Origin of the sequence: Burkholderia sp. Bp9016 (assembly GCF_003857765.1) — a bacterium.
Taxonomy (GTDB): Bacteria; Pseudomonadota; Gammaproteobacteria; order Burkholderiales; family Burkholderiaceae; genus Burkholderia.
The window spans coordinates 1-57671 of the sequence record NZ_QTPY01000026.1; the positions used below are offsets into that span (position 1 = coordinate 1).

General features: G+C 67.7%; 47 protein-coding genes and 3 pseudogenes (1 of these 50 running past the window's edge). 35 read left to right on the forward strand and 15 right to left on the reverse strand.

The genetic code is table 11. The annotated features are described in order from the left end of the window. Window positions 1–99: 99 nt before the first annotated feature. Window positions 100–435: a c-type cytochrome gene (locus tag DIE13_RS26310; RefSeq protein WP_124830081.1), complete on the forward strand. Its 336-nt coding sequence runs from the start codon at window positions 100–102 to the stop codon at window positions 433–435. A gap of 132 nt (window positions 436–567) precedes the next feature. Here DIE13_RS26310 and DIE13_RS26315 read toward each other — a convergent pair whose 3' ends face one another. Further along, complete coding sequence (locus DIE13_RS26315) at window positions 568–1482, reverse strand: glutaminase (RefSeq protein WP_124830016.1); 915 nt, start codon at window positions 1480–1482, stop codon at window positions 568–570. Window positions 1483–1706: 224 nt separating this feature from the next. On the opposite strand from DIE13_RS26315, the gene DIE13_RS26320 reads away from it, so the two are divergent. The 3 genes from DIE13_RS26320 to DIE13_RS26330 all read left to right on the forward strand — a co-directional run bounded on the left by DIE13_RS26320 (window position 1707) and on the right by DIE13_RS26330 (window position 4531). Next, window positions 1707–2417, forward strand: coding sequence for a response regulator (locus DIE13_RS26320; RefSeq protein ID WP_124830017.1), 711 nt, complete (start codon window positions 1707–1709; stop codon window positions 2415–2417). A 70-nt stretch (window positions 2418–2487) separates the two neighbouring features. Then, complete coding sequence (locus DIE13_RS26325; RefSeq protein WP_124830018.1) at window positions 2488–3618, forward strand: ATP-binding protein; 1131 nt, start codon at window positions 2488–2490, stop codon at window positions 3616–3618. 289 nt (window positions 3619–3907) lie between these two features. Further along, window positions 3908–4531, forward strand: coding sequence for an FMN-dependent NADH-azoreductase (locus DIE13_RS26330; RefSeq protein WP_124830019.1), 624 nt, complete (start codon window positions 3908–3910; stop codon window positions 4529–4531). Between the two features lie 61 nt (window positions 4532–4592). Here DIE13_RS26330 and DIE13_RS26335 read toward each other — a convergent pair whose 3' ends face one another. Next, a complete protein-coding gene (locus DIE13_RS26335) occupies window positions 4593–6977 on the reverse strand; it encodes a patatin-like phospholipase family protein (protein ID WP_124830020.1) in 2385 nt (794 codons plus the stop codon). A 269-nt stretch (window positions 6978–7246) separates the two neighbouring features. Here DIE13_RS26335 and DIE13_RS26340 point away from each other — a divergent pair, with 269 nt between their 5' ends. From DIE13_RS26340 to DIE13_RS26355, 4 genes are all read left to right on the forward strand, one after another. Then, window positions 7247–8281, forward strand: a complete 1035-nt coding sequence (locus DIE13_RS26340) for a rod shape-determining protein (RefSeq protein WP_124830021.1) — start codon at window positions 7247–7249, stop codon at window positions 8279–8281. A gap of 204 nt (window positions 8282–8485) precedes the next feature. Next, window positions 8486–9148, forward strand: coding sequence for a YdcF family protein (locus DIE13_RS26345; RefSeq protein ID WP_124830022.1), 663 nt, complete (start codon window positions 8486–8488; stop codon window positions 9146–9148). A gap of 415 nt (window positions 9149–9563) precedes the next feature. Then, on the forward strand, window positions 9564–11789 hold the full coding sequence (locus tag DIE13_RS26350; RefSeq protein WP_124830023.1) for an amylo-alpha-1,6-glucosidase: 2226 nt from the start codon (window positions 9564–9566) through the stop codon (window positions 11787–11789). 100 nt (window positions 11790–11889) lie between these two features. Further along, window positions 11890–12141 (forward strand): hypothetical protein, encoded by a 252-nt coding sequence (locus tag DIE13_RS26355; protein WP_096502015.1) that lies wholly within the window; start codon window positions 11890–11892, stop codon window positions 12139–12141. Window positions 12142–12635: 494 nt separating this feature from the next. On the opposite strand, the gene penR is transcribed toward DIE13_RS26355, so the two are convergent. Continuing rightward, window positions 12636–13532 (reverse strand): beta-lactamase transcriptional regulator PenR, encoded by an 897-nt coding sequence (gene penR / locus DIE13_RS26360; RefSeq protein WP_124830024.1) that lies wholly within the window; start codon window positions 13530–13532, stop codon window positions 12636–12638. A gap of 115 nt (window positions 13533–13647) precedes the next feature. Between penR and blaPEN-bcc the strand changes: the two genes are divergently transcribed. Next, window positions 13648–14544, forward strand: a complete 897-nt coding sequence (blaPEN-bcc, locus tag DIE13_RS26365; RefSeq protein ID WP_124830025.1) for a PEN family class A beta-lactamase, Bcc-type — start codon at window positions 13648–13650, stop codon at window positions 14542–14544. 484 nt (window positions 14545–15028) lie between these two features. On the opposite strand, the gene DIE13_RS26370 is transcribed toward blaPEN-bcc, so the two are convergent. From DIE13_RS26370 to DIE13_RS26385, 4 genes are all read right to left on the reverse strand, one after another. Further along, window positions 15029–15229: a hypothetical protein gene (locus tag DIE13_RS26370; protein ID WP_124830026.1), complete on the reverse strand. Its 201-nt coding sequence runs from the start codon at window positions 15227–15229 to the stop codon at window positions 15029–15031. A 564-nt stretch (window positions 15230–15793) separates the two neighbouring features. Continuing rightward, on the reverse strand, window positions 15794–16162 hold the full coding sequence (locus DIE13_RS26375) for an antibiotic biosynthesis monooxygenase family protein (RefSeq protein WP_124830082.1): 369 nt from the start codon (window positions 16160–16162) through the stop codon (window positions 15794–15796). Between the two features lie 176 nt (window positions 16163–16338). Further along, the gene (locus tag DIE13_RS26380; protein ID WP_124830027.1) at window positions 16339–17709 is read right to left on the reverse strand and encodes an ATP-binding protein; all 1371 of its coding nucleotides are present in this window, start codon (window positions 17707–17709) and stop codon (window positions 16339–16341) included. After that, window positions 17706–18368: a response regulator gene (locus DIE13_RS26385; protein ID WP_124830028.1), complete on the reverse strand. Its 663-nt coding sequence runs from the start codon at window positions 18366–18368 to the stop codon at window positions 17706–17708. The genes DIE13_RS26380 and DIE13_RS26385 overlap by 4 nt, the downstream gene beginning before the upstream one ends. 226 nt (window positions 18369–18594) lie before the next feature. Here DIE13_RS26385 and DIE13_RS26390 point away from each other — a divergent pair, with 226 nt between their 5' ends. The 7 genes from DIE13_RS26390 (at window position 18595) to DIE13_RS26420 (ending at window position 25145) form a co-directional block, all read left to right on the forward strand. Further along, window positions 18595–18948 (forward strand): YgiW/YdeI family stress tolerance OB fold protein, encoded by a 354-nt coding sequence (locus DIE13_RS26390; protein ID WP_124830029.1) that lies wholly within the window; start codon window positions 18595–18597, stop codon window positions 18946–18948. 55 nt (window positions 18949–19003) lie between these two features. Continuing rightward, entirely contained in the window at window positions 19004–19864 is an 861-nt protein-coding gene (locus DIE13_RS26395) for a MurR/RpiR family transcriptional regulator (protein WP_124830030.1), read from the forward strand. 52 nt (window positions 19865–19916) lie between these two features. Then, complete coding sequence (locus DIE13_RS26400) at window positions 19917–20351, forward strand: N-acetyltransferase (RefSeq protein WP_124830031.1); 435 nt, start codon at window positions 19917–19919, stop codon at window positions 20349–20351. 195 nt (window positions 20352–20546) lie between these two features. Next, window positions 20547–22214 (forward strand): ankyrin repeat domain-containing protein, encoded by a 1668-nt coding sequence (locus DIE13_RS26405; protein WP_124830032.1) that lies wholly within the window; start codon window positions 20547–20549, stop codon window positions 22212–22214. A 141-nt stretch (window positions 22215–22355) separates the two neighbouring features. Beyond that, the gene (locus DIE13_RS26410) at window positions 22356–23216 is read left to right on the forward strand and encodes an oxaloacetate decarboxylase (RefSeq protein WP_124830033.1); all 861 of its coding nucleotides are present in this window, start codon (window positions 22356–22358) and stop codon (window positions 23214–23216) included. Between the two features lie 337 nt (window positions 23217–23553). Continuing rightward, window positions 23554–23820 (forward strand): YodC family protein, encoded by a 267-nt coding sequence (locus tag DIE13_RS26415; RefSeq protein ID WP_124830083.1) that lies wholly within the window; start codon window positions 23554–23556, stop codon window positions 23818–23820. A 143-nt stretch (window positions 23821–23963) separates the two neighbouring features. Further along, window positions 23964–25145 (forward strand): cytochrome P450, encoded by a 1182-nt coding sequence (locus tag DIE13_RS26420; protein ID WP_124830034.1) that lies wholly within the window; start codon window positions 23964–23966, stop codon window positions 25143–25145. 15 nt (window positions 25146–25160) lie between these two features. Here the strand turns inward: DIE13_RS26420 and DIE13_RS26425 are convergent, their stop codons facing one another. Both DIE13_RS26425 and DIE13_RS26430 read right to left on the reverse strand, forming a co-directional pair. Beyond that, window positions 25161–25487 (reverse strand): superinfection immunity protein, encoded by a 327-nt coding sequence (locus DIE13_RS26425; RefSeq protein ID WP_124830035.1) that lies wholly within the window; start codon window positions 25485–25487, stop codon window positions 25161–25163. A gap of 90 nt (window positions 25488–25577) precedes the next feature. Then, window positions 25578–25997 (reverse strand): rhodanese-like domain-containing protein, encoded by a 420-nt coding sequence (locus DIE13_RS26430; RefSeq protein ID WP_124830036.1) that lies wholly within the window; start codon window positions 25995–25997, stop codon window positions 25578–25580. Window positions 25998–26108: 111 nt separating this feature from the next. Between DIE13_RS26430 and ftrA the strand changes: the two genes are divergently transcribed. The 3 genes from ftrA to DIE13_RS26445 all read left to right on the forward strand — a co-directional run bounded on the left by ftrA (window position 26109) and on the right by DIE13_RS26445 (window position 30464). Then, a complete protein-coding gene (ftrA, locus tag DIE13_RS26435; RefSeq protein WP_124830037.1) occupies window positions 26109–27083 on the forward strand; it encodes a transcriptional regulator FtrA in 975 nt (324 codons plus the stop codon). Between the two features lie 84 nt (window positions 27084–27167). Further along, the gene (locus tag DIE13_RS26440; RefSeq protein ID WP_175787651.1) at window positions 27168–29624 is read left to right on the forward strand and encodes a DKNYY domain-containing protein; all 2457 of its coding nucleotides are present in this window, start codon (window positions 27168–27170) and stop codon (window positions 29622–29624) included. Window positions 29625–29726: 102 nt separating this feature from the next. After that, window positions 29727–30464: a hypothetical protein gene (locus DIE13_RS26445; protein WP_124830039.1), complete on the forward strand. Its 738-nt coding sequence runs from the start codon at window positions 29727–29729 to the stop codon at window positions 30462–30464. 66 nt (window positions 30465–30530) lie between these two features. Here DIE13_RS26445 and DIE13_RS26450 read toward each other — a convergent pair whose 3' ends face one another. Beyond that, window positions 30531–32870, reverse strand: a complete 2340-nt coding sequence (locus tag DIE13_RS26450; protein ID WP_124830040.1) for an Orn/Lys/Arg decarboxylase N-terminal domain-containing protein — start codon at window positions 32868–32870, stop codon at window positions 30531–30533. A gap of 3 nt (window positions 32871–32873) precedes the next feature. Continuing rightward, complete coding sequence (adiC, locus tag DIE13_RS26455) at window positions 32874–34403, reverse strand: arginine/agmatine antiporter (RefSeq protein ID WP_124830041.1); 1530 nt, start codon at window positions 34401–34403, stop codon at window positions 32874–32876. Window positions 34404–34990: 587 nt separating this feature from the next. Between adiC and DIE13_RS26460 the strand changes: the two genes are divergently transcribed. The 4 genes from DIE13_RS26460 to DIE13_RS26475 all read left to right on the forward strand — a co-directional run bounded on the left by DIE13_RS26460 (window position 34991) and on the right by DIE13_RS26475 (window position 39050). Beyond that, on the forward strand, window positions 34991–36445 hold the full coding sequence (locus DIE13_RS26460; RefSeq protein ID WP_124830042.1) for a M20 family metallopeptidase: 1455 nt from the start codon (window positions 34991–34993) through the stop codon (window positions 36443–36445). Between the two features lie 50 nt (window positions 36446–36495). Beyond that, window positions 36496–37605 carry a malate/lactate/ureidoglycolate dehydrogenase gene (locus tag DIE13_RS26465; protein WP_124830043.1) on the forward strand — a complete coding sequence of 370 codons (1110 nt, stop codon included), beginning with the start codon at window positions 36496–36498 and terminating at the stop codon, window positions 37603–37605. Window positions 37606–37629: 24 nt separating this feature from the next. Further along, window positions 37630–38178: a TfoX/Sxy family protein gene (locus tag DIE13_RS26470; RefSeq protein WP_124830044.1), complete on the forward strand. Its 549-nt coding sequence runs from the start codon at window positions 37630–37632 to the stop codon at window positions 38176–38178. Window positions 38179–38471: 293 nt separating this feature from the next. Continuing rightward, complete coding sequence (locus DIE13_RS26475) at window positions 38472–39050, forward strand: NnrU family protein (RefSeq protein ID WP_124830045.1); 579 nt, start codon at window positions 38472–38474, stop codon at window positions 39048–39050. 99 nt (window positions 39051–39149) lie between these two features. On the opposite strand, the gene DIE13_RS26480 is transcribed toward DIE13_RS26475, so the two are convergent. The 3 genes and pseudogenes from DIE13_RS26480 to DIE13_RS26490 all read right to left on the reverse strand — a co-directional run. Then, window positions 39150–40520, reverse strand: a complete 1371-nt coding sequence (locus DIE13_RS26480; protein ID WP_124830046.1) for an amino acid permease — start codon at window positions 40518–40520, stop codon at window positions 39150–39152. Window positions 40521–40829: 309 nt separating this feature from the next. Continuing rightward, window positions 40830–41567 (reverse strand): annotated as a pseudogene (locus tag DIE13_RS26485) (sulfite exporter TauE/SafE family protein). A gap of 215 nt (window positions 41568–41782) precedes the next feature. Continuing rightward, a pseudogene (locus DIE13_RS26490) lies at window positions 41783–42025 on the reverse strand (DUF488 family protein); the annotation flags it as partial. A 220-nt stretch (window positions 42026–42245) separates the two neighbouring features. Here DIE13_RS26490 and DIE13_RS26495 point away from each other — a divergent pair. The 11 genes and pseudogenes from DIE13_RS26495 to DIE13_RS26545 form a co-directional block, all read left to right on the forward strand. Continuing rightward, entirely contained in the window at window positions 42246–42968 is a 723-nt protein-coding gene (locus DIE13_RS26495) for a response regulator (RefSeq protein WP_124830047.1), read from the forward strand. Window positions 42969–42972: 4 nt separating this feature from the next. After that, window positions 42973–45573 (forward strand): ATP-binding protein, encoded by a 2601-nt coding sequence (locus DIE13_RS26500; RefSeq protein ID WP_124830048.1) that lies wholly within the window; start codon window positions 42973–42975, stop codon window positions 45571–45573. Window positions 45574–45727: 154 nt separating this feature from the next. After that, entirely contained in the window at window positions 45728–47005 is a 1278-nt protein-coding gene (locus DIE13_RS26505) for an ABC transporter substrate-binding protein (RefSeq protein WP_124830049.1), read from the forward strand. Between the two features lie 68 nt (window positions 47006–47073). Further along, window positions 47074–48030: a carbohydrate ABC transporter permease gene (locus DIE13_RS26510; RefSeq protein WP_124830050.1), complete on the forward strand. Its 957-nt coding sequence runs from the start codon at window positions 47074–47076 to the stop codon at window positions 48028–48030. 1 nt (window position 48031) lies between these two features. Continuing rightward, a complete protein-coding gene (locus DIE13_RS26515; protein ID WP_124830051.1) occupies window positions 48032–48862 on the forward strand; it encodes a carbohydrate ABC transporter permease in 831 nt (276 codons plus the stop codon). A gap of 34 nt (window positions 48863–48896) precedes the next feature. Continuing rightward, window positions 48897–50033 (forward strand): ABC transporter ATP-binding protein, encoded by a 1137-nt coding sequence (locus DIE13_RS26520; protein WP_124830052.1) that lies wholly within the window; start codon window positions 48897–48899, stop codon window positions 50031–50033. Between the two features lie 91 nt (window positions 50034–50124). Continuing rightward, window positions 50125–50934 carry a ThuA domain-containing protein gene (locus tag DIE13_RS26525; protein WP_124830053.1) on the forward strand — a complete coding sequence of 270 codons (810 nt, stop codon included), beginning with the start codon at window positions 50125–50127 and terminating at the stop codon, window positions 50932–50934. Next, window positions 50931–52079, forward strand: coding sequence for a Gfo/Idh/MocA family protein (locus DIE13_RS26530; RefSeq protein WP_124830054.1), 1149 nt, complete (start codon window positions 50931–50933; stop codon window positions 52077–52079). The genes DIE13_RS26525 and DIE13_RS26530 overlap by 4 nt, the downstream gene beginning before the upstream one ends. 126 nt (window positions 52080–52205) lie before the next feature. Further along, entirely contained in the window at window positions 52206–53624 is a 1419-nt protein-coding gene (locus DIE13_RS26535; protein ID WP_124830055.1) for a carbohydrate porin, read from the forward strand. After that, the gene (locus DIE13_RS26540) at window positions 53612–54553 is read left to right on the forward strand and encodes an aldo/keto reductase family oxidoreductase (RefSeq protein WP_124830056.1); all 942 of its coding nucleotides are present in this window, start codon (window positions 53612–53614) and stop codon (window positions 54551–54553) included. Before DIE13_RS26535 ends, DIE13_RS26540 begins: the two co-directional genes overlap by 13 nt. 39 nt (window positions 54554–54592) lie before the next feature. After that, window positions 54593–55600: pseudogene (locus tag DIE13_RS26545) on the forward strand (glucokinase); the annotation flags it as partial. A gap of 422 nt (window positions 55601–56022) precedes the next feature. Here DIE13_RS26545 and DIE13_RS26550 read toward each other — a convergent pair. Then, on the reverse strand, window positions 56023–56931 hold the full coding sequence (locus DIE13_RS26550; RefSeq protein ID WP_124830058.1) for a LysR family transcriptional regulator: 909 nt from the start codon (window positions 56929–56931) through the stop codon (window positions 56023–56025). A 143-nt stretch (window positions 56932–57074) separates the two neighbouring features. Here DIE13_RS26550 and DIE13_RS26555 point away from each other — a divergent pair, with 143 nt between their 5' ends. Then, a protein-coding gene (locus DIE13_RS26555) for an NAD(P)-dependent oxidoreductase (protein WP_124830059.1) crosses the window boundary here: on the forward strand, window positions 57075–57671 show its 5' portion. The gene runs 276 nt beyond the window's last position; the window shows 597 of its 873 coding nt (coding positions 1–597); it begins with the start codon at window positions 57075–57077; its stop codon lies beyond the right edge, outside the window.

Genomic DNA, 57671 nt, shown 5'->3' on the forward strand with positions numbered 1-57671 from the left:
TCCCGGCACGATTGGAAGAGCGCGATGACCCAGTTTGCGCTGCTTTACCCGGAACGATTCAACATTGGAGTCTGAATCTCAACCCGCCTCACACACTAAATTCCGGATACCTCCTCCTTCTCGCAAGACATCAACGGGAAAAATCTCTATATACAGAGATGCGCTATGTGCCATGGCGCAGACATCAAGGGCACCGGGCCATTGGCCAAGAAAAGCAATCCTGCCACGCCTGACCTCACAACTGCAGCGTTCAAAAAGCGACTCCGTGATTATCCAGGCGTCATTGTTTCATCGGTAATACTTCGTCCGAACGGGGACCTGATTCCGAGAACTTTGAGGGAGAACGGCGTAAAGCTGGCGCCGCACTCCTGGACCGTTCAGGATTTTCGCGATCTGAATAAATACATGAGCGACGTGATTTCCCAAAGCCCATGATTCCGTGTTGACCGTCTGGTCGCGATGGGTCGATTGCCGCCGATGGCCGAATTCCACCATCGAGCAAGCCGGCGCGCGCCGAAACGAATCTGCTGCCACAGCGCCAGGCGAGGCACGCTCGACTTCGACGCCTCAAAAAATCGACCGCCCCGTATACGTCGTCAGCCACTCCAGCGCCAACGTCCCCGCCAGCGAGTTCCCGTTCGCATCAAGCCCCGGCGCCCACACGCACACGGCCATTTCCCCCGGCAGCACCGCAACGATCCCGCCGCCGACGCCACTTTTCGCGGGCAAGCCAACGCGATAAACGAAATCGCCCGCCGCATCATAAGTGCCGCAAGTCAGCATCAACGCCGACAGCCGCTTCGCCGAACTCGCATCGACGATCCGCTCGCCGGTAACCGGCGCGACACCACCATTCGCGAGAAACAGCGCGGCTTGCGCGAGTTCGACGCAGTTCATCGTGATCGCGCATTGCCGGCAATACGCATCGACCACCGTCTCGGGCGGCATCTGCATGTTGCCGAAGCTCGCCATGAAATGCGCCATCGCGCGGTTGCGTTCCGCGTGCTGGAGCTCCGACAGCGCGACGCGCGAATCGTAGTCGATATCGACCGCGCCGATCAGGCGCCGCACGAATTCGACGAGCGCCGTCTCGGCCCGCACGAAACGCCGGCACAGCACGTCGGTGACGACCAGCGCACCGGCGTTGATGAACGGATTGCGCGGCTTGCCGCGCTCGCTTTCGAGCTGCACCAGCGAGTTGAATGCGTTGCCGGATGGCTCGCGGCCGACCCGTTCCCACAGCGCGTCGCCGAGCATCTGGAACGCAAGCGTGCATGCGAACAGCTTCGAGATGCTCTGGATCGAGAAACGCTCGTGCGCGTCGCCGACCGTGTAAACGTTTCCATCGAGCGTCACGACGGCCATCCCGAACTTGTCGGCGGGCACTTTCGCGAGCTCGGGAATGTAGTCGGCGACGCGTCCCTGGCCGATCCAGGGGGCGAGTTCGGTATGGATGCGTTCGAGGATCGGCTGGTAGTTCATCACGTGAGGCAGGGTGGGCGGGTGGCCCGGATTCCAGGGAGCCCGTATGGAACCGTTTCGGCGCCGATTCGTCAAGCGCGACAGTAATCGTGCCCCTATTTTCCAGATCTCCAAACAGGCGAACGGCGGGCGCAGTATCATGCGGTACGTTTCGGCCGATGGCCGGCAGCCGGTGCAAGCCGTTGCCGCCGCTGCGGTCTCTCCGTATGATCCGATCGCCGCCCATGTCTTTTCACATCCTGCTCGTCGAAGACGACACCCGCCTGTCCACGCTGATCGCCGGTTACCTGCGCAAGAACGACTATGAAGTCGACACTGTGCTGCATGGTGACGCCGCCGTGCCGGCGATCCTGTCCATGCGCCCGGATCTCGTCATTCTCGACGTGAACCTGCCGGGCAAGGACGGCTTCGAGATCTGCCGCGAGGCGCGCAAGCAGTACGACGGCGTGATCATCATGGTGACGGCCCGCGACGAGCCGTTCGACGAGCTGCTCGGTCTCGAATTCGGCGCGGACGACTACGTGCACAAGCCGGTCGAGCCGCGCATCCTGCTCGCGCGGATCAAGGCGCAGTTGCGCCGCGCACCGGCCCGCGCGGCGGAAGGGGCGGCGCCGCAACCGGAGCGCTACACGTTCGGCCAGTTCTCGATCGACCGCACCGACCGCTCGGTCGTGCTGCCCGGCGGCGACTCGCCGGACCTCACGTCGGCCGAGTTCGACCTGCTTTGGGTGCTGGTCTGTCATGCGGGCGAAGTCGTCAGCCGCGACGACCTGATGCTGCAGTTGCGCGGGGTCGAATTCGACGGCCTCGACCGTACGATCGACGGCCGCATCTCGAAGCTGCGCCGCAAGCTGCGCGACGATGCGAGCAACCCGCAGCGGATCAAGACGATCCGCAGCAAGGGTTACCAGTTCAGCAAGCACGCGTGGGAATGACACCGCCCGCGTACTGCACCGTCTGCCGCCGCGCGCCCGCGTTGCCCGATACCCCTGACCGGAAGCCGCGATGATCCGACGCACCCGTTCGCACCCTGACGCACCGCCGCTTTCGACACTGCGCTATGTTAAATGGCGCTGGCTGCATTTCCGTCGCGCGTGGACGGACACGCGCGCCGACCGCATTCCGAGCTGGTCGCGCCTGTACGTGCGCACCTACCTGCATCTGCTCGGCCTCGTGCTGCTGACCGCGCTCGTGCCGGCGCTCGCGCTGTGCGTCGTGCTGTCGCCGGAGGTCGTATGGCACGCGTTCGACGCGCTGCCGGGCGACATCTGGATTGTGCTCGCGTTCGTGTTCACCGCGCCCGCGCTGGCCGCGTACCGGTGGATGCGGCCAGTGTGGTCGGATCTCGTGATGGTGCGCGAGCGCGCGATCGACTTCACGGGCGGGCGCTTCAACACGCGCGCGCGGGAATCGCACAGCGTGATCATCGGTCCGCTCGCGCGCACGCTCAATGCGCTCGCGATGCGCATGGAACGGCTGATCGCCGCGCAGCGCGATCTGACCAACGGGATCTCGCACGAGTTGCGCACGCCGCTCGCACGCGTGCGTTTCGCGCTCGAAATGCTGCGCGAACCGGGCTCCGCGGCGGAATACCACGGTGCGCTGGAAAGCATCGCGCAGGACGTGACCGAGCTCGAAGAGCTGATCGACATGAGCCTCACGTATGCGCGTCTCGAGTACAGCTCGCTGCAGTCGAACCTCGAACTGACCGCACCCGTCGCCTGGTTCGAGCATCAAGTCAACGACGCGCAACTGCTGTATCCGGAGCGCGCGATCGAGTCGCGCATCGCGCTCGAATCCGACCTGCGCGTGAAGATGGACCGGCGGCTGATGTCGTACGCGATGCGCAACCTGCTGCGCAATGCGAGCAAGTACGCGGCGTCGCGGATCGTCGTCGGGATTTCGATCGACCACGGCAACATCGCAATCTTTGTCGAGGACGATGGCCCCGGCGTGCCGGAGAGCGAACGGGAGCGGATCTTCGACGCATTCGTGCGGCTGGACCGCCGCACCGGCGGCTACGGGCTCGGCCTCGCGATCACGCGGCAGGTGCTCCATGCACACAATGGCCGGATCGCGGTCGTCGATCCGGTCGAACTCTGCGGCGCGCGGTTCGAGATCAGCTGGCCGATCTAGCGATACGCCGCACGCGCGGGTCGACCCGCGGCGGCAACGATCATCGCGACGGTGATCCACATCGGTGTCGCGGCGCGTCGCCGACTTTCCCCGCAAGACCTTTCTCATCCCGTGATCGCATGAGGTTGCATTTGCAACTCATGTGCACCTTGCTATACGATTGCATTTGCAATTATTTCGCGGACAGCCCCCTGAAAGCATGAAGCAGGCGGCCTGCGCAGCAGCAGTGAGGCCGGGGCGGCCGCGCTTGCCGTCCTTCGTTCATGCATTCCTGTCGGGATCACGCATCATGCGGCTACTGAATATCGTTTCCTCTCCCCGCGGCGCAAGGTCGGCTTCGATCGCGGTCGCCAACGCATTCGTCGACGCGTGCCGCAACACGCACGAATCGGTCGACGTCGATACGCTGAACGTATGGGAAGAAAACTTGCCGGATTTTGACAGCGACGCGATCGGCGCCAAGTACAAAGGCGTCGCGAACGAGCCGATGGATGCGGCCGAGCAGGCGACATGGCTGCGGATCCAGGCGCTCGTGAGGCGGTTTCAGGCGGCCGACCGGATCGTCGTCGGCGTGCCGATGTGGAATTTCGGCTATCCGTACAAGCTCAAGCAACTGATCGATCTCGTCAGTCAGCGGAACATGCTCTTCACGTTCGACGGCAGCGCGTACGGCCCGCTGCTGAAGATTGCGCGCGCGCTGGTCATCCATGTTCGCGGACAGAGCCAGGAAACCGGCGCGGATGCCGGCAATCCCGGATTCCGGCATCAGGCGGACTACATCGAGTTCTGGCTGAAGTTCATCGGCGTGCGCGAGGTCAGCAGCGTGAGTGTCGAACACACGTGGAATGCCCGGGCGCAAGACAGCATCGAACGCGCGCAAGCGTGCGCGGCGGCGATGGCCGCGGACTTCTGATCGAGGCATGCGTGCGACGCGCCGCATGCGCGGGTGCCGCCGTGGCGGCATCCGCGATCGCTCAATACGTGCGGCCGAGCTGCAGGTAAATGTTGCGCCGCCCGCCCGGTGCGAGCGCGACGCCCATGTACACGGGGCCGAACGCGGTCGACAGGCTCGTGAAGAACGTATAGCTCTGCTTGAGCGTGCCGCCGCCGATCTGCTCGCCGCTCGACCACACGTTGCCGACTTCCGCGCTGGCGCCGATCGACAGCGCCTTGACCGGCGACGCGTTGAACGTCATCAACTGATTCATGTAGGTCACGTTGCCGTATGCGAGCGCGTTGCCGTTCAACTGGTCGGCCGCGTAGGCGGCCAGATGCTGGAAACCGCCGAGCGTGAAGTTGAACGCGTTGATCAGGTTGGTGCCGCCGATGCTCTTGCCGCCCTCGATCGTTGCGCTGATGCTGTGCCGGCCGAACTGCTGCGCGATCATCGCCTTGCCGTAGAGCTCGGTGTATGGTCGGTTGTCGCCGCCGAAGAGCATCGCCGACTCGCTGTTGTGCGACAGCAGCGAGCGCTCGACGCGGAACTCCGTGTAGTACCCGCGGCGCGGGAACATCGGATCGTCGAGCTGGTCGATGACGAGCCGCGCGCGGGCGGTCAGGGCCTGCGACGTGAAGCTCGGCCACAGCAGCGTCGAGCCGCCGTCTTCGTCGGCGGCCGACGGCAGGTTGTAGTTGGGCGAGCCGTGACCGGTCGCGTAGCCGAGGCCGATCCGGAAGTCGCCGAGGCGGGCGAGCGGCAGGCCGAAGTCGATCCCGGCGCGCGCCGTCTGCATCAGGTACTGGTTCAGTTTCACCTCGCCGCTGTCGTCGTACAGGTTCGCGTAGCGGCGTTGATATTCGGCGTACGGCGAGAGGTAATAGCCGTACGTCGACGACAACGGCTGGCGCAACTCGACGCGCGCCGACTGCAGGTCGCTGCCGATCGTCGTATCCGCGCGGAACTCGAGGCCCGATTCGGTGAGCCACGGCCGCCGGTAGCCGACGTGCAGGCGGAAGCCTCCTTCGTCGGTCGAACTGCTCGACATCCCGACGCCGAACAGCAGGAAATTCGGCCCCCAGTATTTCTCGCGCGCGTTGATTTCGAGCACGTTGTCGTCGCCGTGGCTCACGATCTGCTGCGTCACGCTCTCGAAATTGCCGCCGGTCGTCAGCCCGAGCAGATCCTGGCTGACGGTTGCCGGATCGTAGGTGTCGCCCGGCTTCACGTGCAGCGCGTCGGCAACGACGCGCTTCGGCACGCCGCCGGTCGTCTTGATGTCGATGCGCGTGATACGGATCGGCGGCGGCAGCGGTTGCGCATGCGCGGAGCGGTACACCGCGTACTGCTCCGGTGTGAGCGCGAAGCGCTTGAGCCGCGGCAGCGCCGCGGTCGCGGCGGCCGCGCCGGCGGCGATCGCCTGGCGAGCGTTCTGGAAATCGGTGAATGCGAGCGAGCCAAGGTCGGGCGTGAGCAGGATGTCCTGCGCGTCGAGCTGCTTGCGCTGCGACGTCACGTTCTGGCGGATCAGGATGCCGACCATCTGCTGCATCACGTCGGCCGGCGACGCGAGCGCGTCGAGCGGGCGCAACTGCGAGCCGATGTCGACGGCGATCACGACCTTCGCGCCCATCTGCCGCGCGGTGTCGACCGGCAGGTTGCTGACGAGGCCGCCGTCGACGAGCGCGCGGCCGTTGATCTCGGCCGGCGCGAACAGGCCGGGCATCGCCATGCTCGCGCGGATCGCGAGCGGCAGCGAGCCGTGGTCCAGCACGACCATCTGGCCGGTCTGCAGGTCGGTCGCGACCGCGCGATACGGAATCGGCAACTGGTCGAACGGCTGGTTGGTCGGCACGGCGGCCGTCCAGTTCGCGAGCAGCGCCTGCAGCCGGTTGCCCTGCACGAGGCCGACCGGCGCCTTCACGCCTTTCTTGCCGAAACCGAGCGTGAGCCCGTTGATGTAAAGGCGCTCGTCCTCGCGGCTGCTTTGCGGCAGGTCCGCGCGATCGGTCACGTCGAACGCGATATCCGCGAGGTTCACCTCCGACAGCCGCTTCTGCATCTCGTCGGCTGCCATCCCGCTCGCATACAGGCCGCCGACCACGGCGCCCATGCTGGTGCCCGCGATACAGTCGATCGGAATGCGGTTCTCTTCCAGCACCTTCAGCACGCCGAGGTGCGCATAGCCGCGTGCGCCGCCGCCGGACAGCACAAGGCCGACCGACGGACGTCCGGCCGGGCCGCCGTCGGCCGTGCAGGTCGGCGCGGGCGCGGTTGCCGGCGCAGTGGCGGCGGTGGCGGCGCGGGTGGCAGTGTCGGCGGCCGGCGAGGGCTGCGCGGCGACGGTGCAGCACCAGAGCGCGACGAGTGTCGCGCCGAGCTGGCGCACCCCCAGCCAGCGGAGAGAAGCGGTCGCTGTCATGGTGGAGTATCTGGCGTGATCGGCATGGGACGCCTGCCAGGGAGCAGGCAAGACCGAGAGAGTACCGTGTTTTACGGACGCAACGCGAGGGGCGCGATGCGTAGTCGGGCATGTCGCAAAACGCGTTTTCGGCAATTTCGTCGCGAAAAAATCGTCGGAATTGCCTAAAGTATCGGAACGATTTGCCGCCAGACGGGACGGGCGGCAAAGGCGCGCCGCGGGGATGCGGCCTGGCCGTTGCGGCCCGTTCGTCCAAAAAAAGGCTCGATATGTCGACACCGCTGTTCGGAAAGTTGTTTGCGCAACCCGTTGCGATCGACCCTGGAACGGCAAGTACGCGGATCTATACGCACGAGCGCGGCGTGGTGCTGAACCAGCCGTCGGTCGTGTGCTTTCGCAAGGCCGGCGCGTCCGACGCGCGGCCGACGCTCGAAGCGGTCGGCGAACTCGCGAAGGCGCTGCTTGGCCGCGAGCCGGGCCATCTGGAGGCCGTGCGGCCCATGCAGCACGGCGTGATCGCCGACGCGCACGCCGCCGAGCAGATGATCCGCCGCTTCATCGACATGTCGCGCACGCGCTCGCGCTTTGGCCGCCGCGTCGAGGTCACGCTGTGCGTGCCGTCGGACGCGACGGCCGTCGAGCGCCGCGCGATCCGCGAAGCCGCGTTCGCGGCCGGTGTATCGGATGTCGAACTGATCGAGGAATCGCTGGCCGCAGGGCTCGGCGCGGGCCTCCCGGTGACCGAGCCGGTCGGCTCGATGGTCGTGGACATCGGCGGCGGGACGACCGAAGTCGCGGTGATCGCGCTCGGTGGCATCGTGTACCGCGAGGCGATTCGCGTCGGCGGCAACCAGTTCGATGCGGCGCTCGTCAACCATGTGCGCAACCTGTACGGCGTGCTGCTCGGCGAACAGACCGCCGAGCACGTGAAGAAGACGATCGGCTCGGCCACCAGCGCGGTGCCACGCACGTCGACGCGCGCGGTCGGACGCAGCGTCGAGGACGGCCTGCCGCGCTCCGTCGAGCTGTCCAATCACGATGTGGCGGAGGCGCTCGCCGCGCCGCTCAAGCAGGTGATCCGCGCGGTGAAATCGGTGCTGGAAAACGCGCCGGCCGAACTCGTGACCGACATCGCGGATCGCGGCGTGGTGCTGACGGGCGGCGGCGCGCTGCTCGCGGATCTCGAACGCCTGCTGTACGACGAGACCGGCCTGACCGCGCGGATCGCGGACGAGCCGGCCACCTGCGCGGTGCGCGGCGCCGGCGAGGCGATGGGGCGGCTCGCGATGTGCCCGGTGGATTGAGACGGGCGCCGTACATGGCCCCCCGGCAACATTCGTTCAAAGTCTTTCGAATACCGAACATCCGCGCGCCCGAACGACGCGGGCTTCGTCCGGCATCGCGACTTCCCGCTGACATCGATACCTGGACACGTGCGCGCGCGCCGTGGCAGCATGCCGGGCCGCGTGCCGGACGAGCCGGCCGCGCATCTTTCCAGGAGTCCGACCATGTTGAACGAGCGTCCCGGGCGGGGCCGCGTAGCCCGCATCGGCCGTGTGCTGGCCGTTTTCGCCTGCCTGTGGGTGGTCGCGGCCGTCGCGCTCGTCGGATACGGGATGCGGATGCCGAGCAGGCCGTGCGATGTCGCCGTGATCTTCGGCAACGCGCTCGACGACAGCGGTGCGCCGAAACCGGTGCTCGCGGCGCGGCTCGACGTCGGCGTGCAGTGCTATCGCACCGGGCAGTGTCCGGCGTTTCTCGTCAGCGGCGCGCTCGATGGCCCCGGGCTGAACGAGGCGACCGCGATGCGCGACTACCTGGTCGCGCGCGGCGTGCCGGCCGAGCGGATCGCCGTCGACGACCAGGGCGACAACACACTCGCGACCGCGCAGCACGCGCGCGCCTATCTGCAAGCGCATGGCCTGTCGCGCGTGCTGATCGTCAGCCAGTATTACCACCTCGCACGGGCGCGCCTCGCATTCGAGCGGGTCGGCATCGCGCGCGCGGACATCTCGGCCGCGTATCCGCGCCGCTTCCAGTTGCGCGATGTCTATTCGAGCTGGCGGGAGGTGCCGGCGTATGCGATCTACGCGCTGCGCCTGTGGCTGAACCCCGATGCGCGGCCGATATCGTTCCGGCCGATGCTTTACCTGATGCGCCTGTTTTCATGAGGCGGTGCCTGCCGGGATTCGGTTCACGTCGACTAGTTCGTTTCTGTTGCGCGTCTTTTCGCCTTTTCTGCGTCGATTCGGCCGTGACTTTTCATTCGCGCTAATGGATCGCGGTGCACCGGTATCGCACGATTCGCGATTGTCGGGACTTTGGGCATCGTGCGGCGTGCGACTTTCGTCGGCATTCACGTTCGCGGAACGACTGCGCGCCGTGCCAGGTGTCGAGCGTGCCGATTGCTCGCGGCAACGCGATGCTCGGCAATATCCTCCGGAAGTTCTGGCCGGCGCGTAACCCGCGCGCGCATGCGGTGCCCCGCGACGCGCGGCGCGTCGCTGCGCGCGCTCCCCGTTCTGGCCTATCCTGTGCGAAACACGCGACGCGCACCGCGCGTTGCGTCTCGACACAGGAGCATCGATGCCGAATCACGCCGAAGCCACCACGACGCAGGCGCCGCAAGCCGCGCTGGCCCCCCCGACCCAGGCGTCGGGGCCCGCCTTCATCGCGCCCGAAGCCGACCCGCAGGCGCTCGCGCGCAACAACCAGTACGTATTGAAATCCGGCGACGCATTCGTGGTCAGCGATGCGCTCGGCGACATCGGCGGTCACGACGACGGCCTGTTCGTCGACGACATGCGCGTGCTGTCGAAATGGCGCCTGACCTTCGGCGGCCGCGCGCCGTCGCTGCTGTCGGGCGCGACGAGCGCCGACAACGCGTCGTTCACCGCGCACCTGACGAACCGTCCGCTGCCGCCGCTCGGCGGCCACGAAACGCCCGAGGGCGTGATCCATATCGAACGGACGCGCGTCCTCGCGGGCGACGTGCTTTACGAAGCGCTGACGCTGACGAACTACGGTGCGAGCGAGGCCGAGGTGCCGCTGTCGCTGTCGTTCGCAGCGGATTTCAAGGACATGTTCGAAGTGCGCGGCACGCAGCGCCCGAAGCGCGGAACCGTGGCCGCGCCGCGCGTCGACGAAGGCGCGGCGCGGCTGCGCTACGATGGCCTCGACGGCGTCGAACGCAACGTGACGGTGCATTTCTCGCCGGCGCCCGACGCGCTGTCGGTCGACCGCGCCGACTACACGCTGACGATCGCCGCGCAGGCGTGCATCTCGATCTACCTGACCGTCGACGCGACGCTCGGTTCGGCGCACGACGGCGCAGGCCCGGGATGCGGTCGCGTCGCGCTGCGCACCGCGCTCGTCGGCGTGCATCGCGAGATGCGCTCGCGCCGCGAGACGATGGCGCGCGTGAACACCGGCAATCCGCTGTTCGACGCGTGGCTCGACCGCTCGCTCGCGGATCTCGGGCTGCTGACGACCCAGCTCGACACCGGCCCGTATCCGTATGCGGGCATTCCGTGGTTCTCGACGCCGTTCGGCCGCGACGCGGTGATCACGTCGCTGCAGATGCTGTGGCTGCAGCCGTCGCTCGCGCGCGGCGTGCTGCGGTTTCTCGCTGAGCACCAGGCGCGCGAGACGTCCGCGTTCCGCGATGCGGAGCCCGGCAAGATCATGCACGAGTTCCGCCGCAGCGAGATGGCCGCGACGGGCGAGGTGCCGTTCGCGCTGTATTACGGCGGCGTCGACACGACTCCGTTGTTCATCGTGCTCGCGGGCGCCTATGTCGAACACACCGGCGACGATGCGCTGATCGACGAGCTGTGGCCAGCGCTCGAGCGCGCCGCGCAGTGGGTAACCGACAAGTGCGATCGCAATCCGTACGGGCTGCTCGATTACCAGCGCACGTCGGAGCGCGGCCTCGCGAACCAGGGCTGGAAGGACAGTCACGATTCGGTGTTTCACGCGGACGGCCGCTTCCCCGACGGGCCGATCGCGCTCGTCGAAGTGCAGGCGTATGCGTGCGCGGCGCTCGATGCGATGGCCGCGTGCTCGCACCGGCGCGGCCATGCGGCCGATGCGACGCGTTATGCGCTGCGCGCGAAGACGCTGCGCGACCAGGTCGAAGCGCTGTTCTGGATGCCGGAAGGCAAGTTCTACGGGATCGCGCTCGACGGTCACGGCGACCTGTGCCGCGTGTTCGCGTCGAACGCGGGCCATCTGCTCGCGTTCGGGCTGCCCGATGCCGAGCGCGGCGCGCAAGTCGCCGGCGTGCTCGGCTCGACGCTGTTCCAGACGGGCTGGGGCATCCGCACGCTCGCGGCCGGCCAGCCGCGCTTCAACCCGATGGCGTATCACAACGGTTCGGTGTGGCCGCACGACAATGCGTTGATCGCGCGCGGGCTCGCGCGCTACGGCGACAAGACGGCCGCGGTGAACCTGCTGCGCGCGCTGTTCGAAGCCGCGGTGAGCTTCGAGATGCGGCTGCCGGAGCTGTTCTGCGGATTCCCGCGCCGGCGCGGCGAACCGCCGACCGCCTATCCGGTGGCCTGCCTGCCGCAGGCGTGGGCGGCCGGTGCGCCGTTCATGATGCTGCAGGCGTGTCTCGGCGTGAGCGTCGATGCGGCGCGCCACGAGGTGCGCGTCGAGCGTCCCGCGCTGCCGGAAGGCGTCGACTGGTTGCGTATCGACGAGCTGCGCGTGGGCGACGAAACCGTGTCGCTGACGTTCCGCCGTGTCGACGGCCAGGTGGTCGCGGCGGCGGGGCAGCCGGGGCGCGTGAAGGTGGTCGCGGTGCTGTAGCCCGGGCGGGCGCACGGACGTTGCGCAATGTCGCGCCACGACCGTGCGCAGCGGCATAGAATCGTGACATGACCCTTGAACGATGGCGGAGGTACATACGATGACGACCGACAATCGGCCCGACGATCGCGAGCAGAACCTCGAGAATCTCGAAGCGGCAGTCGACCACCTGCACAAGTCGATCGAGTCGCAGAGCATCGCGGCAGGCGCGGCGAAAGGCATCCTGTTCAGCCTGATCGAAACGCTCGGCGCGCTGATCGGCGATCCCGATCTCCCCGAACATGCACGCTCTGGCTACGAGGCGCTGCGCGACAAGGCGAGCGAATTGCGCGGCGCGCTCGACCGGCACTGACGAACCGGCAGCGCCGGCGTCGGCCGCATGGCCCGCGCCGACGCTGCCCGATCCTGCATGACGCGCACAAAACCCCGTGTGCTCAATGACTTAGACGGGTGGTGCTCAGGATATCCACAAGCTTGCCAACAAAATCTGTGGAGAACCGGCCCCCAGAATCGGCCGTGCAATGCGTGCCGTGAGGGCGTCAATCGGTGTCGCATCATTGACCTTTCGACTGCGATCTACCGAATCCTCTTTTGTTTCAATATGTTACGCATCGATCGAGCGGAATATCCACAGGCTTGCCAACAAAATCTGTGGATAAGTCTGACGTGATTGCTTCTCGATGGTTGATGATCGCGCGTGCGGAGGAAGTCGCCCGGACGCCCGTGCGGCGGGGCTGCCCGATGCGTGCGTCGGCACGTTAATGCGTGCGTGATCAACGAGTTAGGCCCCGGGTACCCAGGATATCCACATCCTTGCCAACATTTTCTGTGGACAAGCGGCTCCGGTCATTCGGCCGGCGTCGCGCTGGCCTCGGCCGATTCCGCCGTGATCCAGTCGCGAAATAGCGTCATCGCGGGCGTGAGCGGCTTCGACTTCAACGACGTGAGCCAGTAGCCGCCCGCGCGCACGTCGATGTCGAGCGGACGTGCGAGCAGGCCGAGCTGCAGTTCGCGCGCGAACATGCAGGCCGGCGCGAGCGCGATGCCTGCACCCTGCATCGCGGCCTCGACCATCAGCCGGGACGAATCGAACACGGGCCCGTTGACCGGCCACGGTTCGAGCTGCGCGGCGTCGAACCAGCCGAGCCATTCGTCGGTGCGGTACGAGCGCAGCAGCGTTTCGTTCGCGAGATCGGCCGGCTGCGCGAGACGCCGCGCGATTTCGGGCGCACACAGCGCGGTGAGCGGCGCGTCGAGCAGGCGCTCGTTGCGCGTCGCGGGCCAGTTGCCCTCGCCGAAGCGGATCGCGAAATCGAGCCCTTCGGCCGCGAGGTCGACGACGTTGTTGTTGGTCCGCAGCCGCAGTTCGACGAACGGGTGCGTATCGCCGAACCGTTTCAGTCGTGGCATTAGCCAGCCTATGGCAAAGGTGCCGACCGCGCCGAGCGTCAGCACCTCGTGGAAGCGTCCGCCCTCGAACTGCTTGAGCACGGTCTCGATCCGGCTGAACGCGTCGCTGAGCACCGGCAGCAGCGCGCGTCCTTCGTCGGTCAGCCCGAGGCCGCGCGGCAGGCGCGTGAACAGCGTGCAGCCCAGCCGCTCCTCGAGCGAGCGCACTTGCTGGCTGACCGCGGCCTGGGTCACGCTCAGCTCGAGGCCGGCGCGCGTGAAGTTCAGGTGGCGCGCCGACGATTCGAACGCGCGCAATGCATTCAGCGGAAGATGAGGTCGGAGCTTGGTCATAAGAAATTCTTTTGTCAGCGCTCAATTATCGTTGCTTGTCAGGCAACCGTAAAGTCACGATAGTGCTGTCTCGCCGGCCGGCCGTTTTGCATCCATTCCACCACGAGAGACTGACATGACCTACTCCTCGCAACGTCGAACCCTGTTGCTGGCCGCGGCGGCGGCGCCGCTCGTCCTGACCGTCGCCGCGTGCGCGTCGTCGCCGCCCGCCGCCGCGCAGGACATGTCGTCCGCGACGTCGTTCGCCGCGCTCGAACACGCAGCGGGCGGCCGTCTCGGCGTGTGCGCGATCGATACCGCGAGCGGCCGGCGCGCGCAGCATCGCGCCGGCGAGCGCTTCCCGTTCTGCAGCACGTTCAAGGCGATGCTGAGTGCGGCGGTGCTTGCCCAGAGCGTCGAGCGTCCGGGGCTGCTGCAGCAGCGCGTGATGGTCGGGCAGGGCGACCTCGTCAACTATTCGCCGATGTCGAGCAAGCACGTCGGCACCGGCATGACCGTCGCGGCGCTGTGCGAGGCGGCGATTCAATACAGCGACAACTCGGCCGCGAACCTGCTGATGAAGATGATCGGCGGACCGTCGGCGGTGACGGCATATGCGCGCTCGATCGGCGACGACACGTTCCGGCTCGATCGCTGGGAAACCGAACTGAATACCGCGTTGCCGGGCGACCAGCGCGACACGACGACGCCGGCCGCGATGGCCGCGAGCCTGCGCGTGCTCGCGCTCGGCGACGCGCTGCCTGCCGCGCAGCGTGCACAACTCGTCGCATGGCTGCGCGGCAACAAGGTCGGCGACAAGCGGATTCGCGCCGGCGTGCCGGCCGGCTGGCAGGTGGCCGACAAGACCGGCACCGGCGACTACGGGACGACCAACGACGCGGGCGTGATGTGGCCGCCGTCGGGTGCGCCGGTCGTACTGGTGGTGTACTACACGCAGACGCGTGCCGATGCGAAGGCGAAGGACGCCGTGATCGCCGCGGCCGCGCGCATCGCGGTCGCGACGTTCGGCTGAGCGGGTGGCGTGGCGCGGCGTGCGTGATCGAGCGGTCGATGCATGCCGTGCCGCTAACGTGACCTGCCCGTCGAAACGTTGTGCGATCAACGACTTAGGTCACACGTGCTCAGGATATCCACATCCTTGCCAACAAAAATTGTGGACAAGCCCGCGAGCACGCGCGGCAGGCGTCGGACGAGCCTGCGTGCCTGGTTCGCAGCAGCGTGAACAAAGTCTTTCGGATCAAGCGCTTGGGTGCTGTATGCGCAGACTATCCACACGCTTGCCAACACAATCTGTGGACAAGCTGGGCGGGCCGCACGGCATGCGACCGTGATGCCGCATGACGATGCGCGCGCACGGCCTTGCCCGCCGCGTGCCGCATTCGAAGCGGCGCGAACAAAGTCTTTCGGATCAGGCGCTTGGGTGCTGTATGCGCAGGCTATCCACATGCTTACCAACACAATCTGTGGACAAGCCGGCGCCGTTGCCCGCAAGACGTTCAGCTCTGCCGATCGTCGACGTTGGGCCAGCGCGCGAACGCGAACACCCACAGCATGACGAAGTTCAGGATCGGGACGAACATCGTCAGAACCCACCAGCCCGAATGTCCGGTGCGCCGAACGATGCGCACGTACGGATAGATGACGACGGCGACGAGCACGAGAGAAACGAGCAACTGCCACGCGGTGAAGTGTTCCATGGTCTTCCTCGGAATGATGTGTCGTTGTGCAGTGCCGGCGGAACGGCCGGCCCGTTGCGCAGACGCGCGAAGCTGGCGACGCAGGGCCATGTGCCGCTCGGGTGATCTTGACGCGCGGGATGCAGGGGCGTCAAGGCGCGGACGGCGTGCGGGCAGTGCGTCGCTGCCGCGCCGGATCGTCCGTTTCTGCGCGTGCGGCGGCCGCGCGCTGCCGAAACGGTGACGCGGCGCATGAATCGTTGTCCGATCAACGGGTTAGCGCATGCATGCGCACGATATCCACAAGCTTGCCAACATAATCTGTGGGTAAGTGTTGCGGCGGTCGAATCGTGTATCGCCGGCGTGGCATCGTGACGCGAAGTGCGGCGACGCGGCGCGTATGACGGCCCGGCGCGCGCCGCGTCTGCATCACGCGTGCCAAAGTCCATCGGATCAAGGGCTTAGCGCTGCGGTGCGCAGGATATCCACAAGCTTGCCAACATTTTCTGTGGAGAAGTCCGGGTGCGCGATCGGCCGGCATGGCACTGGATGCAAAGCGCGGGGCGTGCCGGCTTGCGCGTGCGCTCACGCAGTACAGATGCCGGCTACCGCGACCTTCTGGAACAAGTGCGGGCTCGCGACGGCCGACGACGGACGGGCCGGGCGTTTCGCGACGAACTCGGGATGCGTGAACGCGGCGCGAAACGCATCCGTCGATTCCCGGGGCGCGCAATTGAAGTCGGCCGGACTGTCGCCGGGCGCGCGATGCGGCCGGGTCGAAATGAATCCCGGCTGCCGTTTCATGAACCCGGCGTTGCCCTTCCGCACGGCGAGGAAATCCGCATCGTTCGCCGGATCGAGCGTGAAGACGTTGACGAGCGCGACGGGTTGCGTGTCGATGCCGATCTGTTGCCGGACCGGAAATTTCGGGCCCCTCTGTTTGAAGCGGGACATGGAAGCGCGGGTGGGGATGGGGGCGATCACGCTTGCCTGTCCGGCGCATTCATTGCGCACGACCGCCAAATCCTTTCCGATCAATGGCTTGTCGTCGTTGGCGGCGGGTTGTCCACAAGCTTGCCAACACAATCTGTGGACAAGCCGTGCGGCGATGCGCGTCGGGCCGGTACGCGTCAGGCCGGCACGGGGAACCGCACCGTCACGGTCAAGCCGCGCCCGCCTTGCGTCGTGCCGAGCGCGACCGTCGCGCGATGCTGTTCGGCGATCCGCTTGACGATCGACAGCCCGAGCCCGCTGCCCGACGACGTGGCCGCCTGCGCGCCTTCGCCGCGATAGAAGCGCTCCCACACATCGGCCCGTTCGGCCTCGGGGATGCCGGGGCCGTCGTCGGCGACTTCGAGCACCGGCGTCGCGCCGTCGATGCGTGCGGACACGTCGACGCGCGCACCGTCGCCGGCGTAGCGGATCGCATTGTCGACGAGGTTGTTCAGCAGCACGCGCAGCGTGTCCGCATTGCCCGCGGCCATCACGGGCGACGATACGATCGCGCCGAGATCGATGCGGTGCGCGTCGGCGACGCGCGCGCGGTCGGAGACCACCGAGCGGCACAGCGCGGCGAGATCGACGGGCGCGGACGCGGAGGCCTGCGCATCGGGTTCGAGGCGCGCGAGCGTCAGCAACTGTTCTGCGAGATGGCCGAGGCGCGTCGTGCCCGCGTGGATCTGCGCGAGGATCTGCTCGCGTTCTTCGGGGCTCGCCGCGCGCCGCAACAGTTGCGACTGGATCGACAGCCCCATGATCGGCGTGCGCAGCTCGTGCGCGGCATCGGCGATGAAATGCCGCTGCAGCGTGAACGAGCGGTCGAGCCGCGCGAGCAGGTCGTTGATCGCTTCCGCGAGCGGGCGGACCTCGTTCGGCATCGACGCGACGTCCACCGGTTCGAGATTGTTCGCATTCCTGCGCTTCAGCCCGGCCGCGATCGTGCGCAGCGGCCGCAGCCCCGCGCCGATGCCGAACCACAGCCCGATCGCGAGCACCGGCAGCATCGAGAATACCGGCCACAGCAGATGCACGGCGATGCCCGCGATCGCTTCCCAGCGTGCGTGGCGCGCCTGCGCGAGCCGGATCGTGGTGCCACCGCGTTCGGTGACGTAGGTGCGCCACGGCTGGCCGCCGACGTCGACGCTCGCGATGCCCGTCTGCGCGGGCGGCGGCAGTGGCGAGTCGCGATCGGTCGAATAGACGAGCGTGCCGTTGCGCCACACCTGCAGCAGCACCGCGTCGGGGTCGTTCGCCTCGAAATCGTGCTTGCCGTCGCCGTGATTGCGGAACGACAGCTCGCCGTTCGGGCCGACGACGATCTGCTTCGACATGCTGCGCATCTGGTCGTCGAGCAGGTCGTCGAGCTCGCGCAGCGCGCCCCAGTAGGTACCCGCGCTCGCAACCAGCCCGATCACGCAGGCCGCGGGCAGCAGCCACATCAGCAGGCGCCGCCGCAGCGACGCGGTGCGCCAGCGCGCGATCGCCTGCTGCAGCCGCGTCATGTGCCGTCACCGATCCGGTAGCCGACGCCGCGCACCGTGCGGATCATGTCGTGGCCGAGTTTCTTGCGCAGGTTGTGGATGTGCACCTGCACCGCGTTGCTCTCGATTTCTTCGCCCCAGCTATAGAGCCGCTCCTCGAACTGCTCGCGCGAAATCACCGCGCCCGGGTCGCGCATCAGTTCGTGCAGCAATACGAATTCCTTCGGCGACAGCGTGACTGCGTCGTCGTCGAGCCACACCAGGTGCTTGACCGGATCGAGCCGCAGCGGGCCGATCGCGAGCGTCGTCTGCGCGCGCCCCGCGTGGCGACGGTTGACCGCGCGAATGCGGGCGAGCAGTTCCTCGAGCACGAACGGCTTGACGAGGTAGTCGTCGGCGCCGCTGTCGAGGCCGGCGATGCGGTCCGGGATGCCGTCGCGCGCGGTGATGATGATGGCGGGCAGCGTTTCGTCGCGGCGGCGCAGCGACGCGAGCACCGACAGGCCGTCGCGGTTCGGCAGCCCGAGGTCGAGCAGCAGCAGGCCATAGCCGGTCGAGCGCAGCGCGAGCGACGCGGCGTCGCCGTCCTTCACCCAGTCGACCGCGAAGCCCTCTTGCCGGAGGCCCTGTTCGAGCCCGCTGCCGATCAGCGGATCATCCTCGACGAGCAGTACGCGCATGGATTCGTGTCTCTTCGTGGGCGTGAACGCCCGGGGTTCCCATGATAAAGGCTGGTGTCTTAGCCCCAGCTTAAAGGCCTGCGGCCGGCCCGCATTTCGTACTCGTCCAATGCGGCACCGTGTCACTTCGCCGCCGCCTTCAGGTTTGCTTAATCTTACGGTCCGTAATCTTGGGTCGTCGCGTTCATCGAGACGCGGCGCCATGTCGAACAAGGGGAATCCAATCATGAAACACCTGGCCCGAATCCTGACCGTCGCGCTCGCCGCGCTGCCCGCCGCCGTCTACGCGCAATACACGGGGCCGTCCGCGCTGACCACCATCACCGTGAAGGAACTGCTCGCGAACGGCAAGGACGACCAGCACGTGCAGTTGCAGGGGCGCATCGTCAAGCACGTCGGCGGCGAGGATTACGAGTTCGCCGATGCGACCGGCACGATCCGCGTCGAGATCGACGACAAGCTGTGGGCTGCCGGCCAGCCCGTGAACGACAGGAACGAAGTGAAGGTGACCGGCGAATTCGAGCGCAAGTGGTCGGGCCGCGTGAAGGTCGACGCCGACCACGTCGAAGTGCTGCGCTGACCGGTGCGCGCGGGGCCGGTGATACCATGAGCGACCGGTTCCCGTTCTCACCAAGATGGCCGCCAATTTCGACGAACTCGCGTCCCGGATCCGGGCGCAATTTTCCGAACTGAGCCCGCAATTCCAGGCGGGCGCTGCATTTCTGCTCGATCATCCCGACGAAGTCGCCACTTCGTCGATGCGCAAGGTCGCGCAGCGCGCGCAGGTACAGCCTGCGTCGCTCGTGCGGCTTGCGCAGCAATTCGGCTTCCCCGGCTGGAACGAGCTGCGCGACCTGTGCGTCGCGCGCGTGCGTACGCGTCCCGAGCCGCTCACGCAGCGTGCGCGTTCGCTGGTACGCCCCGACGCGAAGGCGTCGCTCGCGCACGACCTGCTCGCCGCACAGCAGCACAATCTCGCGGCCACCGCCGCGCAGAACGAGCAAGCGCTCGCGGACGCCGCGAAGTTGATCCGCAAGGCATCGCACGTCCACGTCGCGGGATTCCGGTCGTGCTATCCGGTCGCGTTCGGATTCGTGTACGGCTACCGGCTGTTCCGGCCGACCGTGTCGCTGCTCAACGGCGTCGCCGGCTCGCTCGAGATGGAGCTGCGCACGATCGCGAAGCACAGCGTGACCGTGGTCGTCAGCTTCGCGCCGTATTCGGCGGAAGCGACGCGCGTCGCGCAGGCCGCGAAGGCTCAGGGCAGCAAGATCGTCGCGATCACCGACAGCGCGGTGTCGCCGATCGCACTGCATGCGGACGCGCAACTGATCTTCACGCACGACAGCCCGTCGTTCTTTCCGTCGCTGGTCGCCGCGCACGCGATGGCCGAGACGCTGGTCGCGCAGTTGCTGGCGCTCGAAGGCAGCGACGCGATCGCCGCGCTCGAACGCACCGAAGCCGAGCTGCATGCGAAGGGTGCGTACGTCGTATGACCGTACCGGCTGCTTCGATCTCCTGTTTTCGCGATTCCTTCCGATGCAACCGATGACCCTCAGATACGCGGTGACCGACGCGGGCGATGCGGACGTGCGCAAGCAGATCGTGGCGCCGCTCGTCCGGTTCAACGAAAGCCGGGTCGGCCCGAACGAATTCCGGCCGCTGGCCGTGCTCGCGACCGATGCCGACGGCACGATAGTGGGCGGCCTGTGGGGCGGCACGGCATTCGGCTGGCTGCACGTCGATCTGCTGGTGGTGCCCGAGGCGGCGCGCGGGCAGGGCGCCGGCACGCGCATCATGGATCTCGCCGAAGCGGAGGCCGTCGCGCGCGGCTGCCATGGCGCGTGGCTCGATACGTTCGATTTCCAGGCGCGGCCGTTCTACGAGAAACGCGGTTATGTCCGCTTCGGCGAATTGCCGGATTATCCGGCCGGGCATACGCGCATTTTCCTGACGAAGCAGCTCGTGCGCGGAGTGCGCTGAGCGTCGCCGCCAGCGCGCGGCGCGACGGTTGACGAGCCGGTCGGCGCTCGCCTAGCATGGCGATCATGCGATGCAGGTCGCTTCCGGGTCCGCGGAAAGGGTTGAACCCACCTGTGGCAGCAACTCCAGTCTTTCCCCCTGTCCTTTGTGCTGGCGGTATTGCGGACCTTCAGCCATTTCTGCACGAGGATGCGCATGAACAAGCTGCCTCTCAAGGCCCATCCCGATCATCTGAAAAAGCAGGCCAAGGCATTGTTGCGCCTTTACCGGCAGCGCGACCCGGACGCGCTCGCGCGTTTCGCCCGCTCGCTGCCCGCCGCCGCGAACCGCACGCTCGACGATGTCGCCGCGCTCGACCTGCGGCTGCACGATGCGCAGTCCTGCATCGCGCGCGAATATGGCTTCGCGTCGTGGGCCGATCTCGGCGTGTTCGTCGAAACGCAGGCGCTCGCGCGGCACGAGCGGTCGCTGCTGATTCGCCGCTGGCTCGACGTCGCCTATGGCGGCGACGTGACCGGCGGCGTCGATGCAGGACGGCCGCGCGTCGCCGCGCAATTGCTGCGCGAGCAGCCGGACTTCGTCGGCGACGATCTGACCGTCGCCTGTGCGGCCGGTGATCTCGACGCGCTGATGCGGGCCACGGCCACCGACCCCGGATGGGTCGCGCGCGCGGACGGCGTGCTGAATCTGCCGCCGCTCGTCGCCGTGACGCATTCGCGACTCGGCCGGATTCCGGCGTTCGCCGCGAAGTTGCGCGCATGCGCGCGCCATCTGCTCGACGCCGGCGCCGACCCGAACCAGCGGATCGGCAACCGCTTTCCGCCGGCGTCGCTTGCCGCGCCTGACGACTCGGGCCCGCTGTCGGCGCTTTACGGCGCCGCCGGTGTCATTCGCGATCCGGTGCTGACGGCGATGCTCCTGGAAGCCGGCGCCGATCCGAACGACGGCGAATCGCTGTATCACTCGCTGGAGAATCCGGCGTGCACGCGCGTGCTGCTCGAGCATGGTGCGCGGGTGACCGGGACGAACGCGCTGCGGCGCGCGCTGGACATGCCCGATGCCGACGCGCTCGAACTGCTGCTCGCGCATGGCGGCGATCCGAACGAACCGGCCGGGGCGGGGCCGGCGCAGATGTGGGGCGCGCCGTTGTTGCGCGCGATCGCCGTGCGTTGCTCGGCACGTCACGTCGCCGCGTTGCTGGCGGCCGGCGCCGATCCGCGCGCGCGAACCGCCGCGGGCGTCAGCGCGTATCGGCTCGCGATGCAGACGGGGCTGTCCGACGTCGCGGCGGCGTTGCGCGCGGTCGGTGCCGAGGAGCCGCTGGACGCGGAAGACGCGTTCGTCGCGGCGTGCGCGCGCGGCGATGCCGCCGATGCACGGCGCCTCCAGGCCCGGCATCCGGCGCTTCCGCGGGCATTGCCGGAAAACCGGCTGCGCTTGCTGCCGGATGCGGCTGCGTGGGGTTCGGTCGATGCGGTGAAGGTGATGGTCGAACTGGGCTGGCCGATCGCCGCGCGCGGCGGCGACTGGGACGCGAGCGCGCTCAATCATGCGGTGTTCCGCGGCGACGCTGCGCTGCTGACATTCCTGCTCGAACACGGCGCGAGCTGGCGCGACGCGCACGGCTTCGGGAGCGACGCACTCGGTACGCTGTCCTGGGCGTCGGTCAACGAACCGGCTGGCGTCGGCGACGCCGACTGGGAAGCCTGCGCGCGCGTGCTGCTCGCGCACGGCGTGCCGCACGCGGTGCGCGATCCGTCGAATCCGGAAGCGGTGCTGATCGACGGTCGGACGATGCGCTTTTCCGACGCGGTGGCGGACGTGCTGCTTGGTCTCGACGGGCGACAACCCGTATCGAACTGAACGGTCTCGCTCGAGGTAGCGAGCAGGCGCGGGTCGCGCCTGCGCTGCATCGCATGTGCGCGGCGACACTTCGGCTGATGCTGAAACGTCGCGTGCGCGATGCGCGTAAGCTGGCTCGTCAACCTCATTCGGGAGTCCGTGATGACCCGTTCCGACCTTCAAGCCCGCCACGCCGAAGCCTTCCGCGCACTGCATGCCCGCCCCGGCGCATTCATCATCCCGAACCCGTGGGACGCCGGCACCGCCCGGCTGCTCGCGATGGCCGGCTTCGACGCGCTCGCCACGACGAGCGCCGGCTTCGCGTATTCGAAAGGGCTGCCCGACAACGCGATCGGCCGTGACGCGATGCTCGCGCACATTGCCGAGATCGCGGCGGCGGGCGGCCTGCCGGTGAGCGCCGATCTCGAGAACGGTTTCGGCGACGCGCCCGAGACGGTGGCCGACACGATCCGGCTCGCCGCGCAAGCCGGCGCGGTGGGCGGCTCGATCGAGGACGCGACCGGTCGCACCGACGCGCCGATCTATCCGCACGATGCGGCGGTCGAGCGGATCGGCGCGGCCGTTGCGGCAGTGCGCGCGTTGCCGTTCCCGTTCACGCTGACCGCGCGTTGCGAAAACTACCTGCATGGCCGTCGCGATCTGGCCGATACGATCGCGCGGCTGGTCGCGTATCGCGATGCGGGTGCCGACGTGCTGTACGCACCGGGCCTGACCGATCCCGACGACATCGCGGCGGTCACGCGTGCGGTGAGCGCACCGGTCAACGTCGTGATGGGGCTGCAAGGCGGGTTGCTGAGCCGCGATGCGCTCGCGGCGCTCGGCGTGAAGCGCATCAGCGTCGGCGGCGCGCTCGCCCGCGCCGCGCTTGGCGCGTTCCTGCGCGGTGCGACGGAAATGGCGCGCGACGGCACGTTCACGTTCGCGCAGGCGGCGGTGCCGGGGCGCGACCTCGATCGCTGGTTTGCCGCGCCGGACAATTCCGGCGTTCCGCTTGCGCAATGATCATTCGATAAAACCCGGGAACGTTTTCACGTTGAAAAGGAATTGACAGTAATCAAGCGAAATCGCCGTCGATTTAAAGTTCGATGACGGCGTAATTTACTTCGTTTATTCTCCGCATTCCAGCCGTTCGATCGGAGCCGGCGCGTAAGCCCCGCCGGTTCTCGCGATCGGCAATCCGCCAAGTGTATTGATCGCACCTATTGTTGCGGTTTCCAGACTGGTTCCTTTCGATTTTATGGAGTTACCGTTTATTTTTCGGATTGGTAGTCTGCGGCACAGTCAAATGTGCCGGCAGGCAGGCCGCCGGAAAATGAATATATGGAAAGTCGAGAAAGCGATGACGATCCGAGAGAATCCCGGCAGTGGCTTTCGCGTCGGTGATGTCGTGACGCTGAAAACCGGCGGCCCGCGCATGACCGTCACCTATGCCGGGCCGGTCGTGTTCGACGATGCCGACTGGCTGATTTGCCAGTGGTTCGACGACAGCGGCCACTTCCGGCAGGAAATGTTCCACCACGAGACGGTGGTGGCCGAGCCGCGCGCGATTTCGGCCGGGCGCGTCCGTATGCGCATGCAGGCGTACCGCCACCGGTCGGCGGCCTGACGCCGGTCGTTTCGTCATGGCGCCGCGCCGCGTGGCGCCTGCCGCCCGGGTCGTGCTGCACAGCCGCGGCCCGCGCTGCCCGCACTTCGACATTTCACGCCAGTCCGAAACGTGCGGCCGCGCAGTGCGCCGATACTGCACGTATGAACCCGACCGATCCGATTGCCGCGGTGACGCACCGCGATCCCTATCCGTACTACGCGACGCTCGTCGACGGGCCGCCGCTCGCGTTCGATGCCACGCTCGGCCTTTGGGTCGCGAGCCGTGCGGCGAGCGTGACGGCCGTGCTCGGCCATCCCGCGTGCCGCGTCAGGCCGCTCGACGCGCCCGTGCCGTCGGCATTGCGCGGCACGACGGCCGGCGCGCTGTTCGGTGAACTGGTGCGCATGAACGACGGCGCGCTGCGGCACGACGTGCCGAAGCAGGCGTTGCGCACCGCGTTCGCGCCGATCGATGCATACGCGCTGCGCGAGCGGGCCGCGCAGCTTGCCGGCAGCCGGCTGCGCGCGCTTCACGATGCCGACGCGCTGAACGCGTGGTGCCTGACGGTGCCCGTTTGCGCGGTCGCGGACCTGCTCGGTTTCGACGATACGCAGCTCGACGAGATCGCCGCGCGGGTCGTCGATTTCGTCGCCGCGTTGTCGCCGCTGTCGGACGATGCGGCCCTGGCCCGCGCGAGCGAGGCCGCGAGGGAATTGCTGGACCGGATGACCGAGCGCGTTGCACACGCGCGGGCGCAGGACGGCTCGCTCGTCGCGGCGGTTCAGCAGGCGGCGCGCGACGCGGGCTGGCAGGCGAGCGGCGCACGGGTCGCGAATCTCGTCGGATTGCTGTCGCAGACCTGCGAGGCGACGGCCGCATGGCTCGGCAACGTGCTGGTGGCGTGGGATGCGACGGCGGCTCACCGGACGGAGCGCGAACGCCCGATGCCAAACGCCGCCGCGCTGGACGAATTCGTCGCCGAAGTCGGGCGATTCGATTCGCCGGTGCAGAACACGCGCCGCTTCGTTGCGTCGCGCACGACGATCGAAGGCGTGAGCGTCGATGCGGGCGCGGCGATTCTCGTCGTGCTCGCGGCGGCGAATCGCGATCCGGCCGTGCATCGCGACCCGCATCGACTGCTGCCCGGCCGCGCGCCGGGGCCGAATTTCGGGTTCGGCACGGGGCCGCACGGTTGCCCGGGCGAGCGGATCGCGCGGGCCGTGACGGCGGGCGCGTTCGACGCGTGGCTGGGTGCGTGCGGCGGGGCGCCGCGCGACAGGCTGGTGTGGAGCTACCGGGCGTCGACCAACGTCAGGATGCCGAATTTCGGCACGCCCCGGTAAGCGGGAAAACGGGGCTCAGCGGCAGCCTTGCTTCTCCGCCCATTGCTCCTGGGCGGCGACGCGGCGCTGCACGCGTTCGACGAGACCGGTCGAGAAGGTACGCATGCTGATGCCGTGGCGCTTCGCGAGGATGGTTTGCGCGACATCGGCTTGCGGGTTCGGCTGAAACGCCCAGTACAGCGTCATCAGCCAGCCGATGCCCGTCCACGCGAACAGCGCGTTGAACATCGCGATCATCAGCTTGTCGCGCCGGCCGCGCCGGTCGGCGACGATGGCCGGAAAGAAATAGAGTGCGACCGCGGCGGCCGAACCGGCAATATCAATCAAGACTGCGTCATGCATGTTGCTGCTCCAACCGAACTGCAATGTGACCGATTGTCGCGCTTTTTCCGTTTGCGTGCAGACAATTGATTGTTGCGTTTTTAATGACGATCAGAGCGCACCGGCGCCTTCCGGCTGCCCATCGTTGCTCAGCGCGAAACCTTCGTCCAGCCAGCCCGTGACGCCGCCGATCATCAGCTTCACCGGACGGCCCAGGCGCGCGAGCCGGATCGCCGCGCGCGCGGCGCCGTTGCAGTGCGGGCCCGCGCAATAGACGACGAACAGCGTGCCGGCCGGGTAATCGGCGAGTTTGCCGGCGACAATCTTGCGGTGCGGCAGGTTGCGGGCGCCGGGCACGTGGCCGCGCGCAAACAGGTCCGGACCGCGAACGTCGAGCAGCACGAAGTCGGGCGCGCCCGATGCAAGCGCGTCGTGCACATCCCAGCAATCGGTCTCGAAGCGCAGCGACGCGTCGAAATGGGCGAGGGCGGCGGCGCTGTCGGCGGCTGGGATGTCGGTGACGTATGACATGAAACACGCTCCTGAAGGACGGCGCGAAGTGCGCCGGAACGAGGGTCAGTATCGCGGTTCGGCGGCCGTCGCAGCAGTGGCGCGATCGACAAGTTCCGGTAACATCGCGCCATGCACAATCATCTCGTCGTCGCGCTCGCCTACGATCGCCTCTGCACGTTCGAATTCGGCTGCGTGGTCGAACTGTTCGCGCTCGAGCGCCCGGAACTGGGCGTCGACTGGTATCGCTTCGCGGTCTGCGCGAGCGAGCCGGGGCCGGTGCGCGCGGCGGGCGGCATCACGGTCGCCGCGCCGTATCGTCTCGCGATGCTCGATCGCGCGGACACCATCGTGATTCCCGGCTGGCGCGATCCGGACGAGTTGCCGCCGGAACCGTTGCTCGGGAAGCTGCGGGCCGCGCACCGTCGCGGCGTGCGGCTTTGTTCGATCTGCTCGGGCGTGTTCGTGCTCGCGGCGGCCGGCGTGCTCGACGGGCTGACCGTCACGACGCACTGGCGCTACGCGGAGCGTCTGCAGGCGCGCTATCCGGCGCTGCGCGTGAACCCCGACGCGCTGTACGTCGACGAAGGGCAGGTGATCACGTCGGCCGGCTCGGCGGCGGGGCTCGACATGCTGCTGCATCTCGTGCGCCGCGATCACGGCGGCGCGATCGCGAATCGCGTCGCGCAGCGCCTCGTGCTGCCGCCGCATCGCGACGGCGGGCAGGCGCAGTTCGTGCCGCGCCCGGTCGCCCCCGGCGGCAGCGACCGGATCGCGAAGCTGATCGACTGGATGCGCGCGCATGCGGCCGAGCCGCACACGCTCGCGTCGCTGGCCGCACAGGCTGCGATGAGCACGCGCACGCTGCAGCGCCAGTTCGCCGATGCGACGGGGATGTCGCCGCTCACGTGGCTGATCCGGGAGCGCGTGAACGTCGCGAAGGACATGCTCGAAACGCATCCCGCGCTGTCGCTCGCGCAGGTTGCCGAGCGTGCGGGCTTCGGCTCCGAGGAGTCGCTGCGGCGGCATTTCCGGCGCGTCGCGGCGACGAGCCCCGCCGCGTATCGGCGCGGGATGGATCGTGGCGTAAGATCGCAGGACGCTTGAGCGCCGCGTTGTCGCGCGGCGATGGCTTTCGTACCCGGCGGCGCACCGTCTGACCGGGGCATTCCGGACGAAAGCGGAACCAACATGACACTCAGAGAGAACCTCGGATTCGGCTTCATGCGCGATGACGCGCACGTGTATTGCCACGACGGCCCGCTGCGCGACCGGGCCGGCAACGTGATCGAAGGCATCGCGATCGACGGCTTCCGGCCGTTGTCCCGGTATCTGGCGACGGACGGCGTGCGTGCCTATGCGTGCACGTTCACGTTGCTGCGTTTCACCGTGCTCGACGTCGACGTCGCGACGTTTCGCCTGCTCGACGAGTCGCATGCGGTCGACGCGAACCATGTCTATTTCCAGAACCGCACACTCGCCGGCGCGTCGCCCGCGCGCTTTCGGCTGCTGAACGAGTCATGGGGGCACGACGACCGCTACCTGTATCACTACGGCAAGCGCATGCGCGGCGCGGATCCCGCGACGCTGCGCCGGGTCGGCGCGTACCTGGTCGATGCGCAGCGAGTCTGGTACGGCGGGCGCGCGCTGGAAGGCGCCGACCCGGCGAGCTTCGTCAGCGCGGACGATGTGGCGCAGGATCAGGCGACCGACCGCGCGCGACCCTACCGTTACGGTCACGCGGACGATCCCGGCCCGCGCGAGCAATGGGAGCGCGACTGGTCGCCGTTTTTTGCCGCGCGTCCCGAATTGCAGGGCTACTGGTGGCATGCGCTGAGCGGGCAGGCCGCGCCGGACACGCCGGCACGGGCGCTCGGCGGCGGCTACCGGGTGGTCGGCAACCAGGTGTACCTGCACGATCTGCCGCTGCTCGAACCGGATGCCGCGACGGTCCGGTGGCTCGGCGACTCATTCATCGCCGACCGCTCGCGGCTCTATTCGTACTCGACGTACCACAAGGGTTTTCTCGACGGCGGGCCGCTGCCGGGCGATCCGGGCCAGTGGCGGCACCTGACGGGGCCTTGGTATCAGGCCGGCGACCATTGCTATCTGCGGCAATGGCGAGGGCATGCGGACGCCGCGAAGGTCGACGGCAAGACCTTCGAAGTGTTGAACGACACGTATGCGAAGGATCGCAACGGCGTGCTGTGCATGCTGGTACGCAAGCGCGGCATCGATCCCGCGCGGGTCGAAGTCATCGGCGATCACCATCTGCGCGAAGGCGGCCGGCTGTTCTGTTTCGGCAAGGAAGTGAAGGCGAAATTCGATGCGCCGACGGCCGAACTTGTGGGGTACGGCTTCCTGCGCGACGGGCAGGGGCGCTTGCTGCACGACAACCAGCCGTATCGGCGCGGCGTCGATGGCGCGACGCTCACGTTCCTGTCCGGGCATTTCGCGCGCGATCGCGCGCGAGCCTACGTCTATTGCAACGGTGCAGAACTCGTGCCGCTGCCGGGCGTCGATCCGGCCGGCTTTCGTCTGGAACAACCCGATGTCGGCACGGACGGCAGTCGCCGCTACGTCTATCAGGCATGGCTGGCCGCGTGGCGCGCGCGACACCGGTCGCCGATGCCCGATTACGTGCCGCCGGACTATGTCGCGCCCGACGCGGCGGCACCGGCCAGTGCGGGCGCGGCGCCCGAATCGGTATCGGCGAACGGGTTGCGGCGATCGTCGCACGAGGAGCCGGCCGCCGCCCGTCGGGCATGCGTGCTCGATTGGACGCGCGACGACACGGGAGAGCCGCGCCTCGTCGTGGCCGGCGACCGGTTCTGCGATATCTGGGATCTCGCTCGGCGACAGGTGGTCGCGTCGTTCGCGCTGCCGCGCCCCTTCGTGCCGGACGGGACGGAGGCGAGCGCGATGGACGGGCTGCGCAACGTGCCGGTGAGCGCGTCGGCCGATGCGTCGCTGTCGACGCTGGTCGTCGCGTACCGGGACAACACGGCGCTCTACCGGGTCGACGCCGCGAGCGGCGCCGCGCAGGTGTGCTGGCAGGCAGAAAGCCGCCATGACGAGCCGGAGCGTGTCCATCTCGCACCCGACGCGCGCGAAGCGTGGGTGCGCATCCGCAACCGGCTCTATCGCGTGCCGCTCGCTGCGGATGGCGCGCTCGACGTGCTCGATTACGATCTGGCCGACCAGCGTTACAAGGATGCGCCGTTCGCGGTGAGCGCGGGTGGCCGTCGCCGTGCGTTCGCGCAGGACGCGGCGCTTGTGGTGCGCACGGACGGCGAAGCCGATCGCGAGCTGCCCGGCGCGGACAACGGTTTTCCGTGCGCATTCTCGGACGACGGCACGCGCGTGCTGGCGCGCGATGCCAAATGCGTGCTGCGCGAGTTCGACGTCGACAGCGGCAAGCGGATCGCATTGCATCGCGGCGGCTGGTGCGAGCGGAAGTGGTTCAAGAGCCAGGCCGGCTGGATCGGCGGACGTCCGGTGTTCGCGGGCCTGCCGACGGGCGGGCGCGGCGAGGTCGATATCTGGGACGTGCTCGACGACCGGTTGCTGTTTCGCATCGAAGCCGATGTGCGCGTGCCCGCAGCGGACGCGCTCCGATGCGGTGGCGACGATGTTTCTCGCACATGATTTCATGCCGGCGCAAGATCGCGGGCATCGGCGGTCGCGACCGGCCGGCAGCATACGGCGCGCATGCACCATTCATTCACCACAACGACAAGGAAAATCACCATGGGCCTGCTGGGAAAGCTGTTCGGAAAGAAACCGCGTGACGAAGCGGCAACACCCACGCCGCGGCACGACGCGAACGAAGCAAGCGAAGCAAGCGAAGCAGGCAACGCGAACGAGCAGGGCGCGCCCGACATCGCGCCGGAACTCGCGCCCGCGCTGAAGGCATTCCAGGCCGGCCGGCACGAGGCGGCGATCGCGGCGGCGGCCCCGCACGTGGAACGGCTGGCCGATGCGGCGCGCCTGTGCGCGCTGTCGTACTCGGCGATGAAGCGCTACCAGGAAGCGTTTCCTTACTGGCTCGGGCTGTTCCAGCACGAGCCGAGCGCGCACAACGCGGTGCAACTCGCGACGACGTCCGTGATGTGCGGCGAAGTGGCGCGCGGCGAAGCGTGGATGGAGAAGGCGGCCGAGGTCAATCACGACACGCACGAGCAGTCGGACGTAGCCGCGCGCGTGAACTTCATTTCGGCGCTGATGCAAAGCGGCCACGTGCGCGAAGCGCTGCCGCATCTTGCGTGGGTGCGCGATGTATACGGCCACGTGCGCATTACCGACTCGACCTTCCTCTACATGCGCGGCATTCCGTTCTTTTCTTCGTTCCTCGAGAACAGTCTCGAGATCCTGAAGGCCACGCAGCCGGCCGACGCGATCGTGTCGTGGTACGGAGAACTGAAGGGCAAGCTCGACGAGGAAGGCGAAGCGCAGCTTGCCGCGTGGGTCGGTCAGTTGCCCGCCTGAGCGGCAGGCTGTCACGCGTGACGACGCCGGCCGCGTCAAGCCGGCGCGGCGTCGCAACACATCCGTTCACCGCGTGGCGGTGTCGTGGTCGGCCTGCCGGATGCAGGCGATCCGGTACACGCCGTCTTCGACTTCGACGCCGTGCGTATCGTGCGTGAAGCCCGGGAAGCGCAGGTCGTACTGTTCGAGCGCCTTCAGGTAGCCGAGCAGCGGGCCGTCGGCCGGGCCCGCGTTCTCGCCCGGCATCAGCAGCGGAATGCCCGGCGGATAGGGCACGACGCCCGTCGCGACGGTGCGGCCCGCCATTTCCGACAGCTCCAGCATCTCGATGTCGTTGTGCACCAGATGCTCGAACGCCTCGGCGGGGCTGAAGTCCGGCTGCGGCAGCGTCGAGAAGCCGCGCGACATCATCTCGGTCGTCTTCAGGTCGCTCATCGCGCTGAACATCAGGTCGCACAGCTCGCGCAGCCCGAGCTTGCCGTAGCGCTCCGGATAGCGCGCGACGAGTTCCGGCAGCGCCTGTTCGAGCGGCGCGTTCGTGTCGTAGTCGCGCTTGAAGTCGAGCAGCGTGTTGACGAGCGTGCCCCACTTGCCCTTCGTCACGCCGAGCGAGAACAGGAACAGGATCGTGAAGTCGGTCGTTTTCTCGACGACGATGCCGTGCCGGTCCAGATATGCGGTGACGACCGACGCCGGAATGCCGACCGGCATCAGCCCGCCGTTCGGCGCGACGCCCGGCGTGACGATCGACACCTTGATCGGATCGAGCATGCAGTAGTCGTCCTCGATGTTGCCGAAGCCGTGCCACGTATCGCCCGGATGCAGCACCCAGCATGACGGGTCGGTGGCGAGCAGCGTTTCGTCCGCTTCATGGAAGCGCACGCGCCGGCCCGTCTTGCGGTCGACGACGATGTCCGGCTGCCAGCCGTTGAAGAACCAGTCGTCGTTCTCCTCGCATTCCGCATGCAGCCGCGCAAGCATCCGGCGGAACGATACCGCCTCGCGGATCGCGTCGGTCGTCAGCGCCTCGCCGCCGGGGCCGTCCATCATCGCGGCGCTCACGTCGTTCGAGGCGATGATCGCGTAGTTCGGCGACGTCGACGCATGCATCATGTACGCCTCGTTGAAGCGCGCATGCTCGATCGGGTTGCGGCCGTCGCGGATATGGATGAACGACGCCTGCGACAGCGCGGCGAGCAGCTTGTGCGTCGACTGCGTCGCGAACACGGTCGGCTTGCTCGCGTCGTGCTGAGACGGATCGCCGTGCATCGCGTGACGGTCGCGGTAGATCGGGTTGAAGCGCGCATAGCCATACCAGGCTTCGTCGAAATGCAGCCGGTCGACGCTCTGGCCGAGCAGTTCCTCGACGCGCGCGACGTTGTAGCAGAGGCCGTCGTAAGTCGAGTTCGTGATCAGCGCATGCACCGGCGCCGGATCGATGCCGTCGCGGTCGCGCACCAGTGGGTTCGCGTCGATCGCGAGGCGCACGGCGGCGGCCGTGAGCCGTTCCGGCATGATCGGCCCGATGATCCCGTAATGGTTGCGCGACGGGATCAGGTAAGTCGGAATCGCGCCGGACATCGTCATCGCGTGCTCGGCCGACTTGTGGCAGTTGCGGTCGCACAGCGCGACCTGGTTGCGCGTGACGCTTGCCATCAGGATCACGCGGTTCGACATCGACGAGCCGTTCGTCACGTGATACGTGCGGTGCGCGCCGAACACGCGCGCCGCGTAGCGCTCGCTTTCGCCGATCGGCCCCGAGTGGTCGAGCAGCGAGCCGAGTTCGCCGACCGAGATCGACAGGTCCGAGCGGAACAGCGCTTCGCCGAAGAATTCGAAATACGCGCGGCCGACCGGCGATTTCAGGAACGCGGTGCCGCCCGTGTGGCCCGGCGTGTGCCACGAGTATTCGTACACGCGCGAGAACTGCGCGAGCGCGCGGAACATCGGCGGCAGCACGGTCTCGCGGTAGCGTTCGATCGCGGCGACGATTCGCCCGCCGATGAACGCGGTGGTGTCTTCCAGCATCCAGATGAAGTCGTCGGCCTTGCGCATCGCGTCGACCGGAATCGCGGCCGCGCTCGCGCGGCTCGCGAGCAGGAACACCGGCACCGTCGCATTGCGCGCGCGCATCGCGTCGAGCACGGCCTGCGCGGGCGCATGCGCGGGATCGTTGCCGAGCTCCCAGTTCAGCAGCAGGCACTGGATCGCGGGATCGGCATTGACGACGGCGCACGCGTCGTCGGCGGACGTCGCGATCACGACGTCGACGAGCCGCGCGCGCAATTCCTCGGCGAGCGCGGTGGCGGCGCGACCGGTGGCGGTGCGCTCGTCGATGTCGTGCTGCACGAGCAGTGCCTTCATGCCGAGGCGGCGGAATGCCGGTTGGGTCAAGGAAGCGGTCATCTGTTATTCCCCCGTTGGTTGAGTGGCCGGGATGCCTGCGGCGGCAGGCGAGCGTGCGAGAAGGCGGTCGGCCTTGTGCTGGCCGACGGAGATCCAGAAGGTCGCGACGAGCGCGACGATGGTGACGGCGAGCGCGAAGTAGCGCACCCAGCGCGGCGAGCGGCCGCCCGGATGGATGTGGGTTTCCGCGATTTCGCGCTGGCGGTTGATCGACAGCTCGTAGAACACGATCGTCGCGATCACGAAGATCAGCGACCAGCGCGTCTGCTGACCGTCGGAGCCGACCATCGCCCACAGCGAATAGACGGCGCCGATCAGGCCGACGATCGTGTAGAAGGTGAACTGGTGCGACGGCATCTTGCCGTAGCCGAGCACCTTGATCGCGATGCACGAGTAGATGTACGGCAGCAGCGTCATGATCACGGCGATCGACGCGATCTTGCCGAACTGCTCGCTCGCGCTCGGCGACATCGTCGCGAGCACCTGCACCGACATGATCACCGCGACGATCGCGAGGCCGGCCGACGGCACGTTCTTCGAGTTGACGCGCGCGAACACGCCGGCGAACAGGCCGTCGTCTGCCGCGGCCTTCGCAGTCTGGCCGACCAGCAGCGTCCAGCCCGCGAGCGAGCCGAGGCAGCCGAGCGCCGCGCAGATGGCCACCGCGTTGGCGGCGGTGTTGCCGAGCGCGAGGCGCGCGGCATCCGCGAACGGCGCACTCGATGCGAGCAGCGCCTTGTTCGGGATCATCCCCATGATCACGGTCGAGCTGAGCACGTAGCAGACGGCCGCGAGCACGACGCCGCCGACGGTCGCGATCGGCACGTTGCGCGACGGGTTCTCGACGACGCCGGCCGACACCGATGCGCTTTCGACTCCGATGAACGCCCACAGCGTGAAGTTCAGCGTCGCGCCGATCGCGCTGAAGCTGCTCGCGCCCGACACGTTCCAGCCGGCGAAGTACACGTCCTTGCTGAACCAGAACCAGCCGAACACGGCCATCCCGAGGATCGGCACGAGCGCGCAGATCGTCGTGACCGACTGCACGCGGCCGACCACGTTCGGCCCGAGGATGTTCGCGTAGGTGAACAGCCAGATCACGAAGATCTGCGCGAGCGCGAACACGAGCGGGTCGTGCAGGACCGGGAAGAAGTGCGTCAGGTAGCCGAGGCCGGCGACCGCGAGGCCGACGTTGCCGAGCACGTTCGCGAGCCAGTAGATCAGGTTGGTCTGGTAGCCGATGTACGGGCCGAACGACTTGCGTGCATACGCATACGGGCCGCCGGCGGCCGGGTCGATCGCCGCGAGCTTCGCGAACACCAGCGCGAGCGACACGGCGCCGACCACGGTGATCAGCCAGCCGAAGATCGCGATGCCGCCGGTGGCGGCGAGGTTCGCGGGCAGCATGAAGACGCCGGAGCCCATCATGTTGCCCGCGACCATCAGCGTGGCGGGAATGACGCCGATCTTCGGCGCGGAAGCCGCGGCTGGCGCGGCGGCGGAACGGGAGGAGGACGAGCTGGCATCGGACATGCGAGGCTCCTGGAAAAGACGTGATGCGGTTGAGGTGGCGCGGCCCGGCGCCGATCGACGATTCCGGAATGGATCGTCGTTTTATTAAGCGAAGCCATGTTATCCCGTTAATCGGATCGTGTAATGGAAAACGCCGGGATTTAATGAGTTAAATGTTGATGGATGTCATTGAAATCCGGCGACGGGTGTTGCGGTGCGGCATGGCGGCGCCGTGCATCAAGGCTGACGGGGGATGGTGCGGGTGCAGGAAAATCGAGAATCGCGCCGGTCGTTCGTCGATGAATAATTCATTTTTGACGAATTGGTTAAATCATTCAGTGATGTAAATAATGGGGCAATTTATTTTAGAATTTGTGGGTATTATCTGGCGCATTAAACCTGTCAATGCGTCGATGCCCATGACGCACATGACGATTTCTCGTTCCGAAAGGTGATGCCGATGCTGCCTTCCCGTTTGCCGCCGATCCAGGCTCCGATGGTCGGTTCGTCGAGCGCGCTTGCGTCCGCGTTCCCGCTCGCGACGGCCCCGGGCGGGGACCATCGGCGTATCATCCGGATTTTCGTCAGCCCTATCCAGGCACCCCACCATGACCTCCGTCGACACTACCCCCGTCCTCGACCATGACAAGCTCGTTACCTTCGTCGAGCGCAAGTGGAACGATGAAATCCTCCATGCACTGACCGACTACATCGCGATCCCCGCGAAGAGTCCCGCATTCGACCCCGACTGGGCGAAGCGCGGGTATCTCGAACGGGTCGTGACCGATGCCGCGCAGTGGGCCGAACGCCAGCCGGTGAAAGGCCTGAAGCTCGAGATCGTGCGTCTGCCCGGCCGCACGCCGGTGATCTTCTTCGAAACGCCCGCGACGCGCCCGGGCAGCACCGACACGATCCTGCTGTACGGCCACCTCGACAAACAGCCCGAATTCGACGGCTGGCGTGCGGACCTCGGCCCGTGGACGCCGAAGTTCGAGAACGGCAAGCTGTACGGCCGCGGCGGCGCGGACGACGGCTACGCGATCTACGCAAGCCTCGCGGCGCTCGGCGCGCTCGACGAGCAGGGCGTCGAGCGGCCGCGCTGCGTCGGCCTGATCGAGACCTGCGAGGAATCGGGCAGCTACGACCTGCTGCCGTACGTCGATGCGCTGCGCGATCGGCTCGGCCAGGTGTCGCTCGTCGTGTGCCTCGATTCGGGCGCCGGCAATTACGACCAGATGTGGCTCACCACGTCGCTGCGCGGGCTCGTGTCCGGCGACCTGCAGGTCGAGGTGCTTGAGGAAGGCATCCATTCGGGCGTCTACGGTGGCATCGCGCCGTCGAGCTTCCGCGTGATGCGCCAGTTGTTCGAACGCCTGGAAGACGCGAAGAACGGCAACCTGTTGCCGGGCGTGTTCCATTGCGAGATTCCGGACAGCCGCGTGCGCGAAGCCGACGCGGCCGCCGCGATTCTCGGCGACACCGTGTGGAAGGGGCTGCCGTGGGCCTGCGGGATGGACGGCAAGCCCGTGCTGCCGACCACGACCGATCCGCGCGAGGCGCTGCTGAATTCGACGTGGCGTCCGTCGCTGTCGGTGACGGGCGCGGCCGGCATGCCGGCGCTCGCCGATGCGGGCAACGTGCTGCGTCCGCGCACCGCGTTCAAGCTGTCGCTGCGCCTGCCGCCGCTCGTCGATGCCGCGCAGGCCGTGCAGCAGCTGAAGGCACTGCTCGAACTCGATCCGCCGTACAACGCGAAGGTCACGTTCAAGCCGGACGCGGGCGCCGCGACCGGCTGGAGCGCGCCGGACCTCGCGCCGTGGCTCGCGTCGTCGCTCGACGCCGCGTCGCGCCGCCACTTCGGTGCAGATTGCGCGTACATGGGCCTCGGCGGCACGATCCCGCTGATGAACGTGCTGCAGGCCGGTTTCCCGTCCGCGCAGTTCATGGTGTGCGGCGTGCTCGGACCGAAGTCGAATGCGCACGGCCCGAACGAGTTCCTGCACGTGCCGTACGCGAAGAAGCTCACCGCGGCGGTAGCGGACGTGATCGCGTCCGCGCGCTGAGCGCCGTTGCTGCCCATCCCGCCTCGACCTGACCCGACGGAGCCTTGCCGATGACCGCGCTGCCGACACCTGATACCGAACCGCTGCGCATGCGCGCCGAACCGCTGCATGCATTCGTCGCGGCACTGTGGGAGCAGGCCGGCAGCAGCGAGCGCGAGGCGCGGCTCGTCGCCGATCATCTGGTCGGCGCGAATCTCGCGGGTCACGATTCGCACGGGATCGGGATGATCCCGAACTACGTCGCGTCGTGGCGGGAAGGGCAGTTGCAGTTGAACGGGCACGCGTCGATCGCCCGCGACGGCGGCGCGGTGCTCACGGTCGACGGCGGACGCGGCTTCGGCCAGGTGATCGCGTTCGAGGCGATGGTCGAAGGCATCGAGCGTGCGCGCCGCATGGGCATCTGCGCGATCGGGCTGCGCGACGTGCATCACCTCGGCCGTATCGGGCACTGGGCCGAGCAATGCGCGCGCTCGGGGCTCGTGTCGTTTCACTTCGTCAACGTGCCGGGCGACCTGCTGGTCGCGCCGCTGCACGGCACCGATCCGCGTTTCGGCACGAATCCGTTCTGCGCCGCGTATCCGCGCGCGGGTCAGCCGCCGCTGCTGCTCGACTTCGCGACGAGCGCGATCGCATACGGCAAGACGCGCGTCGCCCATAACCAGGGCAAGCGCGTGCCGGCCGGGTCGCTGATCGATCATCTCGGCCGGCCGACCGACGATCCGGCCGTCATGCACGAGCAGCCGTTCGGCTCGCTGCTGCCGTTCGGGCTGCACAAGGGCTATGCGCTCGCCGCGATGTGCGAGATCTTCGGAGGCGCGCTGGTCGGCGGCCATACGACGTACGGCGACACGCTGCAGAAGACGAGCGCGATCGTGAACGGGATGCTGTCGGTGCTGATCGACCCGAACGCGTTCGATGCGGCCGATGCGCAGCGCGAGGCCGATGCGTTCGTCGCATGGGCGAAGGCGTCGCCGCAGGCGGGCGATGCGCCGGTGCAGATGCCCGGCGAGCCGGAGGAGGCGAGTCGCGCCGCGCGTGGCGCCGACGGCATTCCGGTCGATCGCGCGACGTGGCGGCAGATTCGCGAAAGCGCGGCGCTCGTCGGCTTCGACGACGCCCGGCTCGACGCGTGGACGCAGCGCTGTACCGGCGCAGCGTGACCGGCTAGCCCGAGCGAGCGGCTGATGAGCTGGCAGGCGGACAAGGCGCATGGCGACGAGATCGCGTATCAGGTCGCGAGCCTCGGTCGCGTCGACGTCACGCGGTTCTTCAGCGGCGCGGCGATGCGGCTCGATGGCGTGATGTTCGGGTTTCTCGCGCGCGGGTCGCTGTTCCTGCGGGTCGACGACGTGAACCGGCCGGCGTTCATCGCGGCGGGGATGGGGCCGTTCTCGTACACGGGGCGCACGCGGACCGTCGCGCTCGAAGGCTATTACGAAACGCCGGCCGACGTGCTCGAGGATGCCGGCGCGCTGTTCGACTGGTGCCGCAGCGCGTATCGCGCGGCGCTGTTGGCGGGTGCGCCGAAGCGCAAGGCGAAGAAGGTGGCCGGGCCGAAACCGGCGAAGGAACCGGCAGGAGCGTCGAAACCGGCAGCGAAACGGAGTACGAGGCCGTCGCCGAAGGCGGCGGAAGCGGCTGCGAAACCCGCCACGAAAGCGGGCGCGAAGCCGGTCACGAAACCCGCCACACAGCCCGCCCCGAAATCCGCGTCGAAGCGCAAGCAACCGTAGCATCAGCCGCACGCCGTCACGGCGGCGGGATGTCCGTTGTCCTCTCTTTCCGTTTTGTCCTTGCCGGGCGAGTCGGGCGATACCTCGCATCCGCACGGGATACACGAAAGCGCCAGGCTTGCCGCACCGCACATTCCCGATGCTTCACAACGGCGGTTGTGGCGTTTATGATCGGCGCGGGTTGCGTCCGCGTCTCGCGCATTCCCCGCCGGCCTCGCTGCCGGCTCCGCGAACGGCGCGTCGAATGCCGCGCGGAATGGCTCCCCCCTCGACACTCCAGACGGAGACAGCCGATGCTCGTCCTGATTCTCGGTTTAGCGATCTTCCTCGGTGTGCACTCGATCCGGATCGTGGCCGACGGCTGGCGCACCGCGATGATCGAACGCATCGGCGAGAAGGGCTGGAAGGCCGGGTATGCGATCGCATCGATCGTCGGCTTCGTACTGATCGTGCGCGGCTACGGGCTCGCGCGCGAGAACGTGACGCTGCTGTGGGTGTCGCCCGTCGGCGTGCGCCACCTGACCGGCGTGCTGACCGCCGTTGCGTTCGTGCTGATCGCCGCCGCGTACGTGCCGCGCAACCGGATCAAGCCGCTCGTCCATCATCCGATGCTGGCCGGCGTGATGGTATGGGCGGTCGCGCACCTGCTCGCGAACGGCACGCTGCATGCGGTCGTGCTGTTCGGCGCGTTCTTCGTGTGGTCGCTGGTCGATTTCGTCGTGTCGCGCGCACGCGATCGCCGCGATGGCGTTCGCTATCCGCCCGGCAGACTGTCTGGCGACATCATCGCCGTCGTGGCGGGGCACATCGTGTGGGCCGTGTTCGCGCTGTTCCTGCATGGCCCGCTGATCGGCGTGCGGCCGTTCGGTTGAACGGGCGCGCCTGCCAGGGTTGACTGGCGGGCGCGCACGAACCGGCCGCCGCACCCGCGTGTGTTGCGTGTCGAGGCAGCCGCACGGCCGCCTGAGCGCTCAGCGCACCGACGGCTGTCCGAGCGACGACGATTTGCGTCGCATGAAATACGACGCGACGATCACCAGCGCCGTCGACACCGTGAACCAGAACTGGAACTGCGAATCCGGGTTGAACGCCTGCGAGCCGAGCACGGCGACCAGCGCGAGCAGCGCGACCCAGTTCGATACCGGATAGAACCATGCGCGGAACGCCGTCGGATCGCGCTGTTCGCTCTTCGTCTGCCGGCGCATCGCGAAGTGCGCGACGATGATGAAGATCCACACGATCATCACGAACGCGCCGCTGCTTTTCGCGAGCATCAGGAACAGGTCGCCGCCGCTGACGAAGTGAATCGCGAGGATCGACACGCAGAGCGCGAGGCACAGCAGGAGCGCGTTCATCGGCACGCCTTTCGCGTTGGTGCGGCCGAACATCGCGGGCGCGTGGCCGCGCTGGCTCAGCGAGAACAGCATGCGCGAGTTCGAGAACAGAAACGAGTTCATCACCGACATGAACGACACGAACAGCACGAGCTTCATCGCGATGGCCGCGCCCGCGAAGCCCGCCATGCCGAACAGCGACACATACGGCGACTTCAGGTTGGCCTTGTCGGTCCACGGCATGCACAGGATCAGGATCGACACCGAGCCGACGTAGAACATCATCACGCGCACGATCACGCTCTTGATCGCGCGGATCACGTTCTTGCGCGGGTTCTCCGATTCGCCGGCGGCGACCGCCGCGATCTCGCTGCCCCCGAGCGAGAAGATCACGACCATCACGCCCGCGAGCACGGGCGAGATGCCGTTCGGCATGAAGCCGCCGTGGTCCGTCAGGTTCACGAGGCCGGGAGCGGGAATGCGCGGCTGGAAGCCCAGCAGGATCGACACGCCGAGCCCCATGAAGACGATGATCGTCGTTACCTTCGCGAACGACAGCCAGTATTCGGCTTCGCCGAACGAGCGTACCGAGTACGCGTTGCTCGCGATCAGCGTGACCAGCATGAACAGCGCGCCGCCCCATATCGGCAGCCACGGCAGGAAATCGTGGAGGATTGCGCCGAGCAGGATCGCCTCGACCGTGATCGTCATCATCGACTTGAACCAGTACAGCCAGCCGACCGCATAGCCGGCCCATTCGCCGAGATACGCGCTCGCATACGTCGAGAACGACCCGCTGTCGGGGTTGCGCGACGCCATTTCGCCAAGCATGAACATCACCAGCGTGACGATCACGCCGCCGATCAGGTACGACAGGATCGCCGCGGGACCGGCGGACGCGATGATCGCGCCGGAGCCGACGAACAGGCCCGCGCCGATCACGCCGCCCAGCGCGATCATCGTGATGTGTCGTTGTTTGAGGCTTTGCCTCAATGAGTTGTCCTGCATCTCCTACCTCTATTTATTGTTGGCCGGGAAGGTATCGGGCGGGGGCTGCGGCAAGCCTTCTGCCGCCGCGCGGTGCGCCGATGTCGGGAGCGTATGCGACGCGATGTGCCGGGCCGGCGGTGGATGATGATGACGGAGGCGCCGGCCGCGGATTGCCGGGCGTTGCCCGCGAGCGGGCAATGACGATGGCAGCCCCGGATTGTCGGCGGACGCGGGCGCGACCGCAAACGAGATATCCGAAAGACGTCTTGCGGTTTGCTCATCAATTGCCGTTGCGGCGGCGCCGCGCCGGCCGTTCCCGCGCGTGCGTCAGATCGGCTTGACGAACAGCCCGACGGTGAGCGCGCCGCCGATGCAGACGATGCCGATCCGCAGCACGCGTTCGTTGACGCGATGCAGTGCCCACGCGCCGAGCAGGCCGCCCACGATCGCGCCGCCGCCGAGCGCGATCGCCGCGCGCCAGTGCAGGTCGGGCGAGGTCACGAACAGCACGACCGCGGATGCGTTCATCACGCCGGCGAGCGCGTTCTTGGTCGACATCGCGTGACGCGGCGACAGGCCGGCCATCGTCAGCGCAGCCATCATCAGGAAGCCGATTCCGCCGCCGAAGTAGCCGCCGTAGATCGCGATCAGGAACTGCGAGATCGCGGCCGTGACCGGGCCGAGATGCTGCGCGCCCGCACTCGGCCTGCGGAAGAAACTGCCCCACGCGAACACGACCGTCGCGAACAGCACGAGCCACGGCACGAGGTGCGAGAAGATCGACTACGGGGTTTTCAGCAGCAGCAGCCCGCCGAGCGCGCCGCCGACCACGCTGAGCGCGAACAGCGCGCGAAACGACAGCTTGCCCGCGCCTTGCACCATGTTCCGGCTGGCCCAGCCGGTGGTGACCTGGCCCGGGAACAGCGCGACCGTCGACGTGATGTTTGCCGCGAGCGGCGACATCCCCGACACGATCAGCGCGGGCAACGTCACGAACGAGCCGCCGCCCGCGAGGGCGTTCTGCAAGCCTGCCCACAGGCCGGCGAGGATGATGAGAGCGAGCATCGGTGCGGGAATTCGGAGGTGGCAGGCTCGCATGCCGGAGGCGGGCATGCGCGGTGGTCGTTCGATGGTAATGCAGGATGGCCGACACGCAAATCGGGGCGAGTGCGGGGCCGCGGACGTGCGGGGCGTGTCGCGTCACGCCGTCACGCCGCCATGTCGTTATCGCGCCAACGTTCCCCGGGCGTGCGACCGGCGCCGCGTCGCTCGTCCGGTTCCGGTTGCGTGGCGGGTGCTTGCGCCGCAGCATCGCCTTCTACGTCCGGATAGACGACCGAGCCGCCCGTCCTGATCACAGCGCCGGCCGTGAGGCGCGCGGGCCCGACGCGGTCTTGGCCCATGATGCGCGGCACCGTTTCGCCGCGCGCGATCAGGTAGCCGGACACGATACGCCGGTGACAGCGCCACCACACGGCTTCCGAACACATGATCGCACGGCGCTGCCGGTGCCCTTGCGCGATCGGGGCACGTTCACGCGAAGACGGAAGCGACGTCGTGCGCATCCACGCGCCGCTCCGAGTTCTCGCGAACTTGCCAGGATCGACCTGAATCAGCCACCATTCGTTTCCGGGCCGACTGCGTCATGCCATCGCAGTCCGGCCTCATATTGCCGGAACGGCCAGTCCGCACCGTACGGACGATCAAAAAAGGCGCGCAGGACCAGCTCAGAGGAGAACACCCATGTCGGAAAAACAACGGATCCTGGTGGTGGACGACGATCCGGAAGTGCGTGCCTGGCTGACGAGCGCGCTGGAAGAAGCCGGGTTCGGCGTTTCGGCGGTCGACAGCGCCGCCGGGATGCAGCAGCAGCTCGCGGCCGCGCCGCACGCGCTCGTGATTCTCGACCTGAAGCTGCGCGGCGAGGACGGCCTGACGGTCGCGCGCGAGCTGCGGCGCCGCTCCGACGTGTCGATCATCATGATCAGCGGCCTTGGCGACGAGACGGATCGCGTGCTAGGCCTCGAGACCGCGGCCGACGATTTCGTCACGAAACCGTTCTCCGGGCGCGAATTGATCGCGCGCGTGCGCGCCCAGTTGCGGCGTACGACCGAGCTGTCGATGCCGCGCCCCGCATCGAACGGCGGCGGCCCGCGCTACTGCTTCGACGGCTGGACGATGGATCTGGCCGCGCGCACGCTGACGCACAACGGTGCGCCGTGCTCGCTGACACAGGGCGAATTCGAGCTGCTCGCCGCGATGGTGCAGCAGCCGTCGCGCGTCTGGTCGCGCGACCGGTTGCTCGAACATACGCGCGGCTTCGGCATCGATGTATACGACAGAACGATCGACGTGCTGATCCTGCGCCTGCGCCGCAAGATCGAACCGAACCCCGAGCAGCCGACTTATATCCGCACGCAGCGTGGCGTCGGCTATATGTTCGCGGTGCCCGTCGTGCGCGTGTGACGCGATGCGCGCGACGTTCAGGCTGTTGCCGCCCTGGAGTGTCCGGGCCAAGCTGATCGCGACGTTCCTGCTGCTGTTCGGCATCACGCTCGCAGTCGTGGTGGTCGGCGTGCTCGGCATGCGCGCGAACCAGAACGCGCTCGACGAATACGAGGCGAACGTGGTGCCGGAGATCGCCCGTGCGCTCGAGTTGTCGGACAAGGTCGCGCAGCTCGCCGCGGTCGCGCCGAGCATGATGCTGACGGATTCTTCTGACCTGCTGCACAACGACACCGAGCTGCTGCGCGGCCTGCTCGGCGACATCCGGCGGTTGTCGCCGGGCTTCGGCAAACAGCCGGGGCCCGCCGCCAAGGCCGGCGAGCGACTCGCGGTGATCGACGATCTCGACGCGATCGACCAGGATCTCGCCAGGCTGCTGATCGTGTCGGGCCGGCAGCGGCAACTCAAGGAGGAACTGAGCGACCTGCGCGTCGCGAACGACCGCATCGGCGCAAGCATCGCGCGCGACAAGAGCGTGATTGCAAAGCGCGCGCCGACGCTGCTCGAGATCTGGGCCCGCACGGCCGGAGCGCTCCAGGCCGCGAACGCAGCGGAGCTCGGCAGCGCGGAAAGCGATAACGAGGCGCTGTGGCTGCGCGTGCGCGAGCGCGGCGAGGATCGTCTGCAGCCGGCGCTTGCTGACGCGCTGCAGCACCTCGACGGCGGCGCGCGCAGCGTGTTCGCGGTGCGCCGCGAATTCCTGTCGAGCGAAGCGCAGACGGGCTATCTCGTCACGCTCCTGCGCGGCCACGCGGATCACCTGAGCGGCAAGTCGGCGCGCTACGTCGAACGCTTGCGGCAGATCGCCAGCGAGCGCAGCGACAAGGTGCGCAAGGTCGCGGTCTCCAGCCAGTCGGGACTGCTGCTGCTGGCCGTCGCGGGCGTCGCGGTCGCGCTGCTCGGCGTCGCCTACGCGAGCCGCATCCTGCACAAGCTGCAGGCGATGACGCGCGTGATGGCGCGACTCGCGAAAGGGATTACGTCCGACCGGATGCCGTCGACGCACCGGCCCGACGAAATCGGCGAGCTGGCGCGCGCGTTCGAGGTGTTTCGCACCAATCTGATCGAAAAGGAGCAACTGACCCAGGGGCTCGAGTCGCAGCGCCGCCTGCAGGAGTCGGTGCTCAATTCGATGAACGACGGGGTGTCCGTCCACGACACGCACGGCAGCCTGATCGCGTGGAATCCGCCCTTCGCGACGCTGCTCGGGATCGACCCGGGCGCGCTGCATTCGGGCCTGTCGCTCGCGGCGCTGCGGCAGGCCATGCACCAGCCGGCGCGCTGGCGCCAAGTGTCGCGCGAAACCGCGACCCGCACGTCGGACGGCGCGCGTATCGCCGCATCGGCCGAACTGCACCTGCGGGACCAGCGGACCCTCGAATTCCACTGCCAGCCCCTTCCTGACGGCGGATGGGTGGCGGTCTGCCGCGACCTGACGAGCCGGCGCGCGGTCGAGGCGGAACTGCGTCAGGCGCAGAAGATGGATGTGCTCGGCCAGCTGACGGGCGGGGTGGCGCACGATTTCAACAATTTCCTCGTCGCGATACTCGGCAATCTGGAGCTGCTGTTGCCGCGGCTGGAAGGGCAGCAGGACGCGCAGACGATGGCCGAGCGGGCACGCCGCGCGGCCGAGCGTGCGTCGCGGCTCACGCGGCGGCTGCTCGCATTCGCACGGCGCCAGCCGCTGCGGGCCGAGCGCGTGTCGGTGAGGGCGATGCTCGCGGAAATGCTCGATCTCGTCGAATACTCGGCGGGCCAGCGAGTGGCCGTCGTGCTGGAGCCGGCCGCCGATCCGATGTGGGTGAACGTCGATCGCGGCCAGCTCGAGAACGCGGTCCTCAACCTGACGCTCAACAGCGCCGCCGCGATGCCGGACGGCGGGGAGCTGGCGCTGGCCGCGCGCCGCGAACCGGCGGCCGACGGCGGCGCCGCGCACGCGATCGTGCTGAGCGTCACCGACACGGGCTGCGGGATCGCGCCGGTGCTGCTCGACAAGGTGATCGAACCATTTTTCACAACCAAGGCGGCTGGCGAGGGGAGCGGGCTCGGACTCAGCAGCGTCTACGGCTTCGTGCGCCAGAGCGGCGGCGATCTGCGCATCCACAGCGAGGTTGGCCGGGGGACGCGCGTCGAACTGTGGCTGCCCGAGAGCGCGCCGCCCGACCGGCGCGGCGCGCCGGCCGCCACGGCGGCCGCGCCTGTCGCGGCGCGCGCCGGTGCCCGCGTGCTCGTGGTCGACGACGATCCCGAAGTGCGCGACACGGCGCTCAGTCAGTTCGCGGCGCTTGGCGCGCGGGCCGACGCGGTCGACACCGGCGACGCGGCATTGCGCTGGCTGACCGAGCACGGCCCCGTCACGCTCGTGTTGTCGGACATCTCGCTCGGCGCGGGCGGCAGCGGCATCGCGCTCGCGGCGCGGCTCGCCGAGCGCTGGCCGGCGCAGCGCGTCGCACTTACCTCGGGCCTGCCGCCCGAGATTCATCAGACCCATCCCGACTGGCGCGCCGACCTGCCGTTCGTGCCGAAGCCGTTCGATCTGGCGGCACTCGCCGCGCTGCTGGGCTGACGCGCGACGGCGATTGTTTCGATTGTTAATGACGGGATGCGTTTCCGAAATTTTCGATTAACCGGACTAGGGTTTCATAGACCCACGGCACCCGGCGGCGCATTCGCGGCACCGTGGCGTGCGACGAGAACGATTCGAAAAACGGAGACACCGAATGACGAAGCTCAAAGTGGGTTTGCTGACGACGGCGCTTGCGACGGCGTTTTTTACGGCCGCCACGGCTGGCGCGGCGACGCTGCGGATCGCATGCGGCGCGGCCGGCGTCGACCAGGACATTTGCCAGGTCTCGGCAAAGCATTGGGCAGAGAAGACCGGCAACGAGGTCGAGTTCATCAGCATGCCAAATAACTCGAGCGAGACGCTGGCGCTGTATCAGCAACTGCTCGGCAGCGGTTCGGACAAGATCGACGTGATGCAGATCGATACGGTCTGGCCGGGCATCCTCGCGAACCATCTGGTCGACCTGAAGCCATACAGCAAGGGGCTGGAAAGCCAGTCGTTCCCGAGCATCGTCGCGAACGATACGGTCAACGGCAGGCTGGTCGCGATGCCGTGGTTCATCGATACGGGGCTGCTCTACTATCGCAAGGACCTGCTCGACAAGTATCGCGTGAAAGTGCCTGCGACGTGGGACGAGCTCGACGCCGCCGCGCGCAGGATCCAGTCGAGCGAGCGCGCGGCCGGCAACGAGAAGGTCTGGGGTTACGTGTGGCAGGGGCGGGCATACGAAGGGCTGACCTGCGATGCGCTCGAATGGATCAGCAGCTACAACGGCGGCACGGTGGTCGACGACAAGGGCCGCGTGACGATCGACAACCCTGGCGCGATCAGGGCGCTCGAGCAGTCGGCGAAATGGGTCGGCACGATCAGCCCGAAAGCCGTGCTGAATTACGGCGAAGAGGAAGCCCGCGGCGTGTTCCAGGCCGGCAACGCCGTGTTCATGCGCAACTGGCCGTACGCCTGGGCGATCGCGAATCGCGCGGGCAGCCCGATCAAGGGCAAGGTCGGCATCGCGCCGCTGCCCAAGGGCGGCGCAGACGGCCGCCCGGCCGCCGCGCTGGGCGGATGGCAGCTTGCCGTGTCGCGCTACTCCCCGAATCCGAAACTGGCCGCCGATCTCGTGATGTACCTGGCGAGCGCGGAGGTGCAGAAGATGCGCGCGATTCAGGGAGCGTACAACCCGACGATGCTCGCGCTCTACCGGGACAAGGACATCCTGCAGGCCAACCCGTTCATGGCCGACCTGCTGCCGACATTCGGCACCGCGGTCGCGCGGCCGTCGACCGTGACCGGCGCGAAGTACAACCAGGTCAGCAACCAGTTCTGGAACGCCGCACACGACGTGCTCGCCGGCAGCGACACCGCATCGGGCGCGCTCGCGCGGCTCGCCGCCACGCTCAACCGGCTCGCACCGGGCGGCAACTGGCACTGAGCGCCGCAGCGCGCGATTGATCGATCGGGCCGCCCGCCGCATGGCGCCGGCCTGACAGGAGACATCGAATGAGAACCGGAAGCATCGAGATAAGTAGTACTCCTGCATTCGTGAAGGTGCCCGCCAGGGCCCGAGCGGGGCTCGCGCAGGCGCGTCGGCGCCAGGCATGGCTGCTGGTGGCGCCCGCGCTGCTCGCGCTGGCGGCGATCGCCGGCTGGCCGCTGCTGCGCACCGCATGGTTCAGCCTGACCGACGCGCAACTTTCCGATCTGTCGCAACGCCGCTTCGTCGGCCTCGACAATTATCTCGGCGCTGCGGGCGTGCTGCGCGATCCGGCCTGGTGGCAGGCCGTCGGCAACACCGTGCTGTTCTCCGCGGCGTCGGTAGTGCTCGAGACGGCCGCGGGCATGGGCGTCGCGCTGCTGCTGGACGTGCCGTCGCGGCTGCGCACGCTGCTGCGCGCGGCCGTGCTCGTGCCGTGGGCGATCCCGACCGTCGTGTCGGCGAAGATCTGGAGCTGGATGCTCAACGACCAGTTCGGGATCGTCAACGCGATGCTGATGTCGATCGGCGCGATCCATGAACCGCTCGCATTTACCGCCGACGCACGCCTCGTATTCCCGACCATCGTGCTTGTCGACGTGTGGAAGACGACCCCGTTCATGGCGCTGCTGATGCTTGCCGCGCTGCAGACGGTGCCGCGCGATTGCTACGAGGCCGCGCGAGTCGACGGCGTGCCGCGCTGGCGCGTGTTCCGGTCGGTGACGCTGCCGCTGATCCTGCCCGGCGTGCTGGTCGCGATGATCTTCCGCTCGCTCGACGCGTTGCGCGTGTTCGACCTGATCTACGTGATGACGTCGAACAGCCGGATCACGAAAAGCATGTCGGTCTATGTGCGCGAACAGCTGATCGATTTCCAGCAGGTCGGGTTCGGGTCGGCGTCGGCGATGCTGCTGTTCGCCACGATCGTGCTGTTCACCATCGGCTACATGGCGCTCAGCCGCCGCCGGATGAAGGAGGCGTGACTTGAAGAAGCATTCACTCGATGCCGCGATTCACGGGCTGCTGTCGGCGCTCGTGCTGGTGATCGCGCTGTTCCCGTTCGTCTACATGATCGGCACGTCGGTCAAGCACGGCGACGCGTTGTTCGATACGTCGCTGTTTCCGTCGAGCCCGTCGCTCGACAACTATCGGCAGCTGTTCCGCGGCCAGCCGTTCGGCGCGTACCTGCTGAACTCGGCGCTCGTCGCGGGCGGGGCGGTCGCGCTGTCGCTCGCCGTCTCGGTGCTCGCTGCGTATGCGCTTGGCCGCGTGTCGTTCCGCGGGCGCGGCGTGTTGATGATGTGCATTCTCGGCGTGTCGATGTTTCCTCAGGTCGCGATCCTGTCGGGTCTGTTCGAGCTGGTTCGCATGCTCGGTCTGTACGACCATCTCGGCGCGCTCGTGCTGTCCGACCTGATCTTCACGCTGCCGTTCACGATCTGGATTCTCGTCACGTTCATGCGCGAGCTGCCGCGCGAGCTGGAAGAAGCGGCGCTCGTCGACGGCGTCGGCGTGTTCACGCTGATCTTCCGGATCTTCATGCCGCTGCTGCGGCCGGCGCTGGCCGCGACGTCGCTGCTCGCGTTCGTGTCGGCCTGGAACGAGTTCCTGTTCGCGCTGACCTTCATGATCTCGCCGGGCCAGCGCACGGTACCCGTCGCGATCACGATGATCTCGGGCGCGAGCAGTTACGAATTGCCATGGGGAACCATCATGGCCGCGTCGGTCATCGTCACGGTGCCGCTCGTGCTGCTGGTGCTGGTGTTTCAGCGGCATATCGTGTCCGGTCTGACTGCCGGCGCGGTCAAGGGTTGACGCGCATCGGCGCATCAGGATCGAGAGGAAAAACATGAGTCAGATCAAGTTGAGCGGTCTTCACAAGCAGTTCGGCACGACCCCCATCCTCAGCGACGTGAATCTCACGATCGAGCCGGGCGAGTTCTGCGTATTCATCGGCCCGTCGGGCTGCGGCAAGTCGACGTTGCTGCGGATCGTCGCCGGCCTCGAGGAACAGAGCGCGGGCGACGTGTGGATCGATGGCCGCTGCGTCAACACGTTTGCGCCTGCCCAGCGCGACATCGCGATGGTGTTTCAGAGCTATGCGCTCTATCCGCACATGTCCGTCTACGAAAACATGGCGTTCGGCCTGCGTCATCTGCGCTTGCCGAAGGACGAGATCGACCGGCGCGTGCGGCTCGCGTCCGAGTCGCTGCGTCTTGGCGAACTGCTCGAACGCAAGCCAGGCGCGCTGTCGGGCGGCCAGCGGCAGCGCGTCGCGATCGGCCGCGCGATCGTTCGCAAGCCGAAAGTGTTCCTGTTCGACGAGCCGCTGTCGAACCTCGATGCGGCGCTGCGCGTGAAGACGCGCGTCGAGATCGCGAAGCTCCACCGCGGCCTCGACAGCACCAGCATGATCTACGTGACGCACGACCAGGTCGAGGCGATGACGCTCGCCGACAAGATCGTGCTGCTGCGGCCGCTCGAAGGACGCAACGGGATCGCAAGCATCGCGCAGATCGGCACGCCGCTCGATCTGTATCACCGCCCGGCGAGCCGGTTCGTCGCCGGTTTTATCGGCTCGCCGGCGATGAACTTTCTGCCGGCAAGCGTCGCGGCGGCTGGCGGCACCGAGGTTCGCGCGCTGGCGAAGGATCATCCGCTGATCGCCGGCGTGTGCGGCGACGACCTCGAACCGGGTGCCCGCGTGACGCTCGGCATCCGCCCGGAACATGTGCGGGTGGGCGCCGGCATCGTGACGGGCGAGGTCGCGCACGCCGAGCAGATGGGCGAGCACACCTATCTGTATCTCGATACGCCGCTGTGCGACCAGCCGATCGTCGCGAAGACCGACGCGCTCACCGTGCGGATCGGCGAGCGCGTGCGCTTCGATCTGCCGGCCGGCGCGATGCATCTGTTTCATCCGGACGGACGCGCGGCGGCACGTACGCCGCACGCGCCTGCCGAACCGGCGCTGGCGCTCGCCTGAGCGGCACGCAGGGCATTCAATCACGGGTTTCAGGCGGCCACGGCGCAAGGCCGCTGTCGAATTGGCGCCAAATCATCGATAAAGGATAGTCATGCTAAACAATAAGCTTTCAGTGATCGTCTGGAACGAGTTCGAGCACGAACGGGAAAACGCAGGCGTGCGAGCGATCTACCCTGACGGCCTGCACGAGGTGATCGCCAGCGCGCTCGCAGAGACGCCGGCGCTCGGCCACGGCGCATTGCCGCTTGAAATCGGCACCGCGACGCTCGATCAGCCCGAGCATGGGCTCGACGAAGCGCGGCTCGCCGCGTGCGACGTGCTGATCTGGTGGGGGCACAAGGCGCATGCGAAAGTTTCCGACGAGATCGTCGAGCGCGTGCAGCGCCGCGTGCTCGAAGGGATGGGCCTGATCGTGCTGCATTCCGGACACTTCTCGAAGATTTTCCGCCGCCTGCTCGGCACGAACTGTTCGCTGAAGTGGCGCGAGGCGGCCGAGAAGGAGCGGCTGTGGGTCGTCGAGCCGTCCCATCCGATCGCGGCGGGACTCGGTGAATATTTCGAGCTGCAGCACGAGGAAATGTACGGCGAGCGTTTCGACATCCCGCAACCGGACAGCACCGTTTTCATCTCGTGGTTCGAAGGCGGCGAGGTGTTTCGTTCGGGCTGCTGCTGGGAGCGCGGCCATGGCCGGATCTTCTATTTCCGTCCCGGGCACGAAGCGTATCCGACCTATCACGACCGCAACGTGCAGCGTGTGATCGCGAACGCAGTGCAGTGGGCCGCCCCCCGCGTGAACCTCGTCGACCGCTGCCCGAACTCGGCGCCGCTCGAAACGCTCAGCGAGAAGAGCGGGCAGTTCGCGCACGTCGGCATCCAGCAAACCGCCGGAGACCTCGCATGAACGACGATTACAAGGTCGAGCTGCCGGAAGTGGCCGCGATCGCGCGCGGCCGCCGGCTGCGCGTAGGCGTGATCGGACTCGGAATCGGTCGCAAACATGTCGAAGGCTGGCGCGAGCATCCGGATGTCGACGTGGTCGCGATCGCCGATCCCGATGCGAAGCGGCTCGCGAAAGTCGGCGACGCATTCGGCATCGACGCACGCTACGCCACGGCCGATGCAATGCTGGCAGCGGAGAAGCTCGATGTCGTCAGCGTCTGCACGCCGAACGTGTTTCATCGCGAGCTGACGCTCGCCGCGTTCGACGCCGGCTGCCACGTGCTGTGCGAGAAACCGATGGCGCTGAACGCGGACGAGGGACGCGACATGCTGATCGCCGCGCAGCGCGCCGGCAAGCGGCTCATGATCAATTTCTCGTACCGCTTCAGCGCGCAGTCGCGTGCGCTGAAGGCGCAGGTCGATAGCGGTCTGTTCGGCGATTTCTACTTCGGACGCACGGTCTGGCACCGCCGGCGCGGGATGCCGGGCTTCGGCGGCTGGTTCGGCACCAAGGCGCTGGCGGGCGGCGGCCCGCTGATCGATCTCGGCGTGCATCGCCTCGATCTCGCGCTGTGGTTGATGGGCTATCCGAAGCCCGTGTGGGTGATGGGCAGCACCTACGATCCGATCGCGCGCGAGCTCGCGGCGCGCGCGGGCAAGACATTCGACGTCGAGGATCTCGCGGCCGCGCTGATCCGCTTCGACAACGGCGCGACGCTCGCGCTCGAGGCGTCGTGGGCAACCAACATCCAGGAAGCGGAGCTGATGGAGACGCGCCTGCTCGGCACGCGCGCCGGGCTGCTGCAGAAGAACCTGAACGAGGGCTACACGTTCGACGCGCACGTGTTCATCGAGCAGAACGGCGCGCAGTTCGACATGCGCCTGAATCCGCCCGCGGAAGGCGCGCATTCCGCGATGTACGACTACGCGGAAGCGATCCTGTGCGACGTTCCGCATCCGGCGCCCGGGGAGGAAGGGCTGATCGTGATGGAAATTCTCGACGCGATCTATGCGAGCGCAGCCGCGGGCGAGCCGATCCGCATTCACGCGCCCGGGCCGGCGGCCGTCGCCGCGCCGCCCTTGCTGGACCTCGACGTCGCGGGTTGACGTCGCACCGGGCCGGCGCGGGTCGTCCACCGCGCCGGCCCGCCGATCGCACGACGCAGCACGCACACCTATTCGATGACGCCGCGCATCGCACGCGGCGCACTGACAACGTTTGGAGACACGTTCATGATCAACGAAGCAGGCCGCGCCGCGCGCGCTCCCGCACGCACCGCGTTCAGACCCACGCGGCTCGCCGCCGCTTTCTCGCTGGCCGTTGCATCGGCCGCGCTGCATGCGGCGCCGGATCCGGCAACGACGGTCGCCGCGGACGGCGCGCCGGGCGGGTTGTCGCAGGCAACGGGCGTCGTGCCGGCCGACACGAGCCCTGCCAACGTGGCCACGCCGACGCCGTCGTCGGCCTGGAACCAGTTGACGCCGTGGACGCAGTTCCACGGCTATCTGCGGGCCGGCGTCGGCACCAGCGACAGTCACTCGCAGGCCTGCTTCCAGCTGCCGGGCGCGCAAAGCAAGTACCGGCTCGGCAACGAATGCCAGGTCTACAGCGAGCTGGAGATCGATCAGACGCTGTACAAATTCTCGAACGGCATGCAGTTGTCGGCGGTGGGCATGGCGAGCCTCGTCAACGATCTCGATCGCACGCCGACTTTCGATGGCAATCACGGCAAGATCCGCCTGCCGCAGTCGTACGTGCAGCTCACGAATTTCCCGGGTCTCGACGACATGCGAATCTGGTTCGGGCGCATCTACTACCGGCGCAACGACGTTCACATCAACGACTTCTTCTACTGGAACCCGAGCGGCCTCGGCGCGGGCATCGAGAACGTGCCGATCGGTGGTGGCCTGAAGCTCAGTTACGCGCTATTTCGCGAGGACTACATCGACCAGCCGGATTACGCGACGCGCCACGACCTGCAACTGTCGGGCCTGCACCCGAACCCCGGCGGGGAACTGCAGTTCGGGCTGTCGTACATCCCGGCCCGCGCGCCGGTGCTGAATGCGAGCGGCCTGCTGCAGGACGCGCACGGCGGCTGGTCGTTCACGGTTCAGCACGTGCAGACCAATCTGCTCGGAGGCAAGAACAAGCTCGCGTTCCAGTACGGCGTCGGTCCGGGCACGGGGCTCGGCTACACGGGAACGCTGACCAACGACAACCGCTACAAGAGCCTGCGCGTGCTTGACGCGTTCGACTGGCAGGCGACACGCGACTTCAGCGGACAGGTGGTCGGCATCTACCAGCGCGACATCGCGCCGTCGGGCGGATCGCAGACCTGGATCTCGATGGGCGTGCGGCCGGTGTATGCGTTCACGCAGCACGTCAAGCTGCAGGGCGACCTCGGGCACGATCGCGTGACGCCGTCCGGCGGCCCGACGCGCACGCTGCTGAAGGCGAGCGTTGCGTTGACGCTCGCGATGGACCGTTCCTTCTGGTCGCGGCCCGAATTCCGCGTGTTCTACACGTATGCGCGCTGGAACCAGGCCGCGCAGGATGCGGCCGCGCCCGGCGATCCCCTGTCGACGACGGGTATCTTCGGCACGTCGCGCACAGGTTCGACGGTCGGTGCGCAGGTCGAATGGTGGTGGTGAGCGCGATGACCGAACGCTGTACGACGATGTCGATGGGGGCCGATGCCGTGACGTTCTCGCGCATCGTGTTCGGGATGTGGCGGATCGGCGACTGGGCGTTGTCCGCCCGCGAGCGCCGTGCGCTGATCGAGGCGGCGCTGGAGCTCGGCGTGACGAGCTTCGACCATGCGGACATCTACGGCGACTACACGGCCGAGAGCCTGTTCGGCGACGTGCTGGCCGATGCGCCGCACCTGCGCGAGCGGATGCAGATCGTCACGAAGTGCGGGATCCGGCTCGTGTCCGCGCGCCGCCCCGCCCACGGGATCAAGCACTACGACACGCGGGATGCGCATGTGGTCGCGTCGGTCGAGCAGTCGCTGCGCGCGCTGCGCACCGACCGGCTCGACCTGTTGCTGCTGCATCGCCCCGATCCGCTGATGGATGCCGACGAAGTCGCCGCGACCTTCGCCGCGCTCCGGCGCGACGGAAAGGTGAGGCAATTCGGGGTATCGAACTTTACGCCGGCGCAGGCCGGGTTGCTGCAGGACCGGATGGCGGCGCACGGGATGTCGCTCGCGACGAACCAGGTCGAATGTTCGCTGCTGCATCTCGCGCCGCTCGACGATGGCACGTTCGACCAGGCGCAGCGCTGGCGCTGTCCGCCGATGCTGTGGTCGCCGCTCGCGGGCGGACGCCTGTTGACGGAGGCGTCGCCCGCCGCGGCGCGCGTGCGGGCGAGCGCCGTGCGGATCGGCAACGTGCTCGGCGTGCCGGTGACGACGGTGCTGTTCGCGTGGCTGCTCGCGCTGCCGTGCCGGCCGCTGCCGATCGTCGGGTCGAGCCGGATCGCGGCGCTGCGCGAAGCGGTGGAAGCGACCCGCATCCGGCTCGAACGCGAGCACTGGTTCGCGTTGCTGGGCGCGGCGCGCGGCGTGGACGTGCCATGACCCTAGCAATCGACACATGATGACAATCCGGGAGAGACGATGAGCGAAGCGACCCTGAACGGTCGGCCGGTCGCGCCGTGCGGCGTGCAGACCGGCGAACCACGCCTGCTGGCGGACATCGGCGGTACGCACGCGCGCTTCGCGCTGGAGACCGTGCGCGGCGGGATCGGCGACGTACGCGTCTATCGATGCAGCGCCCATGCCGGCGTGGACGACGCGGTGCGCGCGTTTCTGCGCGACGCGGACGGTGCGCAGGTGCGGCACGCGGCGATCGCGATCGCTAATCCCGTGAGCGGCGACATCGTCAGCATGACCAACCATGACTGGCGTTTCTCGATCGACGCGACGCGCCGCGCGCTCGGATTCGACACGCTGCATGTCTTCAACGATTTCGCGGCGCTGGCGATGGCCGTGCCGCATCTGTGCGCGGGGCAGCGACGGCAGGTCGGCGGCGGGCAGGCGACGCCGGAGGGTACGATCGGCGTACTCGGCGCTGGAACGGGGCTTGGCGTCTCGGCGCTCGTGCGCGCGGGCGACACATGGGTGCCGTTGTCCGGCGAGGGCGGGCATGTGTCGTTCGCGCCCGCCGACGCACGCGAGGCCGACGTGCTGCATTACGCGCGGGCGCGCTGGCAGCACGTATCGTTCGAGCGGCTGGTCGCCGGCCCCGGCATCGCGGTGATTCACGCGGCGCTGGCTGCGCGCGACGGCTGCGACGTACCCGGGGCCGACGCGGCTGATACCGCGGCCATCATCGCGCGTGCGCTCGCGGGAGACGCACGCTGCATGGCGACCCTCGACTGCTTCTGCGGCATGCTCGGCACGTTTGCCGGCAATCTGGCGCTGACCCTTGGCGCGACCGGCGGCATTCATATCGGCGGGGGCGTCGTGCCGCGCCTTGGCGCGTTGTTCGATGCATCGCCGTTCCGTGCCCGCTTCGAGGCGAAGGGCCGCTTTGCCGACTATCTCGCGAAGATTCCGACCTTCGTGATCACCGCGCCGCATCCTGCCTTCGTCGGCGTGTCGCGCCTGCTCACCCGCGCGTTGGGCGAGGCCGGCTGACGTGATGCATCGGCCTCGATCCGATGAGCTAAAGTTGGTTTCTTCGGTACTGAAGCAAGAGGCTGAACCGACAGGGTCTTGGCTGCAGTTCGGACTAAAACCGGAGGCAGGTCACGCGGACGCGACCGCGCTGCTGCAGCGGCGCACCTCCGCCGCGAGCGTTGCGGCGGATCTGCCAGGTTGAGCGGGTTTCACCTCGGTTTCCTGGACCTTCGGCCTGCTTGGAGAAATGCACGGATGAGCGAGCTTGTTCAAATTGCGCCTGGCGTTGTGTCTCATCCATGAAGCGTTTCTGAACTCGGCTGCCGCTCGATCCGCTGGAACACCTTGCAGCGGAATCGGCGGCCTCCATGAAACCGTTTCTAAGCCCAGACTCGCGTCGCGGGCAGGAGCACGGGCAGGCACTGCTAGCGGAACGCCCGCATCTGCCCCGTCATCATCTGCAGCATCTTGTTGGCGGCCACCGAGAGCTTGCGGCCCACGCGCGTGACCATGTGCGCCTCGGCGTTCTCGAGGATCGGATGCGCGATCTCGATCGCGAACAGCTCCCTGGCCTGCAGTTCGGCTGCCACCGCGAAGGCTGGCATCACCGCGATGCCGAGTCCCGATCTCACGAACTCCTTCAGGATGGCGAAGGAATTGGTGGTGACGATCGGCCCGAGCCGCACGCGCTCGGCGTATTCCACGGCCTCCATCATCTGCCGCGTGCCGTAGGAGGGGTGGGTGGCCGCCAGCGGGTAGGTGGCGAGCTGCTGCACCGTCAGCACCTTGTGGCTGCGGCGGGGGAAGTCGGGGCCGACGATCGCCATCATCGGCTGCCGCTTCGACGCGCGCGACACCAGTTTCGGCTCGGCGGGCGGGTTGTAGACCAGGCCGATCTCGCCCTCATCGTTCGAGATTTTGCGGATCACGTCGTTGGTGCTGCCCACGTCGAGGTTGACGCGGATCCCGGGGAACTGCCGGCAGAACTGCTGCATTGGCCCCGCCAGTAGATCCGAGACGAAGCCCTCGCCGAGCACCAGGCTGACCTGGCCGGTCGTGAGCCCACGCAGTTCCTGCAGGCGCGAGATCAGGTCGTCGCGGTGCGCGAGCTGCTCACGGAAATATTCGATCACGCAGCGTCCCGCCTCGGTGGGCGTCACGCCGCGCGCGTGGCGCTCCACCAGGGTGGCGTCGAGCTCCTTCTCCAGCAGCCCGATCTGGCGGCTCACGGCCGAGGGCGCCACGTCGAGCCAGTCGGCCGCGGCGCGGATCGTGCCGCAGCGCACGGCCTCGTAGAAATAGACGATCCGGCTGTCGGTAAGGGTATCGCTCATGATCCTGGTGTTCTAAAAAAGAGAACAATATCAATATTGGCGTTGATTGATTATACGGATCGCCGGACCGAACATCGTGGCCATGCAAGGCGGGCGCAAGCTGGCGCACCGGCCTCGAACCAACAGCTAACGGGAGTCGTCGGATGAAAACGGTGGGCGTGATCGGTCTGGGCAACATGGGGCGCGGCATGGCGGGTTCGCTGCGGCGTGGCGACTACACGGTGCTCGGCTACGACGCCGCGCCTGGCGTGGCGCTCGCGCTGGCCGGGCAGGACGTGCTGTCGGCGCGCGACTCGGTGGCCGAGATCGCGCGCGACGCCGACGTGCTGTTGCTGTCGCTGCCGACGTCCGCGGTGGTCGAGGCGGTGGTGTTGGGCGCGGGCGGCGTGCTCGAGAATGCGAGACCGGGCAGCATCGTGATCGACACCACCACGGCTGATCCGGACAGCACGCGGCGCGTGGCGGCGGCCCTGGCCGAGCGTGGCATCGGCTTCGTCGACGGCCCGGTGAGCGGCGGCCCGAAGGGCGCGGCCACCGCCACCATGACCATGGTGCTGGGCGGCTCGGACAGCGATATCGCGGCCATCGAGCCGATCCTCGCGACGATCAGCGCCAAGCGCGTGCATGTGGGCCCGGTGGGCGCCGGCCACGTCACCAAGCTGCTCAACAATCTGCTGACCGGCGTGCACCTGCTGGTCGCCAGCGAGGCGGTGCGCACCGCGCGCGCGGCCGGCGTCGAT

Bases quoted from the DNA above. Each gene is read 5' to 3' on its own strand.
- DIE13_RS26475 (WP_124830045.1), top strand. From the start codon at position 38,472: ATGCTCGTCCTGATTCTCGGTTTAGCGATCTTCCTCGGTGTGCACTCG.
- DIE13_RS26395 (WP_124830030.1), top strand. From the start codon at position 19,004: ATGGCCGCCAATTTCGACGAACTCGCGTCCCGGATCCGGGCGCAATTT.
- DIE13_RS26325 (WP_124830018.1), top strand. From the start codon at position 2,488: ATGATCCGACGCACCCGTTCGCACCCTGACGCACCGCCGCTTTCGACA.
- DIE13_RS26500 (WP_124830048.1), top strand. From the start codon at position 42,973: ATGCGCGCGACGTTCAGGCTGTTGCCGCCCTGGAGTGTCCGGGCCAAG.
- DIE13_RS26465 (WP_124830043.1), top strand. From the start codon at position 36,496: ATGACCGCGCTGCCGACACCTGATACCGAACCGCTGCGCATGCGCGCC.
- DIE13_RS26350 (WP_124830023.1), top strand. From the start codon at position 9,564: ATGCCGAATCACGCCGAAGCCACCACGACGCAGGCGCCGCAAGCCGCG.
- DIE13_RS26400 (WP_124830031.1), top strand. From the start codon at position 19,917: ATGACCCTCAGATACGCGGTGACCGACGCGGGCGATGCGGACGTGCGC.
- DIE13_RS26345 (WP_124830022.1), top strand. From the start codon at position 8,486: ATGTTGAACGAGCGTCCCGGGCGGGGCCGCGTAGCCCGCATCGGCCGT.
- DIE13_RS26495 (WP_124830047.1), top strand. From the start codon at position 42,246: ATGTCGGAAAAACAACGGATCCTGGTGGTGGACGACGATCCGGAAGTG.
- blaPEN-bcc (WP_124830025.1), top strand. From the start codon at position 13,648: ATGACCTACTCCTCGCAACGTCGAACCCTGTTGCTGGCCGCGGCGGCG.
- DIE13_RS26425 (WP_124830035.1), bottom strand. From the start codon at position 25,487: ATGCATGACGCAGTCTTGATTGATATTGCCGGTTCGGCCGCCGCGGTC.
- DIE13_RS26405 (WP_124830032.1), top strand. From the start codon at position 20,547: ATGAACAAGCTGCCTCTCAAGGCCCATCCCGATCATCTGAAAAAGCAG.
- DIE13_RS26385 (WP_124830028.1), bottom strand. From the start codon at position 18,368: ATGCGCGTACTGCTCGTCGAGGATGATCCGCTGATCGGCAGCGGGCTC.
- adiC (WP_124830041.1), bottom strand. From the start codon at position 34,403: ATGTCCGATGCCAGCTCGTCCTCCTCCCGTTCCGCCGCCGCGCCAGCC.
- DIE13_RS26510 (WP_124830050.1), top strand. From the start codon at position 47,074: ATGAGAACCGGAAGCATCGAGATAAGTAGTACTCCTGCATTCGTGAAG.
- DIE13_RS26340 (WP_124830021.1), top strand. From the start codon at position 7,247: ATGTCGACACCGCTGTTCGGAAAGTTGTTTGCGCAACCCGTTGCGATC.
- DIE13_RS26415 (WP_124830083.1), top strand. From the start codon at position 23,554: ATGACGATCCGAGAGAATCCCGGCAGTGGCTTTCGCGTCGGTGATGTC.
- DIE13_RS26410 (WP_124830033.1), top strand. From the start codon at position 22,356: ATGACCCGTTCCGACCTTCAAGCCCGCCACGCCGAAGCCTTCCGCGCA.
- DIE13_RS26320 (WP_124830017.1), top strand. From the start codon at position 1,707: ATGTCTTTTCACATCCTGCTCGTCGAAGACGACACCCGCCTGTCCACG.
- penR (WP_124830024.1), bottom strand. From the start codon at position 13,532: ATGACCAAGCTCCGACCTCATCTTCCGCTGAATGCATTGCGCGCGTTC.
- DIE13_RS26450 (WP_124830040.1), bottom strand. From the start codon at position 32,870: ATGACCGCTTCCTTGACCCAACCGGCATTCCGCCGCCTCGGCATGAAG.
- DIE13_RS26505 (WP_124830049.1), top strand. From the start codon at position 45,728: ATGACGAAGCTCAAAGTGGGTTTGCTGACGACGGCGCTTGCGACGGCG.
- DIE13_RS26530 (WP_124830054.1), top strand. From the start codon at position 50,931: ATGAACGACGATTACAAGGTCGAGCTGCCGGAAGTGGCCGCGATCGCG.
- DIE13_RS26535 (WP_124830055.1), top strand. From the start codon at position 52,206: ATGATCAACGAAGCAGGCCGCGCCGCGCGCGCTCCCGCACGCACCGCG.
- DIE13_RS26330 (WP_124830019.1), top strand. From the start codon at position 3,908: ATGCGGCTACTGAATATCGTTTCCTCTCCCCGCGGCGCAAGGTCGGCT.
- DIE13_RS26375 (WP_124830082.1), bottom strand. From the start codon at position 16,162: ATGTCCCGCTTCAAACAGAGGGGCCCGAAATTTCCGGTCCGGCAACAG.
- DIE13_RS26355 (WP_096502015.1), top strand. From the start codon at position 11,890: ATGACGACCGACAATCGGCCCGACGATCGCGAGCAGAACCTCGAGAAT.
- DIE13_RS26420 (WP_124830034.1), top strand. From the start codon at position 23,964: ATGAACCCGACCGATCCGATTGCCGCGGTGACGCACCGCGATCCCTAT.
- DIE13_RS26550 (WP_124830058.1), bottom strand. From the start codon at position 56,931: ATGAGCGATACCCTTACCGACAGCCGGATCGTCTATTTCTACGAGGCC.
- DIE13_RS26370 (WP_124830026.1), bottom strand. From the start codon at position 15,229: ATGGAACACTTCACCGCGTGGCAGTTGCTCGTTTCTCTCGTGCTCGTC.
- DIE13_RS26445 (WP_124830039.1), top strand. From the start codon at position 29,727: ATGGGCCTGCTGGGAAAGCTGTTCGGAAAGAAACCGCGTGACGAAGCG.
- DIE13_RS26540 (WP_124830056.1), top strand. From the start codon at position 53,612: ATGGTGGTGGTGAGCGCGATGACCGAACGCTGTACGACGATGTCGATG.
- DIE13_RS26430 (WP_124830036.1), bottom strand. From the start codon at position 25,997: ATGTCATACGTCACCGACATCCCAGCCGCCGACAGCGCCGCCGCCCTC.
- DIE13_RS26390 (WP_124830029.1), top strand. From the start codon at position 18,595: ATGAAACACCTGGCCCGAATCCTGACCGTCGCGCTCGCCGCGCTGCCC.
- DIE13_RS26315 (WP_124830016.1), bottom strand. From the start codon at position 1,482: ATGAACTACCAGCCGATCCTCGAACGCATCCATACCGAACTCGCCCCC.
- DIE13_RS26460 (WP_124830042.1), top strand. From the start codon at position 34,991: ATGACCTCCGTCGACACTACCCCCGTCCTCGACCATGACAAGCTCGTT.
- DIE13_RS26525 (WP_124830053.1), top strand. From the start codon at position 50,125: ATGCTAAACAATAAGCTTTCAGTGATCGTCTGGAACGAGTTCGAGCAC.
- DIE13_RS26440 (WP_175787651.1), top strand. From the start codon at position 27,168: ATGACACTCAGAGAGAACCTCGGATTCGGCTTCATGCGCGATGACGCG.
- DIE13_RS26380 (WP_124830027.1), bottom strand. From the start codon at position 17,709: ATGACGCGGCTGCAGCAGGCGATCGCGCGCTGGCGCACCGCGTCGCTG.
- DIE13_RS26520 (WP_124830052.1), top strand. From the start codon at position 48,897: ATGAGTCAGATCAAGTTGAGCGGTCTTCACAAGCAGTTCGGCACGACC.
- ftrA (WP_124830037.1), top strand. From the start codon at position 26,109: ATGCACAATCATCTCGTCGTCGCGCTCGCCTACGATCGCCTCTGCACG.
- DIE13_RS26480 (WP_124830046.1), bottom strand. From the start codon at position 40,520: ATGCAGGACAACTCATTGAGGCAAAGCCTCAAACAACGACACATCACG.
- DIE13_RS26335 (WP_124830020.1), bottom strand. From the start codon at position 6,977: ATGACAGCGACCGCTTCTCTCCGCTGGCTGGGGGTGCGCCAGCTCGGC.
- DIE13_RS26470 (WP_124830044.1), top strand. From the start codon at position 37,630: ATGAGCTGGCAGGCGGACAAGGCGCATGGCGACGAGATCGCGTATCAG.